The 55037-nt window shown below is 41.1% G+C and carries 53 protein-coding genes and 2 pseudogenes; 15 read left to right on the top strand and 40 right to left on the bottom strand.

Features of this window, described 5'->3' with window-relative positions; all coding sequences use genetic code 11:
• Positions 1–200: 200 nt before the first annotated feature.
• The 5 genes and pseudogenes from Q4546_RS15895 to Q4546_RS15875 form a co-directional block, all read right to left on the bottom strand.
• Positions 201–764, bottom strand: a pseudogene (locus Q4546_RS15895) (DUF502 domain-containing protein); the annotation flags it as partial.
• A 208-nt stretch (positions 765–972) separates the two neighbouring features.
• Positions 973–1683, bottom strand: coding sequence for a phosphate signaling complex protein PhoU (gene phoU, locus Q4546_RS15890; RefSeq protein ID WP_102437679.1), 711 nt, complete (start codon positions 1681–1683; stop codon positions 973–975).
• 77 nt (positions 1684–1760) lie between these two features.
• Positions 1761–2579 (bottom strand): phosphate ABC transporter ATP-binding protein PstB, encoded by an 819-nt coding sequence (pstB, locus tag Q4546_RS15885; RefSeq protein ID WP_102437681.1) that lies wholly within the window; start codon positions 2577–2579, stop codon positions 1761–1763.
• A 28-nt stretch (positions 2580–2607) separates the two neighbouring features.
• Positions 2608–4266 (bottom strand): phosphate ABC transporter permease PstA, encoded by a 1659-nt coding sequence (pstA, locus tag Q4546_RS15880; protein WP_102437683.1) that lies wholly within the window; start codon positions 4264–4266, stop codon positions 2608–2610.
• Between the two features lie 58 nt (positions 4267–4324).
• Positions 4325–6580 carry an ABC transporter permease subunit gene (locus tag Q4546_RS15875; protein WP_102475668.1) on the bottom strand — a complete coding sequence of 752 codons (2256 nt, stop codon included), beginning with the start codon at positions 6578–6580 and terminating at the stop codon, positions 4325–4327.
• 253 nt (positions 6581–6833) lie between these two features.
• Between Q4546_RS15875 and Q4546_RS15870 the strand changes: the two genes are divergently transcribed.
• Positions 6834–7340: a glycine cleavage system protein R gene (locus tag Q4546_RS15870; protein WP_102437687.1), complete on the top strand. Its 507-nt coding sequence runs from the start codon at positions 6834–6836 to the stop codon at positions 7338–7340.
• A gap of 229 nt (positions 7341–7569) precedes the next feature.
• Positions 7570–8388 carry a DUF2797 domain-containing protein gene (locus Q4546_RS15865; protein WP_102437689.1) on the top strand — a complete coding sequence of 273 codons (819 nt, stop codon included), beginning with the start codon at positions 7570–7572 and terminating at the stop codon, positions 8386–8388.
• 153 nt (positions 8389–8541) lie between these two features.
• Here Q4546_RS15865 and Q4546_RS15860 read toward each other — a convergent pair whose 3' ends face one another.
• The gene (locus Q4546_RS15860; RefSeq protein WP_303446592.1) at positions 8542–9123 is read right to left on the bottom strand and encodes a DUF4136 domain-containing protein; all 582 of its coding nucleotides are present in this window, start codon (positions 9121–9123) and stop codon (positions 8542–8544) included.
• A 345-nt stretch (positions 9124–9468) separates the two neighbouring features.
• On the opposite strand from Q4546_RS15860, the gene Q4546_RS15855 reads away from it, so the two are divergent.
• Complete coding sequence (locus Q4546_RS15855) at positions 9469–10068, top strand: LysE family translocator (protein WP_102437693.1); 600 nt, start codon at positions 9469–9471, stop codon at positions 10066–10068.
• A gap of 24 nt (positions 10069–10092) precedes the next feature.
• Positions 10093–10641 (top strand): DUF1415 domain-containing protein, encoded by a 549-nt coding sequence (locus Q4546_RS15850; protein WP_102437695.1) that lies wholly within the window; start codon positions 10093–10095, stop codon positions 10639–10641.
• Between the two features lie 15 nt (positions 10642–10656).
• Here the strand turns inward: Q4546_RS15850 and Q4546_RS15845 are convergent, their stop codons facing one another.
• From Q4546_RS15845 to Q4546_RS15755, 19 genes are all read right to left on the bottom strand, one after another.
• A complete protein-coding gene (locus Q4546_RS15845) occupies positions 10657–11964 on the bottom strand; it encodes a BamA/TamA family outer membrane protein (RefSeq protein ID WP_303446591.1) in 1308 nt (435 codons plus the stop codon).
• A complete protein-coding gene (locus tag Q4546_RS15840; protein WP_198589253.1) occupies positions 11951–13366 on the bottom strand; it encodes a DUF4056 domain-containing protein in 1416 nt (471 codons plus the stop codon). Before Q4546_RS15840 ends, Q4546_RS15845 begins: the two co-directional genes overlap by 14 nt.
• The gene (locus tag Q4546_RS15835) at positions 13363–14277 is read right to left on the bottom strand and encodes an alpha/beta fold hydrolase (protein ID WP_102437699.1); all 915 of its coding nucleotides are present in this window, start codon (positions 14275–14277) and stop codon (positions 13363–13365) included. The genes Q4546_RS15840 and Q4546_RS15835 overlap by 4 nt, the downstream gene beginning before the upstream one ends.
• A 5-nt stretch (positions 14278–14282) precedes the next feature.
• Positions 14283–15179 (bottom strand): virulence protein, encoded by an 897-nt coding sequence (locus Q4546_RS15830; protein ID WP_241900939.1) that lies wholly within the window; start codon positions 15177–15179, stop codon positions 14283–14285.
• A 311-nt stretch (positions 15180–15490) separates the two neighbouring features.
• The gene (locus tag Q4546_RS15825) at positions 15491–15892 is read right to left on the bottom strand and encodes a hypothetical protein (protein WP_102475670.1); all 402 of its coding nucleotides are present in this window, start codon (positions 15890–15892) and stop codon (positions 15491–15493) included.
• The gene (locus Q4546_RS15820) at positions 15893–16723 is read right to left on the bottom strand and encodes a class I SAM-dependent methyltransferase (RefSeq protein WP_102437703.1); all 831 of its coding nucleotides are present in this window, start codon (positions 16721–16723) and stop codon (positions 15893–15895) included.
• A gap of 199 nt (positions 16724–16922) precedes the next feature.
• The gene (locus Q4546_RS15815) at positions 16923–18911 is read right to left on the bottom strand and encodes a methyl-accepting chemotaxis protein (protein WP_102519003.1); all 1989 of its coding nucleotides are present in this window, start codon (positions 18909–18911) and stop codon (positions 16923–16925) included.
• Positions 18912–19110: 199 nt separating this feature from the next.
• Entirely contained in the window at positions 19111–20703 is a 1593-nt protein-coding gene (locus Q4546_RS15810) for an ABC-F family ATPase (RefSeq protein WP_102437707.1), read from the bottom strand.
• A 166-nt stretch (positions 20704–20869) separates the two neighbouring features.
• Positions 20870–21214: a hypothetical protein gene (locus Q4546_RS15805; RefSeq protein WP_102437760.1), complete on the bottom strand. Its 345-nt coding sequence runs from the start codon at positions 21212–21214 to the stop codon at positions 20870–20872.
• 121 nt (positions 21215–21335) lie between these two features.
• Positions 21336–22286, bottom strand: coding sequence for a M14 family metallocarboxypeptidase (locus Q4546_RS15800; protein ID WP_241904128.1), 951 nt, complete (start codon positions 22284–22286; stop codon positions 21336–21338).
• 190 nt (positions 22287–22476) lie between these two features.
• Positions 22477–22677, bottom strand: coding sequence for a hypothetical protein (locus Q4546_RS15795; protein WP_102437762.1), 201 nt, complete (start codon positions 22675–22677; stop codon positions 22477–22479).
• 352 nt (positions 22678–23029) lie between these two features.
• Positions 23030–23788: an SDR family oxidoreductase gene (locus tag Q4546_RS15790; RefSeq protein WP_076539852.1), complete on the bottom strand. Its 759-nt coding sequence runs from the start codon at positions 23786–23788 to the stop codon at positions 23030–23032.
• Between the two features lie 87 nt (positions 23789–23875).
• Positions 23876–24784, bottom strand: coding sequence for a 3-hydroxyisobutyrate dehydrogenase (gene mmsB / locus Q4546_RS15785; protein WP_102437711.1), 909 nt, complete (start codon positions 24782–24784; stop codon positions 23876–23878).
• 42 nt (positions 24785–24826) lie between these two features.
• Positions 24827–25942: an enoyl-CoA hydratase/isomerase family protein gene (locus Q4546_RS15780; RefSeq protein WP_102532230.1), complete on the bottom strand. Its 1116-nt coding sequence runs from the start codon at positions 25940–25942 to the stop codon at positions 24827–24829.
• A 141-nt stretch (positions 25943–26083) separates the two neighbouring features.
• The gene (locus Q4546_RS15775) at positions 26084–27241 is read right to left on the bottom strand and encodes an acyl-CoA dehydrogenase family protein (protein WP_102475676.1); all 1158 of its coding nucleotides are present in this window, start codon (positions 27239–27241) and stop codon (positions 26084–26086) included.
• A gap of 242 nt (positions 27242–27483) precedes the next feature.
• Complete coding sequence (locus tag Q4546_RS15770; RefSeq protein WP_303446590.1) at positions 27484–28977, bottom strand: CoA-acylating methylmalonate-semialdehyde dehydrogenase; 1494 nt, start codon at positions 28975–28977, stop codon at positions 27484–27486.
• Positions 28978–29187: 210 nt separating this feature from the next.
• A complete protein-coding gene (locus tag Q4546_RS15765) occupies positions 29188–30390 on the bottom strand; it encodes an acetyl-CoA C-acyltransferase (RefSeq protein ID WP_303446589.1) in 1203 nt (400 codons plus the stop codon).
• A gap of 385 nt (positions 30391–30775) precedes the next feature.
• On the bottom strand, positions 30776–31720 hold the full coding sequence (gene metA, locus Q4546_RS15760; RefSeq protein WP_303446588.1) for a homoserine O-succinyltransferase: 945 nt from the start codon (positions 31718–31720) through the stop codon (positions 30776–30778).
• A gap of 49 nt (positions 31721–31769) precedes the next feature.
• The gene (locus tag Q4546_RS15755; protein WP_303446587.1) at positions 31770–32180 is read right to left on the bottom strand and encodes a YbaY family lipoprotein; all 411 of its coding nucleotides are present in this window, start codon (positions 32178–32180) and stop codon (positions 31770–31772) included.
• Between the two features lie 126 nt (positions 32181–32306).
• Between Q4546_RS15755 and Q4546_RS15750 the strand changes: the two genes are divergently transcribed.
• Positions 32307–33047 carry an SDR family oxidoreductase gene (locus Q4546_RS15750; protein WP_102532226.1) on the top strand — a complete coding sequence of 247 codons (741 nt, stop codon included), beginning with the start codon at positions 32307–32309 and terminating at the stop codon, positions 33045–33047.
• Positions 33048–33122: 75 nt separating this feature from the next.
• Here the strand turns inward: Q4546_RS15750 and ompW are convergent, their stop codons facing one another.
• Positions 33123–33767: an outer membrane protein OmpW gene (gene ompW, locus Q4546_RS15745; RefSeq protein ID WP_102437727.1), complete on the bottom strand. Its 645-nt coding sequence runs from the start codon at positions 33765–33767 to the stop codon at positions 33123–33125.
• Positions 33768–34207: 440 nt separating this feature from the next.
• Between ompW and Q4546_RS15740 the strand changes: the two genes are divergently transcribed.
• Together Q4546_RS15740 and Q4546_RS15735 are read left to right on the top strand one after the other, a co-directional pair.
• The gene (locus tag Q4546_RS15740; protein ID WP_303446586.1) at positions 34208–35308 is read left to right on the top strand and encodes a hypothetical protein; all 1101 of its coding nucleotides are present in this window, start codon (positions 34208–34210) and stop codon (positions 35306–35308) included.
• A gap of 39 nt (positions 35309–35347) precedes the next feature.
• Positions 35348–35593 carry a hypothetical protein gene (locus Q4546_RS15735; protein WP_303446585.1) on the top strand — a complete coding sequence of 82 codons (246 nt, stop codon included), beginning with the start codon at positions 35348–35350 and terminating at the stop codon, positions 35591–35593.
• A gap of 100 nt (positions 35594–35693) precedes the next feature.
• Here Q4546_RS15735 and Q4546_RS15730 read toward each other — a convergent pair whose 3' ends face one another.
• The 6 genes from Q4546_RS15730 to phhA form a co-directional block, all read right to left on the bottom strand.
• Positions 35694–36245: a nucleotidyltransferase family protein gene (locus tag Q4546_RS15730; RefSeq protein ID WP_102437731.1), complete on the bottom strand. Its 552-nt coding sequence runs from the start codon at positions 36243–36245 to the stop codon at positions 35694–35696.
• A gap of 32 nt (positions 36246–36277) precedes the next feature.
• Positions 36278–36928 carry a maleylacetoacetate isomerase gene (gene maiA / locus Q4546_RS15725; protein ID WP_303446584.1) on the bottom strand — a complete coding sequence of 217 codons (651 nt, stop codon included), beginning with the start codon at positions 36926–36928 and terminating at the stop codon, positions 36278–36280.
• Between the two features lie 96 nt (positions 36929–37024).
• A complete protein-coding gene (locus Q4546_RS15720) occupies positions 37025–38011 on the bottom strand; it encodes a fumarylacetoacetate hydrolase family protein (protein ID WP_303446583.1) in 987 nt (328 codons plus the stop codon).
• A gap of 362 nt (positions 38012–38373) precedes the next feature.
• Positions 38374–39912: a transcriptional regulator TyrR gene (tyrR, locus tag Q4546_RS15715; RefSeq protein WP_102437737.1), complete on the bottom strand. Its 1539-nt coding sequence runs from the start codon at positions 39910–39912 to the stop codon at positions 38374–38376.
• Positions 39913–40115: 203 nt separating this feature from the next.
• A complete protein-coding gene (locus tag Q4546_RS15710) occupies positions 40116–40454 on the bottom strand; it encodes a 4a-hydroxytetrahydrobiopterin dehydratase (protein ID WP_102437739.1) in 339 nt (112 codons plus the stop codon).
• Positions 40455–40536: 82 nt separating this feature from the next.
• Positions 40537–41340, bottom strand: coding sequence for a phenylalanine 4-monooxygenase (phhA, locus tag Q4546_RS15705; protein WP_102437741.1), 804 nt, complete (start codon positions 41338–41340; stop codon positions 40537–40539).
• Positions 41341–41747: 407 nt separating this feature from the next.
• Between phhA and galE the strand changes: the two genes are divergently transcribed.
• From galE to Q4546_RS15690, 3 genes are all read left to right on the top strand, one after another.
• Entirely contained in the window at positions 41748–42761 is a 1014-nt protein-coding gene (gene galE / locus Q4546_RS15700; protein WP_102437743.1) for a UDP-glucose 4-epimerase GalE, read from the top strand.
• A 119-nt stretch (positions 42762–42880) separates the two neighbouring features.
• Positions 42881–43375 carry a ferredoxin-type protein NapF gene (gene napF, locus Q4546_RS15695; RefSeq protein ID WP_102437745.1) on the top strand — a complete coding sequence of 165 codons (495 nt, stop codon included), beginning with the start codon at positions 42881–42883 and terminating at the stop codon, positions 43373–43375.
• Between the two features lie 196 nt (positions 43376–43571).
• A complete protein-coding gene (locus tag Q4546_RS15690) occupies positions 43572–44000 on the top strand; it encodes a polymer-forming cytoskeletal protein (RefSeq protein WP_102437747.1) in 429 nt (142 codons plus the stop codon).
• Between the two features lie 170 nt (positions 44001–44170).
• On the opposite strand, the gene Q4546_RS15685 is transcribed toward Q4546_RS15690, so the two are convergent.
• Entirely contained in the window at positions 44171–44863 is a 693-nt protein-coding gene (locus Q4546_RS15685) for a DUF2982 domain-containing protein (protein ID WP_102437749.1), read from the bottom strand.
• A complete protein-coding gene (locus tag Q4546_RS15680) occupies positions 44856–45656 on the bottom strand; it encodes an ElyC/SanA/YdcF family protein (protein ID WP_102519035.1) in 801 nt (266 codons plus the stop codon). The genes Q4546_RS15685 and Q4546_RS15680 overlap by 8 nt, the downstream gene beginning before the upstream one ends.
• A 475-nt stretch (positions 45657–46131) precedes the next feature.
• Here Q4546_RS15680 and Q4546_RS15675 point away from each other — a divergent pair, with 475 nt between their 5' ends.
• From Q4546_RS15675 to Q4546_RS15665, 3 genes are read left to right on the top strand one after another with little or no spacing between them, the layout of a single operon-like run.
• Positions 46132–46503: a hypothetical protein gene (locus tag Q4546_RS15675; protein WP_102439542.1), complete on the top strand. Its 372-nt coding sequence runs from the start codon at positions 46132–46134 to the stop codon at positions 46501–46503.
• A 55-nt stretch (positions 46504–46558) separates the two neighbouring features.
• Entirely contained in the window at positions 46559–47170 is a 612-nt protein-coding gene (locus tag Q4546_RS15670; RefSeq protein WP_157936444.1) for a metallophosphoesterase, read from the top strand.
• Between the two features lie 49 nt (positions 47171–47219).
• Positions 47220–47723, top strand: coding sequence for a hypothetical protein (locus tag Q4546_RS15665; RefSeq protein WP_102439544.1), 504 nt, complete (start codon positions 47220–47222; stop codon positions 47721–47723).
• A gap of 311 nt (positions 47724–48034) precedes the next feature.
• Here the strand turns inward: Q4546_RS15665 and Q4546_RS15660 are convergent, their stop codons facing one another.
• From Q4546_RS15660 to Q4546_RS15640, 5 genes are all read right to left on the bottom strand, one after another.
• Complete coding sequence (locus Q4546_RS15660; protein ID WP_241903451.1) at positions 48035–48841, bottom strand: alpha/beta fold hydrolase; 807 nt, start codon at positions 48839–48841, stop codon at positions 48035–48037.
• A 417-nt stretch (positions 48842–49258) separates the two neighbouring features.
• Positions 49259–49549: a hypothetical protein gene (locus tag Q4546_RS15655; RefSeq protein ID WP_303446582.1), complete on the bottom strand. Its 291-nt coding sequence runs from the start codon at positions 49547–49549 to the stop codon at positions 49259–49261.
• 260 nt (positions 49550–49809) lie between these two features.
• Entirely contained in the window at positions 49810–50787 is a 978-nt protein-coding gene (locus Q4546_RS15650) for a transposase (RefSeq protein WP_303446593.1), read from the bottom strand.
• Between the two features lie 27 nt (positions 50788–50814).
• Positions 50815–51474 (bottom strand): hypothetical protein, encoded by a 660-nt coding sequence (locus Q4546_RS15645; RefSeq protein ID WP_303446581.1) that lies wholly within the window; start codon positions 51472–51474, stop codon positions 50815–50817.
• Positions 51475–51844: 370 nt separating this feature from the next.
• A complete protein-coding gene (locus tag Q4546_RS15640) occupies positions 51845–52324 on the bottom strand; it encodes a hypothetical protein (RefSeq protein ID WP_303446580.1) in 480 nt (159 codons plus the stop codon).
• 855 nt (positions 52325–53179) lie between these two features.
• Here Q4546_RS15640 and Q4546_RS15635 point away from each other — a divergent pair.
• Positions 53180–53457: pseudogene (locus Q4546_RS15635) on the top strand (transposase); the annotation flags it as partial.
• A gap of 262 nt (positions 53458–53719) precedes the next feature.
• Here Q4546_RS15635 and Q4546_RS15630 read toward each other — a convergent pair.
• On the bottom strand, positions 53720–54085 hold the full coding sequence (locus tag Q4546_RS15630) for a hypothetical protein (protein WP_303446578.1): 366 nt from the start codon (positions 54083–54085) through the stop codon (positions 53720–53722).
• Between the two features lie 274 nt (positions 54086–54359).
• Between Q4546_RS15630 and Q4546_RS15625 the strand changes: the two genes are divergently transcribed.
• The gene (locus tag Q4546_RS15625; protein ID WP_368506621.1) at positions 54360–54668 is read left to right on the top strand and encodes a phage integrase N-terminal SAM-like domain-containing protein; all 309 of its coding nucleotides are present in this window, start codon (positions 54360–54362) and stop codon (positions 54666–54668) included.
• The last annotated feature ends 369 nt before the right edge of the window (positions 54669–55037 follow it).

The following is a 55037-nucleotide window of genomic DNA, read 5'->3' as shown; positions in this document are numbered from 1 at the left end:
TTAGCGTTTATATCACTATTGGCATTAGCGTTTATATCACTATTGGCATTAGCGTTTGTATTAGTATTGGCATTAGCGTTTATATCACTATTGGCATTAGCGTTTGTATCACTATTGGCATTAGCGTTTATATCACTATTGGCATTAGCGTTTATATCACTATTGGCATTAGCGTTTGTATTAGTATTGGCATTAGCAATCGAGATCCCCGCAGTTAAGTTAAAGCGCATGGCATCTTCAAATGACCAATCGACTTCAATTAAATCTTCACGCTTGACTAAACTCGTCACCCCAGCCATTTGGTAGCTAAGCTGAAACAATACTGGCACCCAATCACCTTCAGGTAGGGCTTCAGTAAGCGGTTTAGGCGCCTGTTGATTCATGATAAAGCCAACCACATAACCGCCATTGGCTTGCTTGAACAATACGGTTTTTTGATTCTTTGGCTTACCGTCTCGTTTCATTAAGTTCGCAATATCACGAATACTGCCATAGACAGATTTAAACAGCGGGAACTTCATTAATTGACGCTCAAGCCAAGCGTATAACCAAGCAAATGGGCTAAATGAAAATAACAGCCCTGAAATAAACACTAACACTGCCACCAAAATAAACCCGGCGCCGACAAAGCTGTTTTCTAAATTAACAATATCCAGCAGTAAATGGCCTAAACCATCTAAAGAAATAAATAATGACCAGAATAACCACAGACTCAGTGCCATTGGCAGTAAGTTAGTTAAACCACGAGAAAGGGTGTTTTTCATTGAGCCTACAAAACGAACGAGGAATTACAGAAATTTTAACACAGTTTGCTAATGCTCCAGCCTATTTAGCCCCCTTGTTGAGCAAAGGCTAATTAACTTTTGTGAGTTGGCTCACAGCATTAGCACTACCAGCATAAAAGTGACAGCAATAAAAAAGTCCCATTAACCATAATGAGACTGTTATTTTTTGCTTGCAGGCAAACATAGCTTACATATTTAGATCTTTTTCCATCTCTTCATAGGAAGTATGGCGAACATCTTTACCTTTAACGAAATAGATAATGTACTCACAAATGTTTTTACAGCGGTCCCCCACACGCTCAACCGCCCGCGCAGCCCAAAGTACATCTAACACACCAGGAATTGAGCGAGGATCTTCCATCATATAGGTCATTAACTGACGAATAATCCCTTCATATTCTTTGTCTAGTTTGGCATCTTCTTTGTGTAACTCTAAGGCATTATCAGCATCCATACGTGCAAGCGCGTCCAGTGTCGAATGCAAGGTACGGGTTGCATGGCGACCCATGTTTTCAATACTCACCAATAATGGCTGTTGATTGTTTAAACGTTTATCTAATGCTGCTTTTGCGATACGTACACAAGCATCACCAATACGCTCTAAATCTGTAATAGTTTTAGTTATGGTGATAATTAAACGTAAGTCACTTGCCGCTGGTTGGCGCTTAGCAATAATGCGGGTGCATTCTTCATCAATTGACACTTCCATGCCATTTACGCGGTGATCGCCATTAATCACTTTTTGGGCAAGCTCGGCATCTAAGCTACCAAGAGCATCAAGGGCTTGTTCAAGTTGGCGCTCAACTAAACCGCCCATGGCCAAAACACGGTTACGAATATCTTCTAATTCAGCATTAAACTGTCCAGAAATATGCTTATTTAAACTTTTGTTTTCCATTACTTTATTACCTTAATTATCTCTGACTTTCTCACCAATGACTTGCCATAAGCGCCAGCTTACTCACTTCGTTATTATTAACCGTAACGACCTGTGATGTAATCTTCGGTTTTACGCTTTTGCGGCGTGGTGAAAATGGTATTGGTATCCGCATATTCAATCAACTCGCCCATGTACATAAAGGCGGTTTGATCAGAAACCCGCGCCGCTTGTTGCATGTTATGGGTCACTATCACTACTGTGTATTTCGATTTAAGCTCAGTGATCAGCTCTTCGATGGTTAAGGTTGAAATAGGATCCAGTGCTGATGTGGGCTCATCAAGCAATAACACTTCAGGCTCAATAGCAATAGCGCGAGCAATAACCAAACGTTGTTGCTGACCACCCGATAGGCCAAAAGCATTATCGTGTAAGCGATCTTTCACTTCATCCCAAATCGCAGCGCCACGTAATGACATTTCAGCAGCTTCGTCTAGTTCGCGGCGATTACTCACCCCTTGTAGGCGTAAGCCATAAACCACATTCTCATAAATTGATTTAGGAAATGGGTTTGGGCGCTGGAAAACCATACCGACATTTCGACGCAACTGAGCGACATCAACATTTTTGTCATAAATATTTTGCCCGTTCAGTAAGATTTCACCACTGATTTTACAGGTTTCAACCAAGTCATTCATGCGGTTAATACAACGCAGTAAGGTTGATTTACCACAACCACTTGGGCCAATAAAGGCGGTGACTTGTTTTTTAGGAATTTTCATTCCAACGTTATATAACGCCTGCTTATCACCATAACGTAAATCAAGGTTACGAATTTCTAGGGCAGTATCCTGTGCGGGTAAGTTTGCTAAATCAATAATGTTAGATTTAGTTGCGCGTTGATCAATTGAAATCATTTTTGTATTTTCCTCAGGATATCGCTAATTAATGTTCTAGCGAACGGAATTTTTCACGTAAGTGATTACGTACACTAATTGCTGTTAAGTTAAGTGTCACAATCACAGATACTAATAAGAATGAAGTCGCGTAAACCAATGGTCTCGCCGCTTCAACGTTAGGGCTTTGAAAGCCAACGTCATAAATATGGAACCCAAGATGCATAAACTTACGTTCTAAATGCACAAACGGGAAGTTCATATCAATCGGTAATGTCGGCGCCAGTTTTACCACGCCCACTAACATCAGTGGTGCTACCTCACCTGCTGCTCGGGCGACCGCAAGAATAAGTCCGGTCATAATCGCAGGGCTTGCCATTGGAATAACAATGCGCCATAAGGTTTCAAATTTGGTTGCCCCTAAGGCTAAGCTGCCTTGACGCACGGCACTTGGAATACGGCTTAAGCCCTCTTCCGTAGATACAATCACCACAGGTAAAGTTAAGATAGCCAAGGTTAAGGCTGACCAAATCACCCCTGGAGAACCAAACGTTGGCGCAGGCAATGCTTCAGGGTAAAACAGCTGATCTAACGAACCACCAAGCATATACACAAAGAAGCCCAAACCAAATACACCATAAACGATTGATGGCACACCGGCTAAGTTAATCACCGCAATACGGATCATCTTAGTAATTGGCCCTTTTTTGGCGTACTCATGTAAATAAATTGCCGCGATTACGCCAAATGGGGTCACGATAACCGCCATGAGCATCACCATAAATACCGTACCAAAAATAGCAGGGAACACGCCGCCTTCGGTGTTAGCTTCACGTGGGTCTTGGCTAATAAAACGCCCCATGCCCACAAACCAATGACCGAGTTTATCGACGATGTTCATGTGATTGACATAGCTAACATCAAGCACGCTATCAAGTTTTAAGGTGACCTCTTCACCGCGCATATCACGCACAACCACTGAATCTCGCGCCGCTTTGTCGCGCAGGGCAAATAAGTCTTTTTCCATAACTAAGTAGTCTTGGTTTAACTGCTCTGCTTGGGCGTCCATCTCAGCTTTAATCGCTGGAGTGAGTTTGCCATCCAGTTCATATTTACGCTCTTTTAGGCGCAAACGCTCTAAGGCATAGTTGACTGAACCAATTTCAGACTTTTGCAGTGCCAGCGCCTCATCAGCAATATCAACTGCACGCTTGATATGTGCTACTAACGAAGTTTCAATGGCCTCGCCGGTAATATTTAAGCGCTTACCGTCTTCAATGACCGCAATTGGATAACCGTAAAAGTTACCATTTTTAGCCCTTTCGAGCATGGCCACATCAGCTGGCTTTTCACGGCTGACGATATCGGTGCCGAGGATCCAGCGAAAATCTAAGCCAACGAATTCACGGTTACCGGTTTTAACTAAGTAACGAGTCACAAACTCGCCAGGATGTTCATCAAACTGATGACCCGCTGCAATTAAACGTTCAGTGGGCACTTCTTCACGGTCGTAGATTTCACCAATTAGGGTTGTTTTAACGCCATTATTGTCTTCTAGCTGCCACTGATAAATATCGGCAGGCCAGAAGTAACTTAAGCCGCGCCACGCAATCAATAACAACAAACCCAGTACTGCAATCAAACAAATGCTCACCGCACCGCCAGTCATCCAAATCCATGGAGAACCTGATTTAAACCACTTACCCATTGCACAAACCTCTCAAGGCGATTGGCGAAATATTAAAAACTCTGTTCATCTTCATTCCTTAAAGTGAGCTATAACGTTCACGTAGACGTTGGCGTACCACTTCAGCAATGGTGTTAAAGACAAAGGTGAATACAAACAACACAAATGCCGCAAGGAATAGCACACGGTAATGGGAACTACCAATGGCAGACTCTGGCATCTCGACGGCGATATTTGCCGCTAGAGTACGCATCCCTTCAAACACACTCCACTCAAGGATTGCGGTGTTACCTGTTGCCATTAATACAATCATGGTCTCCCCCACTGCGCGGCCTAAACCCATCATGATGGCAGAGAAAATACCTGGGCTTGCCGTAAGCAGCACCACGCGGGTTAAGGTCTGCCAGTTAGTCGCGCCCAGTGCCAGTGAACCATTTGATAAATGACGTGGCACTGAGAAAATCGCATCTTCAGCAATGGAGAAAATTGTTGGAATAACCGCAAAACCCATCGCAATACCCACAACAAAGGCGTTGCGTTGATCGAATGTAATGCCTAAATCATTGGTAATGAACTGACGGGTATTACCATCAAAGAAGGCGATTTCGATTACAGGGCTAATCTCAAATGAGAACCAACCCACAAACAAAATCACTGGAATTAACATGATCTCTTGATAGGTTTCAGGTAGGCGTTGCTTCCATTTCGCTGGCAATTTACTCCAGGTAAATGCACTGACTAAAATACTGGTGGGCAGTAATGTGAGTAACACTAAAATGCCCGGTAAGTGATCTTCAATCAATGGCGCTAACCAAAGGCCAGCTAAGAAGCCTAAAATTACTGTCGGCAGTGCTTCCATGATTTCAATGGTCGGCTTAACCACGCCGCGCACTTTTGGCGACATAAAGTAGGCGGTATAAATCGCCCCTGCAATGGCCAGTGGCACGGCAAATAACATTGCATAAAATGCCGCTTTCATGGTGCCAAAAGCTAACGGCATTAAGCTTAATTTTGCTTCAAAATCATCTGAGCCCGAGGTTGACTGCCATACATATTGTGGCTCTGGGTAACCTTCGTACCAGACCTTTTCCCACAAAGCACTCCAAGACACTTCAGGGTGAGCATTATCAACCGCGAAAATGTTGAGCTTATTATTAGCTTCAACCACTAAGGCGTTTGAACGAGGGCTAAATGCCATCGCGCCCGGGTTGGCGATATCAAATGTTTCAGTGAATAAGTTGCGCTGACTGGTGGTATAAAGCAGTGATAGCTCACCTTCAGGGCTGACTACCGCAAAACTTTTACGGTAAAACTCTGTCGTCATGGCTCCGACTTTAGCGTCATTGTCAAAGTGTCTTATTTTTTGATACAAACGACCACTGCGACCACTGACTTGGAAATACTGGTCAATTAAGCCATTATCATAACTGACTAAAATTGAACTAGCACCTGCTAGCAGCATCACTTTCGACACCACTGACTTACCATTTTTCACATCGATAACTTGCAACAAGCTAGGTTCGTCACTATTGCGAATATCATAAATAAACAGTTTATTCGATGTTGGCAGGATCAATTGACGATGATCCGGTGTCATTAAGGCCGTAAAGGCATTATTGGGTGCATCTTTGATATAGGTTAAATCTGAATACCATTCGATTTCTTCAGTCATCATGTTTTCTTCGCCTTCAAGGCGACTTAGCTTCCACGAGCCATTGTCATCTTGATAAGCAAAACCAACACGATTATCGATATAATCAAAAACCAGATTGTTAAGGGCTTGGCCTTCATCCACCATAATCGGTGTTTCACCCAGTGGATAACGTAATCTTGGGGTAATGGTGCGCTTGTTATCTGGGTAAGTTACTCCAAAATCCACCCCGACGATTAATGCTTCACCAGTGCTTAAGCCTAAGGCAAAACGTTGCTCGTTAGGTTTAGCTTTAGCGCTACTAACAACCGTTGCGCCCTTAGGAAGCTTAGGTTTGAAGCTGGTGATTAACTGACGCCCTGCAACTGAATAAAAATCAACTTGGCCATCGACTAATACCCGATAAGCAATTTCATTTTGCTCATCACTGCCGACCATTAAGGTCGCGACCTCAGTTTGTTGATAGCTGATGGTTGAAATAGGCTCAACATCGGCGCCATCAAATATAGGTTTAATCACATACAATAAATAAAAGAAAATCAGCAACAAAGCGACAAATACCATGGTGCCACCCACAGTGACACCCACTTCAGCTGCCTTATCCATAAACGCTCTACGGCTGGTTTGTCTGTTTACTAACAAACTCTTCGCCGCAGAACCAGGCTGACTTACCTGACTTTCCATTAAGAACCTCTATAATTAATCGTTAACGATATTTCGCTATGATTGTTTGATTCGCTGTGTTACTAACTAAACGGTGCTTTTTACTTAAGCGAACTGTTTTTTCTTTAAGCAAATTGCCAGTTTTAAAACAGCTATTTAGCTTGTGTTTATGGCAGACTATAAATGCCATATTTTATTGAGCTGAATTATATGACGTCTTTATGACAGTAGTGTTACAGCAGATTTATTTGTTAAAATTTTGGGAGTTTATTTTATGCTTCATTACCTGATAACCCTTCAAGCACCTGATAGAAAAGGATTAGTTGAACAAATCGCCAATGTAATAAGTCGTCATAACGGTAACTGGCTGGACTCAGAAATGCGTCATATTGATGGCATTTTTGCGGCAATATTACAGTTAGAAGTATCAGCCCTTAAATGGGACGCATTATTAGATGCTTTAGAGTGCATTGACGGCCTAACCTGCAGCTTTAATAAAACCAGCCAAACCCCTGTACCAATAAAACGTCTCAGCTTCAATTTAGTCGCTTATGACCGTGAAGGCTTAGTGCTGGAAATCTCAAATAAGATCAATGCCCTTGGGATCAACATCGAGCAATTTAGTAGCAAACAAGAAACTGCTGGCCACACAGGCATCGCCTTGTTCAGGGCTACAATGGGCTTGGGGTTATCAGATCCATGCCAAGAAGAGCAACTTACTGACTCTTTGTATGAGTTAGGTGATGATGTGGTATTAGATAAGCTCAGTAAAAGCGCTTAATAGTCAATATTTTTCAAGGCACTTGAACAGCATATTCAGAAGTATTGAAAGCTTGAGATGCAAAATAATCAGTCATGGCCAAGTCCATGACTTTTTATCCCCTACTTGAGCGTATTTAAGGAGTATTTCTCCCTAAAGCCAATCTAAAAAAGCGGTTAATCTAACGGGCATTCATCTGGTAGACTGCATGACATAATCAACAATAACACCACAATATAAGAGAATACCGATGTTAGGCACCTTATCAAAAATGCGCACTCACCTTAATGAACAAGATGAAGTGCAGTACGAACTGCCGGTTGGCGATAATAGCGTTGCGCTAAACCCATTAATTGGTAAAACCCTAACCCTTAGCCATACAGGCAATATTTTCTGTTGTAATTGCGGTAAAAAAACCAAGAAGAGCTACTCTCAGGGCCACTGCTATGTGTGCATGCAAAAGCTGGCAAGCTGTGATTTATGCATCATGAAACCTGAAACCTGCCATTTTGATCAAGGTACTTGCCGTGAGCCAGAATGGGCGCAAACTCATTGTTTTGTGCCTCACTTTGTTTACCTATCAAATACTTCAGGCATCAAAGTCGGCATTACCCGTTACACCCAAATCCCCACGCGTTGGATTGACCAAGGTGCCACCCAAGGGCTACCTATTTTCAAGGTCTCAACTCGCCAATTGTCAGGTTTAGTGGAAGTTGAGTTTGCTAAACTCATCAATGATAAAACTAATTGGCAAGCCATGTTAAAGGGCAATGCTGATGATGTTGATTTAGTAGAAATGGCTCAGCAATTAATGCCTGAAGTAGAGCAGAGACTCGTTGAACTGCAGCAAGAAAACCCTGATTTTGTTATCGAAAGGCTCGATAATTCGATACAAAGCATTCATTTCCCTATCACTGAATTTCCTAAAAAAGTTAAGTCGCATAACTTTGATAAAACACCTGAGGTCACCGGGGTTTTACAAGGTATCAAAGGCCAGTACTTAATCTTTGACACTGGGGTGATTAACATCAGAAAGTTTTCATCTTACGAAGTAGAAATCGCGCAATAGCCAGTCACCTTGCGTTAATTCTTCATATAAATGTGATTGTTTAGATTAATACTAACAGCTTGCTTTAACAAAAAAGCCGCCGACATCACTGTCGGCGGTTTTTAGTTTTTGGACGCAATTGCTTAATTAAAGCCTTGTTAATTATTAAATAATTCAGTAACTGTCATTATGTGGGATAGCTCTTAGCATCATGGTGGTTAATTTATCAAAGCGTTGTTCTCGATTTTGAACCGGTTTATCTGTTTCAGTGAAACCTTGAGCAAGTACACGCCAAATAGGTTGTTGACTATTAGGAATAAATATCGCTACAAGTACAGAACCCTTTTCAAACTCGTCATCTATCCCTGCTGTGGATAGTCCAGCGACTAAGCCAGCCTTGTCCATAATATCTTTATCGCTCATTTCAGACTCTAACGCCATGCCAAAGCCAATGACCATACTTGGTGATTGTGTTTCATCCACCAAAGAATAGCCTTTTTTATCCATAATTTTGGTGATTGACTGCCGCATATGGCGGATCAGTTCTTCATCATCTAGCTTATTATTGGTGTGAACTGTAAACATAGTTGGGTGCCAAGCAAAAGTTTTTGCGTTGGCTGTTATTGCGGTTAAATCACCTGTGGTCACCATAGTAACACTTGTTGGCACATGGACTTCTGTGGCCTCTTTACTGGTGCAGCCAGTTAAGAAAATCAATAATAAACTCACCCATAAAAAATGTTGTTTCTTTATCATTTACGCCTCAACTATCTATTTGAACCAGATTGGTAGTTTAGAAGGTTACAAAACCTCTTATTAATATAAATCTACCATATAAACCATAACCTAACCTGACTGAAATTCAACGAGATCACAAACTTAATAGCCAGTATTCACCATCCAAGCACTTATAAAACAAAACACAGGCGTAACACCAGCGCCACTCAAACCCATCATTTAGCAAACCAATGTAACTCACAAAAAATGCTGGCATTGTCATTCGCATCATTCAGGGATTAATTTTCACTAGGTTACTGTTTAAATTAAGGCTAATATGCAGTTCAAAAATCTTTTATCCTAACCCCCAAAACAAAACCTTATATGGAATTAATTTTTACTATTGCATTATTCGCCTTTTCAGCCGGTATAACCCCTGGGCCAAACAATATTATGTTGATGACCTCAGGAGTGAACTTTGGTGTTAAACGTAGTATTCCCCACTTGATGGGTATTTCTTTGGGCTTTCCGACCATGATACTGGCCATTGGTCTGGGGTTAAGTAGCTTATTTCAAACCTACCCCATCATGCACCAAATTATAAAAGTCGTTGGGATCACTTACTTACTTTACCTTTCTTGGCTAATTGCTAACAACAACAGTAATTTAGAAGGTAAACAAACCAGTAAACCCTTTAGCTTTATACAAGCTGCAGCCTTTCAATGGGTCAATCCTAAAGGCTGGATAATTGCAATTGGTACCATTGCGACTTTCACGAACATTGAGCAACCGTTAACACCTCAAGTGCTCACTATTGCCATGGTCTTTTTATGTATCGCACTGCCCTGTGGCTCTGTGTGGCTAAGTTTTGGGGTTGGGCTGAAAAAGTTATTAAAAAATCAACGACAGCAACGCATTTTCAATGTTTCTATGGCAGTGTTATTAGTGCTGTCGATCATTCCGATGATCCTACCCAATAGTTAACCCAAGTAGTAACAATAGGTTTATATGTCTGAAATTAGCCAAGTCGAATTAGAAACTGCCAACTGGGTTTCTAAAGTGATTATGAAATACAATATTTGTCCTTTTGCCCGCCGTGAAATCGAACGCAATAGCATTCGCTATTTCACTTGTGAACAAACCAAAGTAAAGCAGGTAATGAAGGATTTTTTAACTGAATGTCAGTATTTGGATGAAAATCCACAAGCAGAAACCACACTGTTTATCTTGCCTCGTGGCTTTGAAGGGTTTTACAGCTATCTTGATATTGTTGACTTGGCCAATGACAAGTTACTTGAGCATGACTATGAAGGGGTGTATCAGTTAGCAAGTTTTCACCCTGACTATTGTTTTGAGGGAGAGCCCCAAGACAGCGCAGCAAACTATACCAATCGTGCGCCTTATCCAACCATCCATATTATTCGCGAAGCCAGTATGGAAGCCGCCTTAGCCGAATATAACGAACCTGAAACCATACCAGAGCGTAATATTGCTTTTGCAGAAAGAAAAGGCAGCGACTTTTTTGAAGCGTTATTAAAGCAGTGCAAACAGAGTTAGCACTGCTAAGGGCCGCTAGAAGGCTTCATTGACGTTAAAGTAAAAGCCGCTGTCACCATCACCAAACGCTAAATCTAGGCGTAAATTGACTTTAGGCTTAACCTCTAAACGATAACCGATACCAATATTAGGCAGTAACTCATCAAAGGACAATTCGCCCACTTTGTCTGCAATACTGCCTGCACCAACCCAATAAACCATGCCGTGCCTGCCAGTTAAATGTTGTCGATACTCCACCTGAGCCAGCAGCATTTGTTTGTCACGATAGCGACCCGTGGTGTAGCCCCGTAATGAATTACCTCCACCGATTTTAGATAGCTGATCCCAAGGTACATCGCCGTGGGTGAAGCGTCCGCGTACTTGCCATGCTATGGTGTCATCATCAAGGATTGGATAATAGGCACTGTATAAAGCGTTATAGACTTCAAAGTCGTGCTTGCCGCCAAAATCTTCGCGATACACGCCAATCTCAAACTGGCTAATGCTCCCCTGCTGCGGGTTAAGCACATGATCGCGGGTATCATAGTTAATTAATAAATTGACCCCAACATTACGAGAAACTTCTTGTAAAGGGTCAACATCCACATCAATTGAGACCACATCAACATCCGTGGCCTTTGCATAGGTAAAATCAAAACCTGCTCCCACAAAACTATGGGCGGATATGCGCTGCAGGAACATAGGGTTAACTTGAAATGTTTGACTATTAAATTCAACCCGATTTAAGTCTTGCTGGTTAAATTCATAACCTACGCCGTAGTACACATCCGGTATGTCATACACATTGGCATTTAAATAAAGACGTTGGTTATCGCCATTAAAAAAGGTTTTATTTTCAATCCCGACCCCTAGCGCGCCATTGATTGAGGCTAAACCATTAATAACCAAAGAAGATAAATCACTTACCATATCCTCTGGGTCGACTTGATATAGCCCAACCACAGATATCCCAACACCTAAACTCATTTCAGGGTTATAAAATGGCCCAGGTAAATAGCTAAAATCAATGCCCTTATCTGGATCAAACTCACCATCGGCACCGAGGTTAGTCAGTAGGTTTTCAAACCAGCCTTGATCTTCAGCTTCATCGGTTATGGTTTCAAGCTGATCAGCGCCAACCAATACCGCCTCTCCTTCGCTTGTTGTTATTGGCGCTGACGTTTCTGGTTTTATTGTTGAATTTACTTGTGAATTTATTTCTGCGTTGGCAGAAATAGCCGCATTCGCCTCCGTTAATGGGGCAGCAATAGCGACATTGATGGCAAAAAAGCTGGCACAATTTACAATCAGTAGGCGAGTAACAAACGGACTAATTATTTTCATTTAACAGCGCACCTATTGCTGGTTCAATTGTGGCAGCGTCATTAATAGCTGCACCAGTGTCTGCAGCATTTTGAGGCTCTGTTTGTTCGCGAGTGTCTGGCAAGTCATCTAGCGGCGTTTGTTGATGGGTCAAATGAGGGTTTTCAGCTAAATGCTGCTTTAACAACTTATAATCCTCACGTTCATCATATTTAGCAATCTCTACAAACTGCAAATGGGTAAAGCCATCAAGCCATAATTCTTCTGGTACGTGGCTAAATGAACCTGCAAACTTTTTATCTACACTAATGTGCTGCACAGCCACTTCATCAAAGTTAATCCCAAAAAGCTCAACGGCTAATGATAAGTGTTGTGGTGATGCAGGCGCGTCGTAAACTGCTGCTACCTTGTCCCATTGATCACTCGCCTGAGCTTGCTCTTTACTGACCAAATAAGGTGATTGTTTGTCGCCGAGTAGGTAATGACGTTTAAGTAATACGAATTTATTTGGTAGTGGCTCGTTTGAGTCCCACCAGTCACCATCGATTGCCCTAAAGAGCGCATTGGTTTGCTCTTTAGATAAAGGCTCCAACCAAGCCAATGTGGCCGCTAACCAACCCGTCATATGATAATCATATTGCTGCTTGGTCATGGCTAAATTGTTGGTCAGGATTGCTAACGCAATTTTGGCTCCCAGCATGTTTGAATATAAATCTTCTAACGAATAAGCCGATACCGCTTCTGTCCATAAGGCAAAACTGCGATAACCATGCCACTGGGATATTTCATGGGCTTCAGCCATAGTAAAGGCTAAGCGTACCGCCATGGCCGCCGCTAACTCCCAACGGTCATCTGCCGATAAATAACTCACATCAAAAGCGGCAAGTTCAAAGGTTCTATGGCCAATTTCTAATGGTAATTCAATTGACTGTGCCTGACCCAGTTTAGGCTGAATAAGATAAAACAGGGCAATAGCATTATCAGCGGTATCACGCACATGGGCTAAATCAATAAAGCCGCCTTTACGGGTATAAAGCATGCCATTGTTTTCCATGCTCTTACCGCTATCAGGTGAGCCTTTTTCATAACTAAATGTACCGGCATCAAATGCATGTGCGCCAATATCCTCAAGCGCTACTGTGTTAGCGTGACGATAAAAAGGGATCGGTAATAACCCCATAGCGACTTTTTGGTCAAAACCAAAAGCACAACAAGGTCTGACACTGGCGGGCATTGAAAGTGCTGCATTTTCAGGAAGGGTAATATCTCTGACTAAGGCATTATCAGGTATATCATCTAAAGCGGCACTGACCGCAATATCTGTGGGTAATGCGCGCACTTGCCACTCATTACTAGAGCAAGCGCCTAAGGTCATAACTAAGCCTAAAAATGATATCGCTACGGGAATTTTTATGATTTTCATTGAATAAAAGCCCTGATTTCTTTATTAATTTGTTTAGGAAAGTCATTACTCAATCCGTGAACACCGTCAGGTATAACTATGATAGGTGCATTTAAAAACTCAGCAAAACGACGACCGTTATCTAATGGGAACACCACATCCTTTTCCCCCCAGATTAAGATGGTTGACGGTAAAGAGTCGGCAAATTCGTCGGGGTTTAATTGATCCCGATAAGCCGGCAAGGTGGTAATAAGAGATTCTTTTTGTGGCAGAGAGTCGGCAAAGTAATATTCATAAACCTGCTGGTCGATGAACGCTGGCATCCATGGATAATCAACGAAAGTTTTTTCAAGTAAACGTCTTACTTCAGGGCCATTTTTAGGCACAAACACCGCTTCAGGCACATCGGCACCAAAACGCTTAGTCATTGCTAGCATATCCTCATCTGAAAATATCAGTCCAGGACTTGCTAGCATCACCACCTTATCCACTTTGGGCTCGTGGATCATTAAATCAAAAGTGACAAAACCACCAAAAGAAATACCCACCAGGTTAACGCTGCTTAACGCTAATTGGCTTATCAACTGTTGCATAGCTTGGGTTTCACTACTGATAGTGGCAGGTGCAGCGCTATAGGACTCACCAAACCACAGTAAATCCGGCACTATCACTTGATAATCCTCACTCAAGTCGAGCATCATTTCATACCAGCTGGTCATGCCATTACCACCAAAACCGTGTAGTAATAATAAAGTGGGTTTAGCGCTATCGCCCCCTTGCCAGTAATGTAACTCGCCTCCCTCAGTCAATGACATTTGATGACGCTCAAAACCGTTTTTGAGCAAATTGTTTTGTTGGTGATCATCAACCATGGCAACAATGCTGCAGCCACTAAGCAATAGCGCAAAAAAACTAAGGATTATGAGTCTCATCAATATTAAAACCTATATCCAATACCTGCCATAAAACTAGTACGAGTACCAATACCGCCCTCAAGCAGTAAATCAAACCCTTTACCCAACTCAATTTGGCCACCAATTAAACCATTCCATTTATCGGCTAAATGTTGGTTAACTTCGAATTTAGCACCAGGAATAGGCACGCCAATATCCTGTAAAAAACCACTGAAGGTTTGCTCAACATTTTGGTACATTCCGCCAATCCAAATTTGGGTATCGTGACCACGGATATCAAAACGGTAGCCAACTCTTGGTGAAACAACAATTGAACTGATTTCACCTTCTAAAATATCTAAATCTGTATTGGTATAATTAACATCGAGCAAGGCAAACCAGTTACCAATACCGCCAACAATGGTGCCACCGGCGCCATAGGTTAAGCCTTCAAAATTTAAGGCAAAGTCAAAAGGAGCGGTTTCTACCGGCTTAAATGGAGGAGGAAGATCTAAGTTGACCGTGACATTTGCAATACTACTACCTGAGGTTTTACCAATAATGCCGTATAAATTTAAAAAAGGCAGCACCCACATATCAGCACGAAAGGTAATTGTTTCTGACTCTTGAATCGCTTCACTGCCTTTAATTGAGACAATTTCATCAAGCAGACCTAATCCCGAGAAACTGACATTTTCTACCACCAATGGCTGATCCATATTCATATAGGTCACCCCTATGCCATACGGCTTAGGTAACTCATAGCCTAAATCAATGGCATCTTGTGCCCAAATAGGAAAAACTCGGTCATATTTAGGCTGAACTTCGATAGCTTCATCCGCAGCTTCTGTAACCGACTCGTTAACGGACGCATTCACGTTTGCTTGAGTGGCAAAAGCAGTAAAACCTAAAAAAATACCTGATAAAACTCTTAACATCATGTAGGGATATCCTTGAATAACCATGATTCTTTAATAGGCTATAAACTGAATAAATTCAACTTTAGCTATTATAGTGTACTGACAATAAAGCGTTGATATTTTGTACGAAAAATACCAAGCTGCGCATAGTAGAGACGGAAGCTGAATTTATATTAAAAGCCCTCAATATAAAAATAAATTCATTTAAACATAAGCACTTAATACGCAATTTCTCCATCAGGTTTACAGTCATAATGTTTTTGAATATAAAAACAAACAAATCTATAACAAACCTAATAACCTTGTTGAGACGCGATTGTTAGAAATGGTTATTAATTAACGCTGCAACTCATTGTCGCAGCCTCTGAAATCGTAATTACCACTCTTTTATGAATTTCAAAATTAGTAATATAACCGCACTCACCTGCGATGATCTCGCCACTATCAAGCTCTATGTGATAACGATATGCGCCATCTAACTGCGCTAAATCATAATACAGGGTGTTAGTATGCATGGCGGCGATGTCACCAAAGTCTAAGCGGCTATGGGGAAGTTTTACCACCGCGGATTCAACACCTTGAGCTGATTGATTACTGATGGTCAAACTGGGACTGAGATATAAGTACGACCAATATATTAATAAAATAAGCCCGCATAATAATATCGACACTTTGGCAAATAGTGCCCTCCAGCCAGTCACGACCTTAAGTTTATTACCCTTTGTAAAAACCATTTAGACTTTGGTTCCTTTCACTGTAAACACTAAAGGCACTGAGTTACCTTTAACAATAGAATGAAACTGATTAGGCGCTTGCTCTATCAAATTTTCAAAGCAGTTATAGGGGCTAAATGGATACTCGTTAAGACTATCAATTCTGATCCCTGCTTTGATTAGCGCATTAATAACATCACTTAATGAATGCGGCCAAGTCAGCATAGTTTGTGGTGTCGAAGCTGTTGATTGCGGTGAAGATGCAGACTCGAAATTACCATGTGATTCGGTATAACTACCCTCAACCACCACATCAGCCTCAGTTTTATGAAAATAACTATAACCTTCTAAAACATCCTGTAGTGGATGAAACTCAGCCATATAAAAACAGCCACCCTGCTTTAAACTCTTGGCAATGATATTTGCCCAACGATCAAGACAAGGCAGCCAACAAATGGTGCCGTATGAGGTAAATACAATGTCAAAATCAGTGACTTGCTTATCGGTAAATTGGGGCAAACTTTGATCGCCAAATTGATACACATCGGCGCAAATAAACTCGGCTTTTAGCTCACATTGCAATGCCAGCTCATTAGCTTTAGCAATGGCAACATCTGATAAATCAACTGCAGTGACAATTGCACCTTTACGAACCCAAGATAAGCTATCAAGACCAAAATGGCATTGCAGGTGTAATAAAGATTTTCCATTAACATCAGTAAGTTCTGCTGTTTCAATTTCGGTTAATGAAGATTTTCCCTTCAAAAAACCAGCCACATCATAAAATGATGAATCAAAATGCACTTTTGCTCTTTCATTCCAAGCATGCTTATTAACTGAAACATAATCCATCATCAAAGCCTTGTTAGTCATTATTAATATTGTGTATTTTATAAATATACAATTTTATAATTAGCGCCTGCTTAACCTGCGACCAAATAGGACACAGTTAGCAAACAAATGATAAACATTATGCCGAAAAATGTATCTTACGGATATAAAAAAAAGCCGACAATAAAAATTGTCGGCTCGAGGGAATATCTGCGTATTTCTAGCTTAAGGTAAACTTTTGTACTTGCTCAGACATTGCCGCTGCGTCTTCTAATAAGGTTTCATTGAGCTGACTTAAAGCAGTCGCAACGTTTTGAGTTTGACTGTATATTTCACTAATTTGCATGGCATTGCGATTTACCTCTTCGGCCACTGCCGCTTGTTCATGTGTTGCTGATGCAATTTGCTGATTCATACTGTCAATGGTATCTATCTCTGCCACTATTTGCTGTAATTCATTACCCGCTTGTTCAACTTCAATAACACTCTCATCAGCACTAACCATACCACGTTCCATGGTTTGCACCGCTAATTGAGCGCCAGATTTTAAACGTTCAGTCATGCGTTTAATATCGTCTGTTGAAGACTGTGTTCTTTGGGCGAGGGTTCTCACTTCATCGGCTACCACCGCAAAACCTCGGCCTTGCTCACCCGCCCTTGCCGCTTCAATAGCGGCATTTAACGCTAGCAAATTAGTTTGCTCTGAAATCGCACTAATCACTTCTAAAATGCTAGCAATGGATTGCACATCTTGATCTAAAGTCTTTATCGCCGTTGAAGCGTCATTAATTTCACCAGCAAGATGCTTAATAGACACCGCCGTTTTTGATACGCCAATATTACCGATATTGGCTTCTTTATTGGCGGAGCTTGATGCATCGGATGCTTGTACAGCATTAGCGGCAATTTGGGTAACGGTTGCGCTCATTTCAGTCATCGCTGACGCCACCTGTTCAGCTTCTAAGTGGCCTTGTTCAATATCTTGTCTCATGCTGCTTGCATAGCTATTAACTTGCTCAACCACATTAACCAGCTGGCTGGCATTGTGTCTCACTTGAGTAATCACAGTTTCAAAATCTGCCATCATCCCATTGAAGGCTTTCGCTAGCTCACCAAACTCATCGGTTGAGTCGTGATCAATTCTCGTGCTCAAATCAAAGTTATTACCAGCATGGCTAACCTTATTAAATAATTGATTTAAACTGCGACTTAAATATCTAGAGACCGATAGACTTAGCCAAACTAGTAATAATACCGATACCGTTAATGCAATGAGCGAGCTCCACATTTGTTGACTAGCCGTGCTCAATTTGTGCTGGGTAAGTGTTACGAGTTCGGTGGCGAGGTATTGTTCAAATTTAGCCAATAGATTAATTCGGTTAGTGGATGTTTTAAACCAAACTTCAGGATGTTGATTTTTAATCTCTTCAGCATTTTGTGAAAATGCAATTTGTCGTATGGCATTAACAGCATTAACTTCTTTTGAACGGTTATCTTGTTCAAACCGCGTTAATGCCAAATCTGTCGCCATAGTGCTAAAGCGTTCAGCATAGGTATTTTGCTCAGCCACTAAGGTCACAAACTTTGCATAACCACCCGCTTTAAAACCTTGCTGTCCAAAGGTCGAACTTAATACCGCTCGCTCAATACCCGCACGTTCTTTTAGTTGTAAAAACGCCCCGAATGAAGCGAGTTTCAAAGACAACTCACTGATGGTACTTTGCATAGCGGTTTCATCAACCACGGATAATAGGGTTTTATTTAAATCTGAATAATATTTCACTTCTTCAGCCACTGAGATGCTTAGATTATCTACTGAGCGGCGGATACTTTGAAGTTGTTGTAATTGCGAGTCTATTTGTCTTAATGTTGAACTGATTTTTGCAGGAAAGTGATCTGCAGCTGGAATACTCGAAAAGTTAGACACTTGTTGGTCTGTCATTGAGCGTTGCTGAGGTAAATCCTGAGCAAATGATTGACCTTTAGAGCCCAGAAAACCTGCACTCATGCCACGCTCCTTTTGTAATTCATGTACTAGGGCGCTGTTGATAACGGCCAGTTCACTTAACGAAAGTACCGTATTAAGCTCTGTTTGTATTTCATATTTATTGTGCACAAACATGCCACCATAAATTAAACAGATTAACAGTGGAGGAATAATTAATAGTGAAAGTTTGAGTCGAGTATTGAGATCGATAATCCATTTCATGACAGCTGTGACCCTTAAGAAGTGTGTTATGTTTCTAATTGAAATTACATTCATTAATGTAACTACAGCGACAGGATTTTCTAAAATATGTATTCTAAAATTCTAAAATTCTAAAATTTATAATTATCTTTTTTAGGCAAAAAAAAACCTGTAAATCGCTTTACAGGTTTTCGGCTTAATGTAAAAAAACTTTAATTAATTATCCTTCAACGCCTTTACTGGCAAGGAACTCATCATAAGTACCTTTAAAGTCATTGATGCCATCAGCAGTAATTTCAATGATGCGTGTTGCTAGTGACGATACAAATGCACGGTCATGAGACACAAACATTAATGTACCTTCATACAATTCTAATGCATTGTTCAATGACTCGATTGATTCCATGTCCATGTGGTTAGTTGGTTCATCAAGTAATAAGATATTTGGCTTTTGCATGATGAGCTTACCAAAGTACATACGACCCTTTTCACCACCAGATAACACTTTAACTGATTTTTTAATGTCGTCTGAGCCAAATAACATGCGGCCTAAGATGCCACGTACTGATTGGTCGTCATCTTCAGGTTTACGCCATTGGCTCATCCAGTCAAATAAGGTCATATCATTAGCAAAATCAGCTTCATGATCTTGCGCGTAATAACCAATGTTACTGTTTTCAGACCATTGAACCGTACCTGCATCTTGCGGGATGTCATGCACTAAAGTACGTAATAAGGTGGTTTTACCCACACCGTTATCACCTAAGATAGCAACACGCTCGCCAACTTCAACCATCAGGTCAAGTTTGCTGAATAATGGCTTATCAAAGCCTTTCGCTAATTGCTCAACCACTAAAGCATTACGGAATAATTTCTTTTCTTGCTCAAAACGAATGAACGGATTCACACGGCTTGAAGCCTTGATATCCTCAAGCTTAATCTTGTCAATTTGCTTAGCACGTGATGTTGCTTGCTTAGCTTTTGAAGCGTTAGCAGAGAATCGTGCTACGAAACCTTGTAGCTCAGCAATTTGGGCTTTTTTCTTAGCATTGTCAGATTGTAAACGCTCACGAGCTTGCTGGGCTGCCATCATGTATTCATCGTAGTTACCTGGGTAAACACGTAGTTCACCGTAATCGATGTCAGCCATATGGGTACAAACTGAGTTCAAGAAGTAACGGTCATGGGAAATAATCACCATGGTACTGTTACGTTGGTTAAGCATTTCTTGTAACCAGCGAATGGTGTCGATGTCCAAGTTGTTGGTTGGTTCGTCAAGTAGCAAAATATCTGGATCAGAGAACAAGGCTTGAGCCAAAAGTACACGCAGTTTAAAACCTGGTGCGATTTCACTCATTAGGCCAAAGTGCTGGTCTACACCAATACCTACGCCCATTAATAAATCACCAGCACGAGATTCAGCGGTATAACCGTCCATCTCAGCAAATTCCATTTCAAGCTCAGCGACTTTAATGCCGTCTTCTTCACTCATTTCTGCGAGTGAATAAATGCGGTCACGCTCTTGCTTCACTTCCCACAACTCTTTGTGGCCCATGATAACGGTATCAACCACAGAGAACTCTTCATAAGCAAATTGATCTTGATTCAATTTACCAAAACGTTCACCAGGATCGATTGATACATTACCGCTTGTTGGCTCAAGATCGCCAGTAAGGATCTTCATGAAGGTTGACTTACCACAACCGTTTGCACCAATTAGACCGTAGCGATTACCGCCACCGAATTTGACAGAGATATTTTCAAATAACGGCTTGCTGCCGAACTGCATGGTGATGTTGTTGCTGTATATCACGTAGGAGATTCCATTAGTTTTTGGACGAAAAATTGTCGCGATTATACATTATTCGACTCAAGCTTTACAGCCAGAATATTGATTGATTTATTTTTGCCTATTTGTCAGATTGTTGCAGTAGCTATACTCATGATTAACTCAAGATGTAATCTAAACTGAGCTAACGTTAGCCTTTCACAATTTCGATTAATCTTGTAATAAACAACTTAACTGATTCAGCCGTTTCAAACTTAAAAGCTAAACCATAGTGGCTTTCTTTTAAGCTTTTATGGCGACGAGTCGGGAAACGGGTCATCTGCGCATTATGGTGATAGTCATATTGTGCATGTACCCCGTCTAATGTGGCTAACTCACCAGAGAACACTTCAAAAGCCGGGCGAATAATGAGTACAGGAGTGTTGCTGTCAATATGTAAATACACCGGCTCTTTAAGCTTAGGCAGCATGTATTCGGTAACATTACTAATGGTGAAATTGGTACGGCAATCTAATTCATTTAATGCTGTGCGCATATCTTCTTGGCTAATAATCATTTCTTTTCGCTTGAGTAGTAAGGGCAATGACGCTAACTGTAATGCCAAATCAACAAAAAGCCTCGAAGTTTCGTTCGAGGCTTAGATATAAATCACTGACTTAGATTAAGTTTAACTGGGTTAAAATATAATCCAAACCACCAGTAATTGCTGCCACTTGGGCATCATTACATTCTTGGTCATTGACCAATGGGCTATCAGGATACACTTCAGTGGTGGTATTATAGTGATTGTTTGTCATCCCCGCACATAAGCCAAGCTTTTTAGTTGGGTAGTTAATGACCCCAAACTGCTCAATATCAACACCAATTAACTGACCATTATCATCTGGGGCAATATGGGTTACTTTGGCTACCGACTCAATAATCGCCTGTTGAAAGTCAGGAGTTGGATTTTCTGAGTCACCAACCAAATAAAAACCATCTGGAATAACGCCTTTTTCATAGTCTTTGCCATCACGAGCTGATAATGCGGGGCGAAATTCTAGCTCGTCAGTATCTGTGGTTTCATGCAAATCAATATGGGCATAAACGTCACCAAGGCTAGCTACAAATGCCATTAAATCTGCCGATTCATTGGCTGGGCTGTCAGCATAAAAAGAACGGTTTGGGTCCACTGCGTATGGGTTCCAGCGATTAATTGTTTCATAACCCCATGGGCTCACACACGGCGCTACCGCAATATTAAAGTATTGGCTGTAATGCTCAGCCTGAGTCGCTAAAAACTGAATCGCGCCATGTACGCCACTGGTTTCATAACCATGAACACCGCCAGTTACTAAGATAGTTTTTTTGCTGCTATCCCAATGTTTAGATTTAAATGCAAATAGCGGATATTTGTCGGCATCATAAGCTAGAGCACCATATTGCACTTGTTCAAAGCGTGAGGCTAAAGGCGCTAATTTTGTTAGCACTTCTTGTTGATAGCTACGTTTAATGGTTACTTGGGCAAGCCACTGGGCCTTTTCTTGTGCATTCCAAGGTTTGCCTGGGGTGCCAATGGGGAAACTTGACATAAAAAATACCTTATTTGCTGTCTTTCTCTTATTCATTGCTTTGAATCCTATCGCAATGTCAGCACAATTTCTATTTAAGTGGTGGTTCATTTGCGGATAACAGGGTGTTCGCAGCTAGGTAAATGATAACCACAAACGCCAGTAACAAAAAACTGCCATTAGGGCTAAATACCCATTGCCGCCAATAAAATAAGCTATCTACCTGTTGCGGTTATAACGCGAGGAGTTATTTATTGGTAAAGGTAAATTTGTTTTTAAGCCAACTAAGACTGGCAATTTGCTGTGTTTTCGTTAGGCCAAAGTAAATACAAACCCATGGGCAAATTAATAAAAACCAAGGTAATGCTGCTGTTGGTACGCCACTAAAAAAGAAATACAAAAAGCCGCCATACATGACGATAACCCCAATAATGCCCACCACTAACATGACTTTTTTCATCAAACTTTCTAAGCGTACAATATTCACAACTATCCTTACTGTCATTGAGCACTGCCGAGGTGCAGCTTTATTTCGATTGAAATAAACTAAGGCAAAAAATATAACCACAGGGTAACATTTTTAGAAACCCAGAAAAACTTACCTCTTTGCTTTTTTGCTCGCCTAAGCTGTAACCCGCCACCTAAATTAACCAATATAAATAAACGCTTATAATCTTGTGTGCGCATACTTGCGGTTCAAAAACAAAAAATCCCTACCAGAAAACCGGCAGGGATTAATACTATTAATGAGCCAATATTATTATCGCTACTGCGACTAATATTGTTATCGCTAATGCGACTTAAAGGCGAATACCGCCATCAATTTCAAACACACGGCCATTAACGTAATCATTCTCAACGATAAATTTAACCGTTGATGCGATTTCTTCAGCTTGACCTAAACGCCCAACTGGCACCATTTTCTCCATTCGCTCTAGGGCTTCTGGTTTCATTGCTGCAGTCATTTCAGTGGCAATCACACCAGGTGCTACCGCTGCGCTACGGATATTATAACGGGCTAGTTCTTTCGCCCAACCTACGCTCATGGCAGCCACACCCGCTTTAGAAGCTGAGTAGTTAGACTGACCCATGTTGCCTGCTTTAGCGACACTTGAGATATTAATAATCACCCCAGGCTGCGCGGTTTCAATCATCACAGCCGCAGCTTCACGGCCACACAGGAAAGTTCCGGTTAAGTTGACATTGATAACTGACTGGAATTGCTCATATGACATACGGTCAGTAACCTTGCCATCTTTTGCCTTAACCATTAAGCCATCACGCAAGATCCCAGCGTTGTTGATAAGAATATTAACCTGACCAAAATCTTCACGGATGAAATTAAACCCCGCCACCACATCTTCTTCATCGGTGATATCTAACGCATAGCCTTGCACTTCAGTACTTGCACCTAAATCAGCACAAGCACGTTCTAGCTTTTCTTGATCAACATCGATAAGTGCTAATCTTGCGCCTTGGGCGGCAAACTCTTGCGCCATAGCCAGACCTAACCCACCTGCACCGCCAGTAATGACAACAACTTTATCTTTAATTTCCATTAACTGGATCCTTTCTCTATTTATTTAGTGTTTTGCATACTCACATTCCGGCGCGGTTGAATGGCTCAACCAGCCTTCAAGCAGCTGTTATTTATCTTCATCTGCTTTAGCAAACTGTTCAAAAATACTTGAAAAATCACGGCGACCATTGCCTTGACGGGCATGGTTAACATATAAACTGCGCGCCAATGCCCCCATAGGAGTGCTGGAATTCGATGCCAGCGATGCTTGCTGTGACAAGCCTAAATCTTTCACCATCAAATCAACCATAAAGCCGCCCTGATAATCATTTGAAGAAGGCACATTGTCCATTACATCAGGGCACGGGTTGTATTTTTCGAGGGTCCAGTTGCCGCCGCTACTGACTTTCATGATATCAGATAACACTTTAGGGTCTAAACCATTATCAATACCTAGCTGCAAAGATTCACTGGTGCCGACCATTAATACTGATAACAGCATATTATTACAGATTTTGGCAATTTGGCCTGCGCCTGCCGCACCTGCATGAAAAATATTAGCCCCCATAACCGTTAATACTGTTTGCGCTTTATCATAGGCGTTATCACTGCCACCACAAATGAATGTTAGTGTGCCAGCAGCTGCGCCCGCTGTGCCGCCTGACACTGGCGCATCCATAAACTCAATGCCTTTGGCTGCAGCTTGTGCCCCAACCGTTTGCGCCGTGCCAGCATCTATGGTGGAGCAATCAATTAATATGGCATCTTTAGCGACCACATCCAGCAAGCCTTTGTTGTCATCATCGCCAATATATAAACTGTGTACATGCTTACCTGCAGGCAACATGGTAATGATATAATCTGCTGCTGCCGCTGCGCCGCAAGCGGTTTTTGCGCTTAACGCGCCCTGTTTAGTTAATGCCTCAACCGCCGCTGGTACTAAATCAAATACCGTGACTGTCATGCCTGCTTTAATTAAATTGGCTGCCATTGGGCCGCCCATATTACCTAAACCAATAAATGCTACTGTTGCCATGATAAATTCCTTTTAGATGTCTTTTAGCTAGATGCCTTTTACTTAGATGCCTTTTAACGGATGGTCATCGGCTTGCCAAGGTGATGTCAGCAATTGGGTCACTGCTTCTGCGGTCACTTCACTTGCATGACTAAATCGCCATTGTGGATTGCGATCTTTATCAATGAGTAATGCCCTTACCCCTTCACAAAAATCGCCATAGGAGCAGCAATTGACGCTAATACCTAGCTCCCACTTAAAGCACTCTGCTAATGTTTTATTCGTACCTAAGTTGGCTTGAGCAAAAATTAAAAACCAACTTAATGGGCTACCTTTTAAAGCCGTTTTTTGAGCCCGTTTAAGCCAATCTAATTCAGTGTCTAAACTGGTGAGTTGATGATGCACCTCTTCAATTTCACCCGACATTAATTGATCAATCTCAGTTTGAAATTGCTCAAGTGGGCTTTGGCCTATTTTAGCTGTGGTATTTTGTTGCTGGGTATTTAACACCATACTTAGCTGCTGATGATTTAACTCAGCATCATCGCTCCAACTGACGTCAGCAAGGGCATCAAATAACGGCTGTTTATCATCGCTTGCTAAAAAGTGATTGCCCAGTCCAACATGCAAAGCATCGGCGGCGTTCATGTTATAAGCGGTTAAGCCTAAAAATAAGCCTAATTTACCCGGCATACGATTTAAGAAATAACTACCGCCTACATCAGGGTACAAACCTATGGATATTTCAGGCATGGCAATGCGGCTTCGCTCTGTCACCACTCGGTGACTGCCACCCGCCATTAGCCCTAAACCGCCGCCCATAACAATGCCATCGCCCCACACCAGCACTGGTTTACCAAACTGATGTAGTAAATAATCTAATTGATACTCTTGGGTGAAAAAATCGCATGCTTCTGCAGTCATGGTATTAGGATTAGCAATCGATGCATGGTAAATCGCCCTGACATCACCGCCAGCGCAAAAGGCTTTATCCCCTGCGCCATCAAGCACAACAAAAGCAATATCATCATTTTGCTGCCAAGCAAGCAGCTGCTTGGTCATGGCATTGACCATGTCTAAATTCAAGGCATTTAAGGCCTTTTCAATATTAAGGGTTACCACCCCAATTGATTTACCAGACAGGGTCCCTAGAGTTTGAAATATTACATCTTGAGTCATTAGCTATTATTCCAATTCAGTATATTGTTTTACAGCTTATTAAGGCTTATTTTCCGGTAATCCAAGCTATCATTGCGACTAGGGTAAATACCCATGTTGGCTAATTTCATTAGCCAACATAAAGCGCTTGGCTAGTAACTGTTACAAAATAGCGTGCGCATTTTCATCTAGCAAACGACGAGCAATAATTAAGCGCATGATTTCATTAGTGCCTTCAAGAATTTGATGTACCCGCACATCTCTAAAATGACGCTCTAATGGGTACTCACGAATATAGCCATAACCGCCGTGAAGTTGCAGGGCGTTATCACACACTTGAAAACCAATGTCGGTAGCAAATCGTTTTGCCATTGCGCAGTAAGCTGTGGCTTCTGGATCTTTTGAATCTAATTTGAAAGCAGCTAAGCGCACCAACTGCCTTGCAGCGACTAACTCTGTCGCCATATCAGCTAACTTAAACTGTAATCCTTGAAATGCCGCAATGGGCTTACCAAACTGCTTACGTTCATTCATGTATTCTGTGGCACGGCTCAGCGCAGCTTGCGCTGTACCGATAGAACAAGTGGCGATATTAATACGACCGCCATCGAGGCCCTTCATGGCAAAAGTGAAACCTTGGCCTTCTTCACCGAGTAAATTAGCCACTGGCACGCGGACATTTTCAAAGGTTATTGAACGTGTTGGCTGGGCATTCCAGCCCATTTTGTCTTCGGCTTTACCATAGCTTACACCAGCAGTATCTGCTGGAATAGCTATAGCTGAAATACCTTTTGCGCCCGCTTCGCCTGTACGGCACATCACTACTAATAGCTCAGTTTCACCCGCACCAGAAATAAACACTTTTGAGCCATTAATGATGTAATCATCACCATCACGAACCGCTTTAGTCGCAAGTGATGCAGCGTCACTGCCTGCACCCGGCTCTGTTAGGCAATATGATGCGAGTAATCGACCTGTGGTTAGACCTTCAGACCACTGCTGGCGCAATGTTTCACTACCCCAAGTGGTGACCATCCATGTGGCCATATTATGAATAGTCAACATGGCGGTAGTTGCTGTGCAGCCTTGTGATAACTCTTCAAAAATAATCGACGAATCTAATCGGCTTAGCCCCATTCCACCTTCTGACTCAGGCGAATACAAAGAGCAAAAACCTAGCTCGCCAGCCTTGTGAATTACATCCTTTGGAAAGTGATGCTCTTCATCCCATTTTGCGGCAAAGGGTGCCAGCTCATCTGCGGCAAATTGACGGGCTAATTCTGCGAATTGGCGTTGGTCTTCGGTTAAATTAAAGTCCATGGTGTTAATCCTTTTACTATGACTCTTTAGGTCATTTTATGGCTAAACAATCCTGTGCTTTTATGTGAGCGTGTTTGCAAAAACTGAGTGACTTTTACAAACTGATTTTTACTAAATGCTTATAGCTAACCGCATTTTAGTTACACGCTATTTGGTTACACGCACAGTGATCATTAAGTGAGTCTTGTGGTTTGCTTGTCTGAATAATTAACTGGTCTTCTCCCATCAGAAGACCAGTACATTTACTTAAGATTGATGCTCATATTCGGGCCACTCACCACTTCGTCATCAAACCATCGTGAAGTGATGGTTTTAGTTTCAGTGTAAAAACGCACCGCTTGTTTACCGTAAGCGTGCTGATCGCCATAGAAACTGCCTTTCCAACCGGTAAATGAGAAGAATGGTAATGGCACAGGAATTGGCACGTTAATGCCCACTTGGCCCACTTCGATGTGGTGTTGATACTTACGCGCTGCACCGCCGGATGCGGTAAAAATTGAAGTGCCGTTACCATATGGACTGTTATTGACTAACTCAATGGCGTCATCAAGGTTGTCAGCTTCCATGCAGCACAATACAGGACCGAAGATCTCTTCTTTATAAATGCTCATATCGGTAGTGACTTTGTCGAACATGGTTGGACCAATCCAGTTACCTGACTCATAGCCCTCAACCGTAAAGTCGCTACCATCGAGTAAACAGTCCGCGCCTTCAGCTTTACCTTGGGCAATAAGCTTAAGTACACGCTCTTTGGCAGCGGGGCTAATAACTGGGCCATAGGCGGCATTGTCATCATTCCATAAACCTGGGCGTACTTTTGCTAGTGCTTCTTTAAGCTCTGGGATCCACTCTTTAGCAGCGCCAACAAATACTGCCACTGAAATCGCCATACAACGTTGACCAGCAGCGCCAACTGATGCGCCAACCATGTTATTGATCACTTGCTGCTTATTAGCATCAGGCATGATCACGCAGTGGTTTTTCGCGCCAGCAAAGGCTTGAACACGCTTTAAGTTATCAGTAGCCGTTTTGTAAATGTATTGCCCTACAGCCACAGAACCAACAAATGAAATCGCTTTAATGTCAGGATCTGCCAACAAAATATCCACCGCGGTTTTATCACCATGAATAAGCTGCAGCACGCCTTTGGGCGCGCCCGCTTCAACAAACAATTCAACTAAACGCTGCGGCGTCATTGGATCTTGTTCTGAAGGCTTTAAAATAAAGGTATTACCGCAAGCAATCGCTAACGGGAACATCCATAACGGGATCATCGCCGGGAAGTTAAACGGGGTAATACCCGCACACACCCCTAATGGCTGGGTGTAGCTATAAGTATCAATATTACGCGCCACATTCTCAACGGTTTCGCCCATTAACATTGAGGCGATATTACAAGCATGTTCCGCCACTTCGATACCACGCCAAACATCGCCTTTTGCATCTTCAAAGGTTTTACCCGTTTCTTGGGCCAGAATAGTGGCGATTTCATCATGATGTTCTTTCAATAGATGCTGATAACGGAGCATTACGCGAGCACGTTCAGAAACAGGTACTTCTTTCCACGTAATAAACGCTTCTTTAGCGCTGTCGATGGCTTGATTAACTTCAGCAACCGTGGCGGCATTTATATTAGCAATAACACTGTTATTAGCAGGGTTAGTGACATCAATGTTTTGACTACCTGTACCTTCGGTGAATTCACCGGCAATATAATGTTTAACTTGTATGGTCATCTTGCTTCCTAAATCCTGTTACAGATTATTGTTGAGCCCCAAAGCTCTTGAGTAATAATAAGCACCAACCAAGCTGTTATTGTTAGCATCACTCTATGATGATTATTTGCCATAGCCTTTACTGGTGCTTATTTGTTGTTAATAACGCCAACATCAAAAGTGACGCAATTAACAACGAGTCTTGTTAAATCTTAATCAATTACAACGAGGTTAAACTTCAATCGCCATAGCAGTTGCTTCGCCGCCGCCAATACATAATGACGCCACACCTTTAGCGGTGCCTTTAGCCAAACCTTTAGCTTGTAGCGCATGGATGAGGGTCACTAATACACGGGCGCCAGAACAACCAATTGGATGACCTAATGCACACGCTCCGCCATAGATGTTCACTTTATTGGCATCAAGTTGTAGCTCTTGGATTGCTAACATGGTCACCATGGCAAAGGCTTCGTTGATTTCAAATAAATCAACATCTGTTTTTGCCCAGTTAACCTTGTCGAATAATTTGTTCATCGCGCCCACTGGCGCTGTGGTAAACATTGATGGCTCTTGTGAGTGAGTGGTATGGCCTTTAATCGTGGCCATCACTTCCAAGCCTAATGACGCTGCCTTTTCTCGGGTCATTAGCATTACTGCTGCGGCGCCATCAGAAATCGAGCTTGAGTTGGCGGCGGTAATGGTGCCGTCTTTAGTAAATGCGGGGCGCAATGTCGGGATTTTTTCAGGGCGGGCATTGCCAGGTTGCTCATCGGTATCAACGGTCACATCTCCACGGCGATTTGCAATGGTAATTGGCACAATTTCAGCTTTAAACGCACCTGAATCAATCGCTTTATTGGCTTTTTCAAGTGAGCTTAAGGCAAAGTTATCCATTTGCTCTCGGGTGAGGCCGAAATCATCTGCAGTTTTTTGCGCGAATGTGCCCATAGCGCCGCCAGTGTAGGCATCTTCTAATCCATCAAGAAACATATGGTCTAACACTTTGCCATGCCCCATACGCATACCGCCGCGCGCTTTATCAAGTAAATATGGCGCTTGACTCATACTTTCCATACCACCAGCAATTACCACTTCGCTGCTGCCAGACTTAATTGCATCATGAGCTAACATCACGGTTTTCATGCCTGAACCACAAACCTTATTCACGGTTGTTGCGCCAACACTCAAAGGTAGGTCAGCGCCCAATGTCGCTTGTCTTGCTGGCGCTTGACCTAAGCCTGCCGGTAATACACAACCCATAAACACTTCATCAATTAAATCAGTATTGATTTGAGTTTGATTGACTAAGCCTTTAATTGCATTGGCCGCTAAGGTTGGCGCTGGTACGGCTGATAGTGCGCCTTGAAAGCCCCCCATTGGGGTGCGTTTAGCTGCAACAATGACAATATCTTGGGGTGATTGGTCTGTACTCATAACTTCTCCGGTCTAAACTGCTGGTAAGTAAGCGGACAAAATCAGCAAAAATGTGATCTAGTTCAACTATAAAATAATAGTTACACTCTGACGTTTACGCTAACGTAAAGCAAGTGGTTTGAATGTGATTATCAATAGTGAATATTTTATGAGTGTCACTGAAGATTTACATCAAGCGTAAAGCCCTGATTTAAAATAGCTAAAATGTAATAAATCCCACTAAAAAAGTCATAACCAGCGTTAAATTATCAAGGTGTTTTTGAGGGGATTTGCCATAAAAAAGGGCGATATCGAAAACGATATCGCCCTTTTTATTAATACTTGTAGCATGATGTTTGGCCGAATTTACGCCATATTTTGTTTAAACACCTTAATCAATCTGTGATTAGCTTTTCAATTCCCACGGCGTTCTTGCGCTCATATCTGATAAATCATAAGGCGTAAGCTGGTAAACATAGTAGTTAAGCCAGTTGCTCACTAACAAACTGCCATGACTGTGCCAGCGAGCAATGGGCTCTTGGCTTGGATCATCATTTCGATAGTAGTTGCTCGGTATATTAGGGTTGATACCTAAGCCAACATCTCGCTGATATTCATCATTTAAAGTAGGTTTTTGATACTCAGGATGCCCCATCACAAACAGGTTACGATTATTGCGGCTAAGCACAATATAGGCCCCAGCTTCAGCAGATTCAGCTAGCACTTCAACATCAGAATGTTGGTGTAAATCGTTAATATTCACTTCAGCATAACGTGAATGCGGCGCAAAAAACTCATCATCAAAACCGCGTAGTAATGGATGCGGCTCGTTGGTACGACTATGGTTAAACACCCCCGAACGCTTTTGCTCAAGTAAACTGCGATTAATACCATATAAATGAAACAAACCTGCATGCGCCGCCCAGCATAGAAACAATACTGAAGTGACATGTTCTTGAGACCAATCAATAATTTCTTTAATGTGCTCCCAATACACCACATCTTCAAAATCCAGCTGCCCAAGTGGCGCACCGGTAATAATTAACCCATCATAATTGTTCGTTTTAACCGCTTCAAAATCCCGATAAAAAGCATTCATATGATCGACAGAAGTATGCTTAGATGCTTTGTCATGAATACGCAATAGGTCAACATCCACTTGCAGCGGGGTATTACCTAATAAGCGCAATAGCTGGGTTTCGGTTTCAATTTTATTGGGCATTAAATTTAGAATTAATACCCGCATAGGTCGAATATCTTGATTTGCAGCGCGAGTTTCCGACATTACAAAGATATTTTCAGACTCTAAGATTTCAGCTGCAGGTAAATCATCTGGAATTCTAACCGGCATAGGAGCACCTTTTTAATACAAAATAACCCAGTGCATAGCCATGAAACGACTAGCCACCGACTTTATTAACAATCACATTTATGGGCTGTGTCTCATTGACATCAATGCTATACACTTGCGTATTGATAAACCACAGCTTGCCATTTACTTCTATTCGCGCCCCAATTGAGTAACTATGACCAACAATAAATTGGTCTGCAGCTATTTGAAACTCAAATGCTTGCGGCGCGCTCACTTGTTGGTACACTTTTTCAGCGATAACAATCGCTTTGGTATCTTGCAAAGACACATCCTTCACTTGCACGGTGAGTATTGCGTTGTCTGGCAATGCCATGCGCTCGCGATAACTCACATCACCACTTATAGACACTAAATGATCTACAGAGCTGCAGCCGAATAATCCGCCTAGCAGCATTAAAGAAATACATGCTTTGCTGATAAATGCTTTGATGATGTTCATATATCCTGTCCTTATAATACATTAAGACTTCTAGAAGTCTATACGTCTCATATTGAATAATATTCTTGCTTGTTATCCCTCGCAGTTGTTTTTATCATAGGCCATCATTTCGTCGTCTAAAAGCACATGACTACAGCAAACGCAATAATAGTGGGCGCTAGCTCACACCTTAGTAAAGAAATCGCCCGTCAATTAGCCGAGCAGAAAGTTTCTCTAGTGCTATTTGTACAAGATCCCGATGCCATGGCCGAGTTTGCCGCAAGCTTACCGACAAAAGTTGATGTGCTACCGTTAGATATTGAAAATCCAACAGCCATTATCAGCCAGCTTGAAAAAGTATGGTTAAGCCTTGAAGGCGCGCATTTAGTGTTAGTGAATACTGGACTTAATGGCTACAGTGAAGCACTGCCTTGGGAAATCGAACAAGATATCATTGACGTCAATGTGCGTGGTTTTGCCGCAATTTGTAATACCACCTTTCGATTAATGCGCGAGCAAGGCTATGGTCAAATTGCTGCAATCAACTCTATTGCCGGTTTACGTGGTGGCCCAAGTGTGGCTTATCATGCATCAAAAGCCTTTGCAGAAAATTACCTTGAAGGCTTAAGCATGCATGCGCAGCGATTAAAGTTACCAATCACTATTACCGATATTCAGCTAGGCCTATTGGATAAAGCTGCAATGCAGAAAAGTAAACTGTGGTTGCCGCCATTGCCAAAAGTGGCTAAACAAATTGTCAGCGCGATGCAAAAAGGCAAGCGCAAAGTCTATGTCACTAAACGCTGGCGCTTAGTGGCTTGGTTAACCTTACTTTTACCTGAGTTTATTTATAATACTCGCCATTGGAAGGTTAAAAAGAAAAAGTAGCTTATTCCGTTATTAGCTCACATAAAAAAACAGGAGCCTAGCTCCTGTTTTTTTGCTCTAAATATTTTTCAAATATTAGAAGGTGTAACCAATGCTGACCATGTATACCCATGGGTCAATATCAGTTTCAACTGAAATAGCATCTTCACCTAAATTGAATTTAACATCCGTTGAGATATCAGCGTACCAAACCGATGCATTTACTAACCAGTTATCATTAAATTGATAATCAAGCCCAACTTGTGCCGCTAAGCCCCAAGAGTTACTCATGCTTAAATCAGTTAATGCGCCGTCTAAGTCATTGGTAAACTCGTTATCAAAAAAGTTAGTAAAGTTAACACCAACACCAATGTAAGGACGTAATTTAGATTGGCCATTACCAAAGTAATACTGCGCCACTAAGGTTGGTGGTAAATGCTTAGTTTCAGCAATTTTACCTAACTCACCAAGAGAAACATCATGACTAAAAGGAGTTGCTGCCAATAATTCTAAACCCCAATTATCAGTTAGCATGTAACCAAAGTTTAAGCCGACTTGGGTATTATCATCGACTGTAAACTCTGCAACATTAGCAACAACTGGACTAGACTCATTTGGCACAACCGCTACCGCACCAACACGAAAGATAAAATCACCAGCTTGATGAGCAACCGCAGCTGAAGAAACACCTGCAGATAATAAACTGGCAGCAACTAGACTAAGGGCTATTTTTTTATTCATTATGACAACTCCATGTGTACAACATAATTAGCGCTTTCGATAAACACCTTTAACAATTGCCGCTACACTGCCAGATAAAACCTTTAACAATCTTGATCCAGATCAACAAAGCTATTTACATCAAACTAGGTATAACGCTTTATTGACTTAGATCACATTTAGCTTAAACTTTGTCTACTAAGAAGCTTTTAAAATGCCAGTTTAACTGATGAAAACGTTGATTTTTTAACCAGGCACTTTCATGAGCAAAGCATGAGCCTGATATTAACTAAGCAATAACCATTTACCTTTTTGTAACATTTAATAGCGGTATTGCTTGTTAAGCAATCCTATAAAAATTCTGCCTATTAAAGCCTGTCTATAAAAAGACTCATAAAATAAACGCCGCTGCCAATGATTAAAAGATAAACCCCTCAATTGTTGTTACAAAGGTGCTACCCTTGAACAAAATACCTTTACCTTTGTTTATAGGCTGTAATTATCTTTCAATGACACAAATATGGATAACATCACTGTTTAGCCTCACGCTGTTTATTGCAGCTGATTTAGCTGCATCACAGCCCAAGGACATCGCTAATGCTATCTTTGATAATGAGCCCATCTCTGATGATAAGCCTACCTCTGAAAAGACCATCACCGACAAAAAATCACCTTTGAATGAAACCCAGTCAGATGATGAAGTCGAGCCATCAGCTTGTTATAGCCGTTCACAAACTGATGAGAAAATTGATAAGGCTTTTGATTATCTCAACACCAAATTCTGCCAACCGGCCATTTGGTTTGACAGCTTCTTTGTCGATGATCGCATTGAAGATGATGCCAGAGCTGGCACGATTGTCCGTTGGTATAATGATTTTTCCTATTATGAAAAAGAAGGTTTTAAATATCATGCTAACGTCAATGCGCGGGTTAATTTACCTGGAGTCACTAAAAAGCTAAAACTCATTTTTGATTCAACTGGAGAAGATGATCCATTTTCATTTATACGCAGCCCTGACGATAACAACGACAGGGAATTTAGCTTACGCTATGACTGGCTAGCTCGAAATAGAAGTAGTTTTAATATAAAGCTCAGTTTTAAGCCTAAAATCGAAGCTCGTTATCGCTATACCTATCCTATTTCAGAAAATACCATCAGCCGCATCACCCAAAAGCTGTATCAAGAGAAAAATCTCACTGGTGAGTCTACTGAATTCGATATTGAACACTCTTTTAACGATGATTTTTTATTGCGCTGGAGTGCTGCGTTCCAATATGAAACTAACGATAATGGTTGGGAGCTAGGCTCAGGTCTGCAGTTATATCAATATATCAGTGATAAACAAGCCATTAGTTATCAAGCCCACATACACGGCGTCGACCAGCCTTATAAATATATTGATAGTGCAAAAATTGGCTTAACTTACCGACAAAACTTTGTCCGAGATTGGTTGTTTTTTGCCATCACGCCTGAATATACTTGGACTAAAGAAGATGATGAAGTGCGCATCAATCAAGTGGTGCTAACCTTTAGCATAGAGTTTTTATTTCAAAATATTTAACTCTATGCCGATTAGCTAAACCACCGCCAAGAGGACAAGATGATGAATGAAAAATTTATAAAATTTGATGTGTTTGGTAAGTTCTTGTCAATTAAGCGCCAAGATAGACAAAGTGATCAGCCCCAATGGCTACTGTTTCGTGATTCAGGCACCGGGCTTAGATCGCGCATCCATGAGGTCATCATTCCACCTGAGCTTAAAGAAACAGAGCTTGCTGGTTATCTTGATGATATTTTCCATGAAAATGCCACTGCAAAACATTCACAAGTGTTAAAGCTGACATAAAAAAATGACATAAAAATGACATAAAAGGTGCAGCTAAAGGCTATAACTTAAACTCAAGAGCTAATTGACTAGTGATAAATGACAAGGGGTTACGGGGAGGTTAGAGCTCAAGTGAAAGCTTAGGATATTGCTTAAACCAAGGTTTACTGGCAACACGCTCCATAAACACATGTTTATCGGCATTGGGGTTATAGCTCACCGATAGGCTAAATAGGTTTTCATAACCAAATAATGCCTTTAGCACTAACTTGCCATCATTATCCAGTTTTACCGCTACCGCTGTTTGTTGCTCAGGCCAATAACACATCGCATCAAGGGTTGATGTATAGGCTGGGTGATGATTCCTTTTATGCATTCTGGCTTGGTTTTTCACCGACCAAGGCAGTTTTATCCGCTCAGATAATGCTTTTTCGATTAACTTATCACGATAGGCACAGGTTTGTTTGCTGCAATAATAAATCACATCAATATCAGTTAACGCACTGGGCGCTATTTGATGCTGTTTATCCCACACTAAATTACGCACAAACCCTGCAGCAATGTACCAATCTGTAATATTAAGCTCAGTAAAAAGCGCTGCAACTTGCTGCAAGGCGCTAATGCGCATCTTGTCTGCTACAATCCAATTTTTTAACTGAGCTTCATAGTCCATATTTTACTCGAGCTTATCTAAAAAATGCTGGGTTAACTGGCATCATCTTGCTGCTCAGGCGCAGCTGCAGCAAAGGCTGGGTGAGCCTGACATGTGTGCCAAATCCGCACAATATTAGGGTATGCAGATAAATCTACGTTGAAGCGATAGGCATTGTAAACCTGAGGGATAAGACAAATATCTGCCAAGCTTGGACTGTCGCCAAAACTAAATTTACCAGAGTGAACAGCTAATTGCTTTTCTAGCGCCGCAAAACCTAAATGGATCCAATGATGATACCAATTCATTTTGTCTTCTTCAGATACGCCCATGTCTTTAACGAGATACTGTAATACCCGTAAGTTGTCCAGTGGGTGGATCTCACAAGCGATCAATTGCGCCATGGCACGCACTACGGCTCTATTTTTAGCCCCTTGTGGCAATAAACTATATTGCGGATATTGCTCTTCTAAATACTCAATAATTGCCAATGACTGGGTTAAATTAAACTCTCCATGGTCATCTTCATCAACCAATGCCGGAACCAAATGCTGTGGGTTCAATTGGGCAAACATATCACTATGCTGCTCACCGCCATTTTTGACTAAATGCACTGAAATTTGCTCTGCATTCAGCTGCTTAAGATTAAGCGCGATACGCACCCGATATGCCGCACTGGAGCGCCAATAACCATATAATTTCATTGTATATCCTTATCAAATTAACTGAGTTAGCATTGATGATATAAAAAAAGCAATAACGTTAGACGCTATTGCTTTTTTATCACAGCAAACACTTATTTAAGCTTTGTATTCAACCACTTTTTGATCGATAGAACCAAAGATTGAGTTATCTTGATCATCAAACATTTCAATTCTTACTGTATCGCCAAAACGCATAAATGGCGTTGAAGCTTTACCGTCTGCAATGATTTCTAGCATGCGTTTTTCAGCTAAACAGCTAGAACCGGCACTGCGATCATAATTTGAAATAGTACCAGAACCAATCACAGCTCCCGCTGCCAATGGACGGGTCTTAGCAACATGAGCGACCAATTGACTAAAGTTAAACGTCATATCTACGCCCGCATTAGGACGACCAAATAAATCACCATTTAAATGAGTTACCAATGGTAAGTGCACTTTGCTATCTTGCCATCTGTCACCTAATTCATCAGGGGTAATCGCCACTGGCGAAAACGCACTTGAAGGCTTTGATTGGAAAAAGCCAAACCCTTTCGCTAACTCCCCAGGTATAAGATTACGTAACGATACGTCATTCACTAGCATCAATAATTTGATGTGCTGGGCAGCGTTATCTGCATCTACGCCCATTTTAACGTCGTCAGTGACCACTGCGATTTCTGACTCGAAATCAATACCGTACTCTTCACTGGCCATTTCAATATCGGCTTTTGGCGCGATAAAGCAATCTGAGCCACCTTGATATACTAATGGATCAGTCCAAAACGTTGCTGGCATTTCTGCGCCGCGCGCTTTACGAACCAATTCAACGTGGTTGACGTATGCACTGCCATCAGCCCATTGATATGCACGAGGCAATGGCGATAAACATTTAGCTTCATCAAAATCAACGGCGTTGTCCATCATACCGGCATTTAATGCTTCATATAATTCTTGTAATTGCGGGTTTAATAAATCCCAAGCATCTAATAATTGCTGCAAAGTATGCGCAATAGCAGGTACGGCAACGGCTTTGGTTAAATCTTTACTGACCAACATCAGTTGGCCATCACGGCGACCGTTGTTATAACTTGCAAGTTTCATTTTGACTCCTAGATGGGTACAAATAATGTTGCTACTACTCAAGACAATGTGATTACAAGACGTGCTAACTGGCTTGGCAATTCGATTAAATCAAATATGCTACCTGTAAAGCGCCTATGCTGAGTAATAACAACTAAAATAGCGTTGTTAACGATACAATTACCCTAAGCTTAACCGAATTAATATAGCGTGAGATAAATCACACTTTGTTTGCTTGAGAGTTAAATTGTAAAGGTTTCAATACAGAATGAGATCCCAGTATCAGAATGCGGATCTCAGGCTGGTAAACCTCAAAATGCCAGTGGCTTACTGACATTTTGATGGCATGAAATCGTTACACTAAAAATAACCGCTACGATTAATTAACGTTTTTTAGATATTTTGTAGTCGCGCAGCTTGTTAGCAATAGCGGTGTGAGAAACCCCCAGCTTTTTAGCTAATTGACGGGTACTTGGATAAGCTGGATATAAGCGCCTTAATAAGCTCGCCTCATATTCTTTCATGGCTTGATCTAAGCTGCCTTCAAACTCTTCATCAAAGTAGCCAAAGCCTTCAGCATAAGAAGGTAACTTAAGTTGCTCAACGGTTAGTTCTGCCGAGCCATCCCACATCGATACCGCTCTAAAAATAGCGTTTTTAAGCTGACGCACATTACCTGGCCAGGCATAGGTGAACAAGTAGTCCCGACATGATGCTGAAATACGTCGTAATGGACTCGATAACTGCTGGCTATAATGCTCTAAAAACATTTCAGTGAGCGGAATAACATCCACTTTACGTTCACGGAGCGACGGCATGTGATAACTAAGTACATGAATGCGATAGTAAAGATCTTCTCTGAATTCACCTGATTGGCACAGTTCTGCCAAGTTCTTTTGGGTAGAACAAATTATACGTACATCAGCGCGCACTTCTTCATCGCCGCCAATGCGTCTAAAAGTGCCATCTTGTAGTAAACGCAATAGTTTTACTTGAGCAGCTTTTGACATTTCGGCAATTTCATCTAAGAAAACAGTGCCACCTTTCGCCTCTTCAAACAAGCCACGTTTTACCACTTGGCCATTTGACACAAAGCCAAACAATTCTTCTTCTGCCACGCTATCTGGTAATGCAGCGCAGTTAATAGCAATAAAGGCGTGCTCTCGGCGCATACTGGCATCATGACTCGCTTTGGCCATCAACTCTTTACCAGTACCCGTTTCACCAGTTATTAATAACGGTGCATCCAGTTGGGCCATACGTTTGGCTTGTTTAAGCACATCTTTCATTTTATCGCTAACGGCCAACACATTATCAAAGCCTGTGGTTTGATTTTGCAGCGCATTAAATTGCTTACCGACACGGGCTGGTGATTTTAGCGACACCACCGCGCCCGCTAAAATACTGGCATTGTTTTCATCAGGTAAATAGATAGGCAGCATTTCGGCTAAATATTCATTATTACCAATTTGCACCCGAGTGGCTTGCGCTAATACAGGGGCTTCAGTTAACCAGCGAGAAAAGTTAAATCCTTGCACCCAATGATTAAGCGATTCATCAATCACTTCATGCTCTTGCATATTAAGGGTTAATAATGCGGATTCATTAACAATACGAATACGGCCTTTAGCATTAATTGAAAAAACGGAGTCTGGCAGGGTTTGTAATAAGGTTTTGAGCGCGTAATGTTCTTGCTCGGAGGGCATAAACGATACGGTACGAACATCATGGACGCTTTCTACTTTGCGAATTAAAGGCATTAATTCACTTAAGGTTTCAAAGCCAATTTCGGCAAACTGTAGGTACAAAAAGCCTCTATTGCTGGCATCAATTGCAATTAAGTTAATGCCATAGTTTTCTAGCACTTCTAGAATATCTTTCGCAAGGCCGATACGATCTAAACAACTGACTTCCAAACGCATAAACAACTATTCCCTATTATATTGTTTTCTGGAATATCCGAGGACTCGATTCTGACCATGTCAGGGTGCCCTTCTTAATTTGTGAGCGATACGTTAAAAGGTTATCGGGCGCGTGGCAAGTGTTGTTTACAGCATAATTGTAACAGAGGACGTGCTAAAACAGGTTACGTTAACGTAACCTGCTGATATAATTAACTAAGATTTTAGTTAATTAACTGGTCGGTTTTCGCCGCCATAATGAAATCATTCTTATGAAGACCTTTAATGGAATGTGACCACCAAGTCACTGTCACTTTGCCCCATTCAGTTAAGATCCCCGGATGGTGAAAATCAGCTTCAGCAACATCAGCGAGTTTATTGGTGAATTCCATCGCCAGTTTGAAGTTTTTAAACTTAAAAACTCGCTCTAATTGATTAATACCATCACGGTTTTCAACGGTCCACTGGGGTACCATTTGACTAAATTCAACCAGCTCTTGCTCGGTTACTTTTGGGGCATCTATTTGGCAAGCCTCACATTTTAGTTCGGATAAATCTGACATAACAGCTCCTGTATTATCACACTAGTTTAATCTGGTGTTTATATTATTAATGTATAAATGAATGACTAGTTTTAACGAGTCCCTAAACGGCTATTGGGTTGGGTTTTGGGGCAAATTTAGCCGCAAACAAACCTAGCTGCCGTGCTTTAGCGACTTCAGCCATAATATCCATTCGAGTGATTTCATCTAAAAAGTCGATATTGTCGATAACGTAATAAATCGGCTGCATAATATCTATTCGATATGGGGTTCTCAGCACATCCAGTAGCTCAAAAGGCTTACGCTCCGGTTTATCACTTAATGCGTATAAGGTTTCACCTGGCGAGCTTAATATACCGCCACCATAGATATTAAGTTGATCATCTTTGGCTTTCATTAAACCAAACTCGACCGTAAACCAATATAATCTCGCTAAAAACACCCGTTCTTCTTTAGATGCCGCCAAACCTAATTGGCCATAAATATGCGAAAAATGTGCAAATGACGGATTGGTTAATAACGGGCAATGACCAAATATTTCATGAAAAATATCAGGTTCTTGTAGGTAGTCGAACTCTTCTTTTGAGCGAATAAAGGTCGCCACAGGAAACTGCTTATTGGCCAACAATTCAAAAAATTTACCGAATGAAATAAGTGCCGGCACTCCTGAAGTTTGCCAGCCTGTAGATGCAAGTAACACCTTATCGATTTCTTTTAATTGCGGTACCCGATTCGTGGGCATAGCTAAAGCATCAAGGCCATGCATATATGCCTCGCAAGCTCTGCCTGGCATATTGTTCACTTGGCGCTGATATAACTGATGCCAAATGTCATGTTCTTCATCGGTATATTGGATGTAACCCTGACTATCAGGGATCTTCGCGGTGTAATTTGTTACTTTGCTCATAAGTGCCACTTTACGTAAACTTCACTCCCTTCATAGTGTGCTAAGGATCACATTTTGTTAACTGCTTGGGGTTTTATTCTTCAGTGATTTGACAGTACAATTCGTAAACAAAACGCTACATTAGCAGTTTCTACTAAACTTAACTTAATAAAATTAGTCATATAAACTGCCACCTTTAAATTACAAAGTGGCCAACAACTCATCTCCCGATTCTGCCTTAAGTCAATGGATAAAACTTTTAAGCTTTAAACAGGTTAAAGCTTGATACCTTTTTTAGTGAGCTTGATAACTTAAGTAGAATAAAATCCAAGCAATTAACTCGCTTTACTTTGGCGCTATAGTTAAACTTTTAAGTAGACTGTCATTTTTGCATTCAATTTTATGTCATCCACAGTTAAGGACATTTCATGGCAATTTTAGTCACTGGCGGAGCCGGATATATAGGAAGCCACACTGTAGTTGAACTGTTAAATGCTAATCAACAGGTTATCATTGTCGATAATTTATCCAACGCCAATGTCATCGCCTTATCTCGCATTGAACAAATTACCGGTAAAAGCTGCATTTTTTATCAAGGCAGTGTGCTAAATAAAGCGCTATTACATAAAATATTTACTGATCATGTCATTGAATCAGTAATTCATTTTGCTGGTTTAAAAGCGGAGGCTGATTCAGTGTGTAAGCCATTGCAGTATTATGAAACTAATGTCACCGGCACAATAATTTTGTGCCAAGTCATGGCGGAACATCAGGTGAAAAAGTTAGTTTTTAGCTCTTCAGCTACGGTATACGGCATCCCTGATGGCTTGCCTATTAAAGAAACCGATTCAACCGGAGCCACGAACCCTTATGGTCAGTCAAAGCTGATGGTGGAACAACTACTGGCTGACTTACATACTGCTGATAATCAATGGGATATCACTATTTTACGCTACTTCAACCCAGTTGGTGCTCACCCAAGCGGACTGATCGGTGAAGATCCTAGCGATATTCCGAATAATCTTATGCCTTATATATGCCAAGTGGCTGTGGGCAAGCTAAAAGAATTACAGGTGTTTGGTAATGATTATCTTACCCCTGACGGCACAGGTGTACGAGATTACATCCATGTGGTTGATTTAGCCCAAGGCCACCTAAAAGCATTAGCTAAGCTCAACAGTAATTCAGGCATTGCCACCTACAATTTAGGCACAGGCCGTGGGTACAGCGTTATCGAAATTATTAATACCTTTGAGCAAATAACCGGTAAAGCGATACCCTATTGCTTTAGTGCTCGTAGAGAGGGCGATCTTGCGGCATACTTTGCTGACGTGTCTCAGGCGAAAACGGCATTAGATTGGCACGCTGAGCTGTCCCTTGAAACCATGGTTGAATCTAGCTGGCATTGGCAATCTAAAAATCCTGACGGCTACCGAAGTTAAGGGGTTAGTTGACATAGCTTTTTGAGCCTATTTATTTAAGCCCTGTAGATATTTACTGGCTAACTTTAGTCTCATTAATGTTAGCCTTGTTATTGTTAGCCAAAAATAGTGGAAGAAGTATGAGTCAGTCAGTCAATCACAGCCGCAGAAACCTATTTCGCAGACGTAAAATTGATGCCCAAAGACCGCCTTGGGTTAAGTCTGATATTGAGTTCACTGACGAATGTACTCGCTGTAATGCCTGCATCGATGCCTGCGAAACTAAGGTAATCATTAAAGGTGATGGTGGTTTTCCTGAAATATCATTCACAAACGACGAGTGCACATTCTGTCAGCAATGCGCCACAGTATGCAAAGAGCCCATTTTTGATCTTTCTCAACTCACGCCTTGGAACATAAAAGCCGGCGTCAATGACAGCTGTTTAACCTATCAAGGCGTATGGTGTCAAAGCTGTAAAGATGCCTGCGATCCCGCAGCAATAAGCTTTAAGATGGCCATTGGCCAAGTACCCAAACCTATGATTGATCTTGAGGCTTGTACAGGCTGCGGCGCTTGTGTTGCCCCCTGCCCATCAGCTTCTATCAGTGTCATTGAGCTTAACGTTACGAGTTAATGCTGTTTTAGCTAAGCTGTATCAATAAACTGTGTCAATAAGTCTTGGTAGTCAAAAAAGTCTTAATAGTCAAAATTTAATTGTTTTTTTTGCGATTAATTGTCGCTATATTAAATGTTAAATACTAACAACAAAATAAATTTAACCGCATAATTATCCTGGTCATTGCGGTCAAAAATGCATAAAGAGAGCGAATATGTTTAGTAAAAAAAGTCCCACAAGTAACCTGAGTTTTATTGCCAATGATTGTGAATTAAGCGGTAATATCAAAGTTAACGGCGACGTACTTATTGCAGGGAAAGTTGATGGCGAAATTCGCGCTTCTGGTAACATAACGGTTGAAGCTACTGGGGTTGTCACCGGTGGTGTTGTTTGTGTGGAAGCGACGGTTTCTGGCTTAATGACAGGTAATATTAATTGCGAAAAACTCACCATTACCAATACCGGAACTTTTGATGGTGAAGTGTACAGTAAGCGTATGGAAATTTTAGATAACGGTCAGTTCCTTGGTTATCGAAAAGCTTACGATAAACAAAGCAAAGCATTAGAAAATAATGAAAAATTGGTTTCCACTGTTGAAACTGAAAAAGAAAAGCCTCAACTCACTGCAGCTGTATCGGCATAGTCAATTTCAGCGTTTGGCTTATCCTTCATGAATATTTAAAACGAATGCCAAACATCGACGTTTGGCATTCGTTCAATAAGTTATTATTTAATAATTAAACACATCTCTTTTTGTAAGCACTTTTAATTAGCGCTTTGGCTATAAGTTAGCAATATCTACAAATAATCGCTTTAGGGCTTAATAGATTGCTGCTGCCATTGCCGCAGTAAGCTGACAAACTCCGCTGGCGCTCTATCTAGGCTATCAATAGATAAATAAAGGTGAAACCCTAGTTGAGCATCTAAGGTTTGGCAGCGATGGCCAAACATGGCTAATACGCCACGATAACGCTCACCATTAACCACTAATGGGGTAAATTCAGCGCCGACATAGGTTTCAAGGCTTTGTAAGTCTTCATCTTGAGTCGCTGCTGTCATGAGTAACGGCCGCTGCTCAGTCAATAACCCGGTGGCTAACCTTGGGGAGATACAATCTAAAATCGGATTGATGTGTTTGAGTTTAATGCCAATATACGGCAGTTCAATTAACTCAAGATTTTGGGTCACCCGTGACACGTCAATACGCTGCACATTATCCCAAGCTACGTGCACTGTGCCGCGGCCATGATAATAATCAAATCCTGCTGCAGATAATTTAAAACTGGCTTTCGGCTGATTTATTTTGGCAACACCTAGTACCAGCCCTACACTGCCAACGGCAAAAAACACCATACCGACACCAAATAGGCTTTTGTTGTTGATAAATAATATCAAGCTGATAAATACCGCAATGCCACCAGCAATGGTTAAACTAATGCCGTTGCGCTTATTATGCGGCGCGATAAACAATGGCTCTGAGCGCTCATGTTGGCTGGGATCAGACATCAGTTAATAATCCTTTTATGGTTAGCCATAACATGCCCACATACTCGTGAATTGCACGCTGGGATATATACAGATTTTCAGCACTAAAGCGCCACCAATAACCCGGTGAGCTGATAAAATTAGTCGGCGCGGCGATGGGATTTAAATCAAGTGTGGTAAAAATCTTCATTGAGCGCGGCATATGGGTCGCAGAGGTAACCAATATAAAAGGCTTATTGGCAATTAACTCAGCCATAGATTTAGCTTCTTCAATGGTATCTAGCGCATCAGCAAACGTCACTATTTGGCTTGCTTGCACGCCCAGCTCAATCGCCGCTTGCTGCATAATTTCAGCATGGGGGGTTGGCGTTAAGCCGCCACTCCAACCACTGACCACCAACTGGCAACGATTATCTGCAAGTTTTAGCTGCCTTACGCCTTCTGATAATCTTGCTAATGCTGTCGATGATAACTGCTGCACCGCAGCTCGATTAGCATTTTCAGTGTGACCTGAACCCAGCACCATCACATAACAGGCTTGCTGCGCATTAGCGACAGTACCCGATTGATAAACGAGGGTTAACGGGGAGTTATTCACTGGGTATTGAGACTCTAAACTGGCTGCTAACCCTGCACTAAATTGCGAATTACTCAGTAGCAATAAAATAGCGAAAGCCGCGATTAAAGCGCTTTGCCCTAAGGTTTTCAATCGCTGGGATTGGCTGCGGAACACAAATATCGCCAATAACAGCAGTAATAATGTCAGCGGAATAGGCATAACCAATTGAGATAAGATTTTTTTAAGCCAAAACATCGAGATACCCAGTTTTTAATGAAACGATATTTTAACTTGTCACAGCCAAGATTACTATTTGAAGCGCAAGCAATCTGCAATTAAGCCTGCGTGTTGGCTTAAGGGAATGTCGCCTTACATTAAAGTTTGAAACGTTTATCGACTTAAAACTGCATTAACTTGTAATCAGTAAGGCCGCAAAACACAATAAAGATTGAAATTTTTGCTTTACCGCATGACGCCACAGCGAACAATAAAGACAATAAAGACCGAAACTCACTTTTGGACAGAAATGTGTTAGAACATTGACTCTAAATTAGGAAGTTCAGATTAGGAAATGTATGACGATGGTAGTCCTTATCGCCCATTCCTATGCCTTTTTTTTATCTTAACGGAACAACAATTCATACTCTCAATGTCAAGTTGACGCCTGGGCATATTGACACTGTCGCAATTGTTATGTAACCTTAATTCAAATCACAAAGGAGTACATCTCATGTCTAGTCAAGTTACCAACTATTTACATCGTTCGTTCATCGCTTTATTTGAAGAGCAAGATGGCCAAGATATTTGGTCGTGCATAAAAGATCCAACTAACATTGTTAGAATGGAAACCGCGATATATCTAGGCAAAACGCCCTTGGAGTCCATTACTCCGGAGCTCTTAAAGCTTGATATTTTTAAACCTGATAGTGGGCAAGATGTCCAACGTCAAAATCGATTCAAACAGTTAACAGGTTCTCTTGTTAAGTATATGCTTTGCAATAAACTTGATAAGTATCAGCTCAATGACAACAAGACCAAGTTGAGAGCAAGTGAAGACCGTCAGCAAATATTTTCAGCGGCATCTACTTACAAAGCTAAGTAACCAAGTCTGATCACACTTAGTAAGTTTGGTGAAGTAGTAATTCGGAGGGGGAATTTTGAGAATTTTGCATGTGACTGACTTACATTTTCACAAGGTTCAATGCGAGTGGGTGGCAAAGCAATCCAATGAAGCCGATGTGCTGTGCATTACTGGTGACTTTCTTGATGATAGGCTTGAGTGCTCAACCACATTAGCAGCTCAAGTGACATGGTTACGAAAGTGGCTAAGTCAAATCCCTATCCCTGTATTTGTTTGCAGTGGTAATCACGACAATCCGTTAGATGATGAATCGGACGCTGACCATGACTGGCTTAACTCAATTCCTAATATCCTTGGTGACAATAGTCAATTTAAGCTTAATGGCGTTAAGTTTGGTTGTATCCCTTACCAATGTGAAAACATAGAGCGCTTCAGTGATTGTGCCGTTTTATTGCATCATGAGCCACCATCAGGTCTAAAAACAGCACTACAAGACCGTGTTGATTGGGGTTCAGAAGATTTAAAATCTTGTCTCAGGCTCGGTGCCATAACGCCACGATGGTTATTGTGCGGCCATGTGCATAGGCCACTAAAGAATGTGTCAAAATATCGATCTAGTATAGTGTCTAATCCTGGCTCCAATAGACATCTAGACACTCCAAATCACCACTGGATTAATATTTTGTAACGGATTAATTTTCAATAAAAATTTGAATTACCAAAAAAGAGAGATTTCAATGAAAGAAAAAGAATTCAATTACCAATTTTGTGGCTTTTCTGTTGTTATCAGAAATGGTAAGGGACGTGCTAAGTTTGGGAAAGATGTTGTTTTCGACACTAGTGGGGAGTCGCACGAGAAGATTAAGTCTGAGTTAGAAAACCAGATTGTTGATCACCGAATTAGTTTACTTACGCCCTTCATATCTGAGTTTGATATCGACACAAAAGTATTGCTTGGGTTAATCCAAATCCCAGCAGTCTTCGCAGAGAGATTGATTCATCAAATGCATCAATATGCCAACAATTGGGGTATGGACGTTAATGTACGATTTGGTTTGCTTGGTATGCTCGCGGAAGGTAAGCCAGGCTTCCCTAACTACCAAATCGAAACGTCTGATTCGAGTAAGAAAGAAACTTTTAAGTTTAGTGGTGAACACTATGGCTATGAGCTTTTTGAAGAAGGTCATATTACGCCTCCAATGAGCACAAACCACTTACGAGCTATTTGGTGCTTGCAGTAGCAATATCTCCAAGCCAGCACGAGTTGTTGTGTAGTTGCATAGTAAACCAGGCCATTCTATTGGAGGTGATAATATTTTTTTGAGGGGGAATGCTACAGGCTTTACCTCAAAATATACCAACTTTAAACTCATTTTGGGGCAGAAATGTGTTACGTCCCTAACCCACTTTTGGACAAAAACTCGTTAGAGTTATAACTCTTAAAGTGATGAGTCTCATTAGGGAAAGTATGGCAACCGAGACTGTAACTAATTTTTTGTAACTGCCCCTCACCATATCTTGTGCCGGAGTCTAGATACCTCCGGCAATCCGATTAGTGTTTAATTCGATCCAGCAGAGCTTTTATTTCATTAATGACCATTTCTGGTTCATCATTTTGTGGATAATGATAGCTTTTATCAGTCAATACTATTTTACCTTTCGGAAAACTAAGTACCCAATCTGAATGCAATTGTCCCCACATCGTGCGAGCTTTATCGTTGAAAAATAGCACTGGAGGATTTTGATACTTTTTAACTGACGCAATGACTGTAACCGGAATATTAGGAATCTCAGGGTAATCAGGAAGTGGGCGTTTTGACCAAAAATCGAGATACTGGTTAGACATGCCATTTGCTTGGTCATCTAATTTTATTTGAGCGATTTCCTTCTCTGCTTTTTCCAAATCGATTTTTCTCATAATATCAACATCATGCTCAGAGGCAGGCTCAATCAACATTAATCCAGAAACCCATTCAGGATAGGTTGCAGAAAATCGTCTGGCAATATAAGCACCATATGAATGCGCAACATAAACTACTGGTTTTTTAATGTTTAAAACTTCAAGCAATAAACGAGCTTCCTCCGCATACTCTTCAGAGCTATAGTTTTTTCTGACTTTTTGCGAGCCACCATTACCTATCCGTGAATAGCGAATAACGCGGGTATCTTTAGCAAGTTTTTCAAATATAGGTTCCCAATCTGATAGCCCAGCAGTCCCACCTGCTTCTAGGAAAACAGTCTTTGAACCATTTCCTGCAATTTCGTATTCAACGTCATAACCGTTAACTTTTATAAAATTTGGTTTGGCTATAGCTTCACCAGCAATAAAAAAAACGATAAACAAAAAAACAAATCTCACGGGTTCTCCTTGAAGCACTAAATCTCGCATAGTGCGCACTTGAAACCAATTATTTAAGCCTCGCTTTAGCAAAGCTATTGATTAATAAGCACTCTAGCAAAGCCATGCTGAATAAACGAGCAAAAAGACTGAAAAGAGATTATAGATATTGATGTCATACCTAAAGTGGTCAGTAACTGTCATTTATCGATTACCAAAAGTAGGTCAGCTGACTGGCTACTGTTGTGTGCTGCTTATCGTCTGCAACTCATAAAGGGGGGCATAAGTGAGTCAGCGCAGGCTCGCTGACTCAAAGATGGACAATAGTAAGTTAGAGTTTGCAGTCTAAATTGGCTGCTTCGGATTACTTAAATTTGAGCGAAGCAGGCCAATTAATAGTTAATGAACGCTAAACCAAGAGTATCCTGACGAATATAATTAACCTTCAGCTGCCATCCTAGATTTTTCTAACAAATTTACCTGCTGCCTATCAAGACCAGCCTTACCATACCTATAACATAAATAGTCTGAAGTATCTTGTTCATGAGTTGACATTATTACCTGACGATCTCGTAGTTCCACTCGTAACAAATCGCTAAATGATGCAATATTAATTTCATCCATGCACTGGGTCGGATCATCAATAAATACAAAAGCCGTTTTTGCATACTTTTTATTCAAAGCTAAGAATAATGAAAGTGACAACGCGCTAATTTGTCCGCTGCTCATAGACAACGTAGCATCGTGCTCTGAATCTCTTACAGAATTAAATTACACAGCCACCCATTATTTAGAAGTTATAACATAACGCCATTCGTTTTAAGTTGCTAACACTTACATCCATTAACTGATGGGATTATTCCTGCCAAAGGACTGAATATTTCATCATTAATCACCAAAAATAACTCATAAACTAAATTCAACACAGCAAAAAAGCTTGATATCTATCAAGTGGAAAATGCTTTTATTTGAAATTAAGAAATGGTGTATTAAGCGCACAACCAGCGCTGACAGTTAGCTGCACCTTGTCGTCGTTTTAGGTCTAAATGCTCACAATAATCTGTTAATGCAGGCAACGCCCCCACCGCACCTTTGAATAAAGCGCCAAACTCAGTGGTGATTTTAAGCCAATTCTCTGCGGGAATGTTCAGCCTATTGAGGATATCCTGACTACTCGCGCTAATGACGCCGCGTTTATCTTCTCGAATAATCCGCCCTGTATCTTCAACCAGCACAATGTAGTCTTTAACACTAAACATCAGTCCATTAGGCATATCTAAACGTTCATTTCCTACAAATGGTAGTAACTCTTTTGGTTGCTCACCTTTAATCGCTGAATTTATGCGTCGTTGAATACTTGTGTAATCTGAAGTTTCAGGTGTTGCAGCCATTTGTGCGCGAATTGGATTCAAATCAACATACGCCATACAGGCGAGTACGGCCGCATCATCTAACAAGGCTTGAGATTTAAACCGCCCTTCCCAAAAACGGCCTGTACACTTGTCTTCTTTATTGGCCATTCTAGCAATCGGTTCACTCAAGGAACGCATAAACCAACTAATATCGGTTAAACGTTCTCGATATAGCCCAATACAATCATTAACCGTCTTTAATTCAAACTCATTAAGGACTTCAGCTTTAACAAATTTATGCGTCAACAGGGTGCCTTTAAAGCCTTTATGCCATTGGGTAAGCACATCTATATCAGACCATTCTTTGGCTTTATCCACATCGACTTTAAGCACCACATGTAAATGATTACTCATCACCGCATAAGCACAGATATCAATCGCGAAAATCGTCGATAATTCAATAATTCGGTTATCTACCCACTCACGGCGATGTTCATAGTTTTCGCCTGTCGACTTATCAAACCCACACAAAAATGCCTTACGTACCACACGCGAACAACAGTGGTAGTAAGGCGTATCTTCTAAACTCACGAGTGTTTTTCTAGGTCTGGCCATCATTAATTACCGAAAATTAAGTAATAACTAAAGCCTAGTAGAGTGTTTAACATTTAGCCAACTAGAATGGGTGGCCTTGTTATTTATATATCCCCAAATCTTTGAGTTAAGTTCTTTTTCTGCTTTAGCTACAAATCCAGAACAATATGACCCTTCTATTTCTCTTGTAAACCAGTTGTTAGGGTGTTTTTTGGCCAACCATCTTGAAGTCTGACGTATTATGCGTAATCCCCAAAAAGCGATTGGAAGCATGACAGCAAGATAAACCAAAGCCCCGCCGTATATAAACTGTGCAATTGAAATGCCAATAATTATGATTACATTGGAAACATTAATAATCGCAGGTACCCCAGCAGCACCAGCTATTCCTATGTGGTAACGACTTTGCTTTGGATTTTCCTTCAACTTTTTATACATTAAGATTAATTCCTCAACTTCATTTTCATTGAGTTGTGGCTCACGCTCATATACAACTGCTGAAGTTGCATTTTTTAAAGCTTCTGTAAGTGGAATATGTCTTAAATCTTTATTATCAATGTCAGGGGTTGATTCAAGTACTTTATTATCTGAGACTGCTATAGCAACGTGTGTTATGAATGAAACAGTTCCTAATTTTATAATTGCTCCAGGAATAGTGTTTGTGTTCATCAAAATAATATCTCCTGGCTTAATTTTTATGTCTGTCATAATTAATTTACTATTTACCTATTTTAGAGATGAAAAAGCTACCAGCATATTTAACGCTGAGGCATAACGTTTTAGTATTTATGCGTTGCGCTGTTTGCAGGGCATAAATCGCTTGTTGGACTTGGCCGATGCCAAGTCCAGGTTAATTTGGTATGCTTTATGCTAGAGGTATTTGCTTTTTTTGATGCTGGCTCTGGGCTGTAGAGCTGTTTTGAATTGATTATATGGTTTGATATGTACTTTTTTCATTGAAATTCCCTTGTCATTGTTGTGTTCCATCCCATTTTTTTAAGTCTAGCTGATTCAATGAGGATAATATACTCGATTAAGTCCTCATTTGGCTCCGCGCAGCGGCTTAGTTCAACAGCTTTTATGTGTCAGTTCCTGCATAGTGATCTTCGACTATTGTCATAGCAGACTCTGTGGCGGCACTATGGTCATCAAACGATTGTTTATAAAAATAGAAAAATGCGATCCCGAACTCAGCTAATTCTATGAATATAAAGTTATTCGTAGAGTGGAAGAAATGAAAGTCTTTATTTTTAGTATGCATAATACAAAGGGAATTAAACCTATCAGCCTTTGATTTCACACTCAATACTTGCAATGCCGAGCGAAAATTTGAAAACACCTTTGCTGGACTCGTGTCCATAGAGCCTTGAAACATTGCAATAGGCATTTTGCCAATAAAAGGAATGTACTCAGCACCTTTTACCTTATTTAAGTTTCTGCGAAGGTCGAGTACTTGAAATTTGTACTCTAGAGTTTCTAACCATAGGATGATTAACTCTAAGGTCTCATGTGTGAACTCTTGGTGACTAACATCGACTCTTTCAAATTCATGCTTCAAATGTCTCTCCAAATAGCCAAGGAGATTCGAGTTGCAATCTTTGCATGCAGGTAGTGTAGTTTTATTGTATGTTTGATAAATACCGTTAGTTGTTGTTTCGAAAGTTCGCTTCGTACAACGATTATAGACCCATTGAGGTATCACGTGCTCTCTAGTCAGTTGATCTTGAGACCCACAAATTATGCACATCTCTGCTGAGTGTTCGGCTATAATTACGTCAGTAATTTTCTTCTTATTTGCTCTGATTTTCTTTCGAAGTTGAACCAATTTTAACTGAATACTCATCTAAGGCATGACTCCTAACTCGCTCTAGCACATAACGCTTCCTGTACGACTCTACGCCGTAGTTCACGTACATATAATGCAGCCTTTCATCGAGTACTTCAATATATAATCAATAGGTTAGTGAACACATTGAAAGGTTAGACCACGCTGTGTAGCATAATATATAAATGAACTGCATTCGGATAATTTTTTTGATGGCAAACGCATTCCAACAAAATATGAATGAGCATATACACTAGCTTGCTTTGGGGCAGAAATGAGCTACACACTCCTCTATCACTTTCGAATAAACACACCCGATCATCAAATATTATATTCAAGTCGCTCAATGTATTTGAGTAATGCCCTAGCCTGCATATCCTTCCCAATTAAAATGGGTGGCAATGTTAATTAGAGTCTTTGACTCAATTTTTTAGGCTTAAATCCTGCGCCTACTTTCTTGGTTCCTTTTGACGAATTACAGCTTGTGCAAGAGTCTGCCGCATTGCCTTCATTATTAGCGGCTTGGTCTGCTTGTTCAAATGTCATTTCACCTTCATAACTAATACATAGCCACCCATTATTTTGGTCGAATTTCTATGGTTGGTACTGCAACATGTGCTGCCGAAAGGCTTACGGCGAGTCAGAGATTTTGGATTACTCAGAGGAGGTTCAGCCAGGCTGCGGCAACGAATACGCTTGATGCTAGCCGTTGCTGGCACCGTGTTTGCGCCGCTCGAAAACACCACTAAAACTCAAGCCATACGACCTTGCCCTTGTTGCCGACAACCGATGATATTTATGGGGGTGCATGCACGACTGACAAGCTTTCTTAGGCAAAACCAACGACACCTAACGCCACTGTTTAAGCCGAGGAATTAGAAAGTGAACACTTAAGATGCAGAACAATAAAAGTATCAGGAGGTGCTAAGGTATTGATATGTTGAGGTAAAGAAATTAGCTGGCGATGCTAAGGGATCGATGCGGCTAGTGAAAAATGTTACTGCTCAGCACACACCGAAAAAGCGTAAGATCTTACGCCGATATTTACACTATAAAGGTATCACTCGGGCTTGTTCAACACTTGGGATAAGGACGCGGCTACGCGCGGCCTATCCTTATCTGTTATGTTTATTCTGGCAGTACATTAAGCATGCGTACTTTTGTACAAATATTGCGCTTTTTTGTTTTATATTCAGCACACTCCCAAAATCGTTCTTCCCATATTATTACTTTTGGAACGCTGCGATATTCACTCTTATTAAATATTTTCGTTGTAGGTATGTAATGCGACTTAGCATGTTCAAGTGAAATTTTTGCGGCTTTTAGTGTTTTGTCGGCTTCCTGGTACTGTTTGTAAGCGAGATCATACTCTTTTTGCTTTAATAATAGCCCCTCAGGCAACGAAACAGTTGCTACACCTACCTCTGCACAAACTAAGGGAGAGAAAAACCAACATATAAGAAGAACCAAAATTTGAGCATAGTTTGTTTTCATGAATTCACCTTTTAAACATAACAGCTTATTGATTAGCAGCAGGATAACCTCCTGCTTTCTTGTAAGTCTTTTCTTCAAACTATCACTTGTAAGTATTTGTTGTAAATATATTATTTAACAAAAAATACAGAAGAAATATGACAATTTAGAAGATAAAAAAGATGCATAGATGTTTACGAGGTCTGCATAACACTTTTATAAATATTACTAACTATTGATAATAATGAGTTAATTTTTAAAAGTTAGTATTATCGATGCGCCAATCAAACGATTTATGCATCTTTTTCATAGTAATTATCTTAACTTGAACTGTAACTGTGTATATATACAGCTAATTGGTGAGGCGACGGTTATGGGGCAATTAACATTTTTGGAGGCTATACGGGCAGAGATCAGGGTACGCCATTACAGCTATCAAACAGAAAAATCCTACCTCTATTGGAACCGTTATTTCATTCGACATTGTAATATTCGTCATGGCGCTGATATAAGCCCCGCTTTTATTGAACAATTTCTCTGCTTTTTAGCAGTCGAGTGTGAAGTGTCGCATTCGTACCATCCAGGAGTTATTGGCACACTGTGATGTCAAAACAACCGAGATATATACCCATGTGGTTGGTGGCCATCATACTGGGGTCATAAGTCCTCTTGATAGTCTTTAAGGCATACAACAAGACAAGCTACTAAAGCCATATCTTTTGCTTTCTGCATTAGTAAATATAAGGCAAACACAGAAACACAAAGTTAGAATGAGTCATTGTTCTAAATGATAATGGGGCATGGACGTGTTACTGGCACCAAATTTATACTTCATTTTAATTGGCTCAGTTATGCTAGATCATCACTTCAATCTAACCCATTGCCTGCCGCAGGTAATGTATAGGATATACAAATGTCGCGATCACATGGTCAATGATGTTCCCGACATCATCATGACATTTCCCAAATCCCT

This window comes from Shewanella sp. 4_MG-2023, from assembly GCF_030548015.1.
In the GTDB taxonomy this organism is placed as follows: Bacteria; Pseudomonadota; Gammaproteobacteria; order Enterobacterales; family Shewanellaceae; genus Shewanella.
The sequence above is the reverse complement of the archived record's forward strand: the minus strand, read 5'-3'. Positions and strand labels throughout refer to the sequence as shown.

Excerpts from the sequence above, each read along its gene's own strand:
- phoU (WP_102437679.1), bottom strand. The coding sequence starts at position 1,683 with ATGGAAAACAAAAGTTTAAATAAGCATATTTCTGGACAGTTTAATGCT.
- pstB (WP_102437681.1), bottom strand. The coding sequence starts at position 2,579 with ATGATTTCAATTGATCAACGCGCAACTAAATCTAACATTATTGATTTA.
- pstA (WP_102437683.1), bottom strand. The coding sequence starts at position 4,266 with ATGGGTAAGTGGTTTAAATCAGGTTCTCCATGGATTTGGATGACTGGC.
- Q4546_RS15875 (WP_102475668.1), bottom strand. The coding sequence starts at position 6,580 with ATGGAAAGTCAGGTAAGTCAGCCTGGTTCTGCGGCGAAGAGTTTGTTA.
- Q4546_RS15870 (WP_102437687.1), top strand. The coding sequence starts at position 6,834 with ATGCTTCATTACCTGATAACCCTTCAAGCACCTGATAGAAAAGGATTA.
- Q4546_RS15865 (WP_102437689.1), top strand. The coding sequence starts at position 7,570 with ATGTTAGGCACCTTATCAAAAATGCGCACTCACCTTAATGAACAAGAT.
- Q4546_RS15860 (WP_303446592.1), bottom strand. The coding sequence starts at position 9,123 with ATGATAAAGAAACAACATTTTTTATGGGTGAGTTTATTATTGATTTTC.
- Q4546_RS15855 (WP_102437693.1), top strand. The coding sequence starts at position 9,469 with ATGGAATTAATTTTTACTATTGCATTATTCGCCTTTTCAGCCGGTATA.
- Q4546_RS15850 (WP_102437695.1), top strand. The coding sequence starts at position 10,093 with ATGTCTGAAATTAGCCAAGTCGAATTAGAAACTGCCAACTGGGTTTCT.
- Q4546_RS15845 (WP_303446591.1), bottom strand. The coding sequence starts at position 11,964 with ATGAAAATAATTAGTCCGTTTGTTACTCGCCTACTGATTGTAAATTGT.
- Q4546_RS15840 (WP_198589253.1), bottom strand. The coding sequence starts at position 13,366 with ATGAAAATCATAAAAATTCCCGTAGCGATATCATTTTTAGGCTTAGTT.
- Q4546_RS15835 (WP_102437699.1), bottom strand. The coding sequence starts at position 14,277 with ATGAGACTCATAATCCTTAGTTTTTTTGCGCTATTGCTTAGTGGCTGC.
- Q4546_RS15830 (WP_241900939.1), bottom strand. The coding sequence starts at position 15,179 with ATGATGTTAAGAGTTTTATCAGGTATTTTTTTAGGTTTTACTGCTTTT.
- Q4546_RS15825 (WP_102475670.1), bottom strand. The coding sequence starts at position 15,892 with ATGGTTTTTACAAAGGGTAATAAACTTAAGGTCGTGACTGGCTGGAGG.
- Q4546_RS15820 (WP_102437703.1), bottom strand. The coding sequence starts at position 16,723 with ATGGATTATGTTTCAGTTAATAAGCATGCTTGGAATGAAAGAGCAAAA.
- Q4546_RS15815 (WP_102519003.1), bottom strand. The coding sequence starts at position 18,911 with ATGAAATGGATTATCGATCTCAATACTCGACTCAAACTTTCACTATTA.
- Q4546_RS15805 (WP_102437760.1), bottom strand. The coding sequence starts at position 21,214 with ATGCGCACAGCATTAAATGAATTAGATTGCCGTACCAATTTCACCATT.
- Q4546_RS15800 (WP_241904128.1), bottom strand. The coding sequence starts at position 22,286 with ATGAATAAGAGAAAGACAGCAAATAAGGTATTTTTTATGTCAAGTTTC.
- Q4546_RS15795 (WP_102437762.1), bottom strand. The coding sequence starts at position 22,677 with ATGTTAGTGGTGGGCATTATTGGGGTTATCGTCATGTATGGCGGCTTT.
- Q4546_RS15790 (WP_076539852.1), bottom strand. The coding sequence starts at position 23,788 with ATGGAAATTAAAGATAAAGTTGTTGTCATTACTGGCGGTGCAGGTGGG.
- mmsB (WP_102437711.1), bottom strand. The coding sequence starts at position 24,784 with ATGGCAACAGTAGCATTTATTGGTTTAGGTAATATGGGCGGCCCAATG.
- Q4546_RS15780 (WP_102532230.1), bottom strand. The coding sequence starts at position 25,942 with ATGACTCAAGATGTAATATTTCAAACTCTAGGGACCCTGTCTGGTAAA.
- Q4546_RS15775 (WP_102475676.1), bottom strand. The coding sequence starts at position 27,241 with ATGGACTTTAATTTAACCGAAGACCAACGCCAATTCGCAGAATTAGCC.
- Q4546_RS15770 (WP_303446590.1), bottom strand. The coding sequence starts at position 28,977 with ATGACCATACAAGTTAAACATTATATTGCCGGTGAATTCACCGAAGGT.
- Q4546_RS15765 (WP_303446589.1), bottom strand. The coding sequence starts at position 30,390 with ATGAGTACAGACCAATCACCCCAAGATATTGTCATTGTTGCAGCTAAA.
- metA (WP_303446588.1), bottom strand. The coding sequence starts at position 31,720 with ATGCCGGTTAGAATTCCAGATGATTTACCTGCAGCTGAAATCTTAGAG.
- Q4546_RS15755 (WP_303446587.1), bottom strand. The coding sequence starts at position 32,180 with ATGAACATCATCAAAGCATTTATCAGCAAAGCATGTATTTCTTTAATG.
- Q4546_RS15750 (WP_102532226.1), top strand. The coding sequence starts at position 32,307 with ATGACTACAGCAAACGCAATAATAGTGGGCGCTAGCTCACACCTTAGT.
- ompW (WP_102437727.1), bottom strand. The coding sequence starts at position 33,767 with ATGAATAAAAAAATAGCCCTTAGTCTAGTTGCTGCCAGTTTATTATCT.
- Q4546_RS15735 (WP_303446585.1), top strand. The coding sequence starts at position 35,348 with ATGATGAATGAAAAATTTATAAAATTTGATGTGTTTGGTAAGTTCTTG.
- Q4546_RS15730 (WP_102437731.1), bottom strand. The coding sequence starts at position 36,245 with ATGGACTATGAAGCTCAGTTAAAAAATTGGATTGTAGCAGACAAGATG.
- maiA (WP_303446584.1), bottom strand. The coding sequence starts at position 36,928 with ATGAAATTATATGGTTATTGGCGCTCCAGTGCGGCATATCGGGTGCGT.
- Q4546_RS15720 (WP_303446583.1), bottom strand. The coding sequence starts at position 38,011 with ATGAAACTTGCAAGTTATAACAACGGTCGCCGTGATGGCCAACTGATG.
- tyrR (WP_102437737.1), bottom strand. The coding sequence starts at position 39,912 with ATGCGTTTGGAAGTCAGTTGTTTAGATCGTATCGGCCTTGCGAAAGAT.
- Q4546_RS15710 (WP_102437739.1), bottom strand. The coding sequence starts at position 40,454 with ATGTCAGATTTATCCGAACTAAAATGTGAGGCTTGCCAAATAGATGCC.
- phhA (WP_102437741.1), bottom strand. The coding sequence starts at position 41,340 with ATGAGCAAAGTAACAAATTACACCGCGAAGATCCCTGATAGTCAGGGT.
- galE (WP_102437743.1), top strand. The coding sequence starts at position 41,748 with ATGGCAATTTTAGTCACTGGCGGAGCCGGATATATAGGAAGCCACACT.
- napF (WP_102437745.1), top strand. The coding sequence starts at position 42,881 with ATGAGTCAGTCAGTCAATCACAGCCGCAGAAACCTATTTCGCAGACGT.
- Q4546_RS15690 (WP_102437747.1), top strand. The coding sequence starts at position 43,572 with ATGTTTAGTAAAAAAAGTCCCACAAGTAACCTGAGTTTTATTGCCAAT.
- Q4546_RS15685 (WP_102437749.1), bottom strand. The coding sequence starts at position 44,863 with ATGTCTGATCCCAGCCAACATGAGCGCTCAGAGCCATTGTTTATCGCG.
- Q4546_RS15680 (WP_102519035.1), bottom strand. The coding sequence starts at position 45,656 with ATGTTTTGGCTTAAAAAAATCTTATCTCAATTGGTTATGCCTATTCCG.
- Q4546_RS15675 (WP_102439542.1), top strand. The coding sequence starts at position 46,132 with ATGTCTAGTCAAGTTACCAACTATTTACATCGTTCGTTCATCGCTTTA.
- Q4546_RS15665 (WP_102439544.1), top strand. The coding sequence starts at position 47,220 with ATGAAAGAAAAAGAATTCAATTACCAATTTTGTGGCTTTTCTGTTGTT.
- Q4546_RS15655 (WP_303446582.1), bottom strand. The coding sequence starts at position 49,549 with ATGAGCAGCGGACAAATTAGCGCGTTGTCACTTTCATTATTCTTAGCT.
- Q4546_RS15650 (WP_303446593.1), bottom strand. The coding sequence starts at position 50,787 with ATGGCCAGACCTAGAAAAACACTCGTGAGTTTAGAAGATACGCCTTAC.
- Q4546_RS15645 (WP_303446581.1), bottom strand. The coding sequence starts at position 51,474 with ATGACAGACATAAAAATTAAGCCAGGAGATATTATTTTGATGAACACA.
- Q4546_RS15630 (WP_303446578.1), bottom strand. The coding sequence starts at position 54,085 with ATGAAAACAAACTATGCTCAAATTTTGGTTCTTCTTATATGTTGGTTT.
- Q4546_RS15625 (WP_368506621.1), top strand. The coding sequence starts at position 54,360 with ATGCATCTTTTTCATAGTAATTATCTTAACTTGAACTGTAACTGTGTA.